This window comes from Microbacterium sp. AG790 (assembly GCF_003634765.1).
GTDB lineage: Bacteria > Actinomycetota > Actinomycetes > Actinomycetales > Microbacteriaceae > Microbacterium.
On record NZ_RBWZ01000013.1, the window covers coordinates 56,773 to 113,799 of the forward strand.

Here is a 57,027-nt window from a genome sequence, read left to right on the forward strand (position 1 = left end):
CGTGGACAGCAACCCGCCGAGGCCGAGGATGCGATGCGGGATGCCGCGCCGGCCCAGGGCATCGGTGAAATGCACCATGTGCTTCTTACTGCGAAAGAGCACGGCCCCCGTCGTCGCGGCGCCCGCTCGCGCGCGCTCATGCCGCACGCGCGCGAACCAATCCGCCACCGCGTCGGCCTCCGCGTCGATGTCGGTGTCGATGTGGATCTCCACCTCTCCCGACCCCGCACCCGGACGCGGCCGCAGGCCCTCGACGGCGACCGGAACGCTCTCGGCGAGGGGCGCCAGCACGGCGTCGGCCGCACGCAACACGTCGACACTGTTGCGCCAGCTCGTCATCAAAGCGAAGGTCTCGGCCGCACCGGTGGTGCTGAATGCCGTCGCGAAGTCGCCGAGGTTGCCGGCGCTGGCCCCTCGCCAGCCGTAGATGGACTGATGGGGGTCGCCGACCGCCATCACCGCCGCGTCGCGGAAGGCGGAGGCGAGAAGCTGGGTCTGCACGACGGACGTGTCCTGGTATTCGTCCAGCAGCACGACGCGATAACGGTCCCTCAGCTCCTCGCCGACCGCCGGGTGCGCATCGATGATGTCGCAGGCTCCGGCCACCTGGTCGGAGAAGTCGATCACGCCGTGGCGGAGCTTTCGCCGGGCGTACTCCCGCGCCAGGTCGGCGAGGAGGTCGAGTGCGCCCACGGCGACCTGCGCTTTGGCGATATCGGCGTACACGGTGACGCGGGCCGACGTCGAGGGGCGTTCCAGGACGTCGGAGAAGCGCGTCGGGAAGCGCGCCAGCTCGTCGAGGTCGACCCGGTTGTCGGCGGCGTCGCGGGCGATCCGCAGTGCGGCGTCGATGATCGAGCGCAGCGCCTCCTCGCGCACCTCCAGCCGCGGATCGTCGGACTCGAGCACGACGCGCCGCATCAGCAGCCAGGCTGCGGACTCGCTGAGAACCGCGGCCTCGGCGTCACGACCGAGTCTCACGGCGTGCTCACGCACGATGCTGTCGGCGAAGCTGTTGTACGTGGAGACGGTCGGCCGCTCCAGCAGTCCGTCCGCCGACAGGTCGTCCGCGACCGCGGCGGCGCCGGTGACGGCGACGAGCTGATCGAGGACGGCGAACCGGGACGGCGACGGCGCACCGCTGCGCTCGATCTCACCGAGGACGTCGAGATGCCCCCGTGCATGGAGCGTCTCGAGGTGGGGAACAAGCCCACGGCGTTCGAACTCCGCGAGCCGCTGCAGTCGTCGATGCACGCGCTCGGCCAGCTCGCCCGCGGCCTTGCGGGTGAACGTCAGACCGAGCACCGCATCACGCGGAACGAGGCCGTTCGCCACGAGCCAGACGACCCGCCCCGCCATGGTCTCGGTCTTGCCGCTGCCGGCGCCGGCGACGACGAGCGCGGGCGAGAGGGGCGCGGCGATCACGCGCGCCTGTTCATCGGTGGGCGGGAACTGACCGAGTGCGGCCGCGAGTGCGGCGGGCGAGACGATGCTCATGAGGCGCTCACCGCGTTGATCGTGTGGATCCGACAGAGGCCGTAGGAGTGATCGTCGCGACAGTGCTCCTCATACGGAGCCGAGAACTCCGCGCCGCTCATGACGATCGCCGCCTCACGCACCCGCGCGATGAACGCGTCGCGGGCGGCGTCATCCAGCGGCGGCTGGCGGGGTTCCACGTAGTCCTTCGTGGCCGCCGACGGGCGCAAGACGAGCAGCTTCGCGCCGCCGGGCGTAAGACCGGCGGCCTCGGGGATGGCGCCCTCATCGAGCGCGAGCTGATACGCGGCGAGCTGCGGATTGTCGACCACCTTCGCATCGGTCTGCGGTTCGCGCTTACCCGTCTTCAAGTCGACGATCACCACCTCCCCCGAGGCGGTGCGCTCCACGCGATCGATGTACCCGCTGACGATGGCGCCGTGGCTGCCGGCCGGGTCGAGGGCGACCGGAACCTCGAAATGCGGCTCCGAGCCGATGACGGTTCCGCCCGCGGACTCGAACCGCCGCAGATACACCGACAGTCGTCGGACGAGTTCGCGTGCCCGCGCGCGCTCCGCACGCTCCCGCCAAGCGGACTCGAACTCCAGTTCGCTCCAGCGCGCGTCCACGATCGCCCACAGCGCATCTTCGTCGGAGTTCTCGGCACGTTCCATCGCCGCATGCACCAGCGTGCCGAGGCCCGCCACAGCTCCCCCGTCATCGGCCCCCAGGTCGGCGAGCAGCCAGTTGAGCTGGCACTCCTCCACGCTCTGGAGCCGCGACGGCGAGACGCGCACGTCCTCCCGCGTGAGATCGCGCAGCGGTGCCGTGGATGTCACGGGCGCGATGCCGTACCACTCTTCGGGGGCGGCGCCGGGGACGCCGGCCGCAGCGAGCAGCCGCAACTGCTCGGCGGCGGCGCGCTGCGCGGACGGGTCGGCTCGACGCTCCGAGAGCGTGCGCCGGTGCTGAGCCACGAGGCCTCGCAGGGTCAGGGGGTGCGCGGCGGAGCGCGCCGCCGGCTGAGCCGGCGGAAGAAGCTCGAAGAGCGGACTCGGCCCCGTATCGTCATCGTCGACGGCGGTCACGACGAGTCGTCGGCGCGCACGGGAGCAGGCGCGGGCGAACAGCCGCAACTCGTCGTGCAGCACGCCGCGTCGCCGATCGAGCGTCTCGGTGGCATCGGGCGCCGCGCCGGCGGCGAGTGCCGCCAGCCGCCAGGTCTGCAGCAGGCTCCCCCGCGCGCGGAGGTTCGGCCAGACGCCCTCCTGGACGCCCGCGACCACGACGGTGTCGTACTCGGCGCCGACCGCGCCGGCCGGGGTGAGAATGTCGACGGCATCCGCGGTCGAATCGTCGGCCAGCCGGTCCTCGGCGACGTCGGAATCGAGGATGCCGCGCAGAAACGCCCCGGGTGAGGTGCCGTCCGCTCTCTCACCGTGACGCTTGGCGGCCTGGAAGAGGGCCACCAGCGCATCCAGCTCGCGGCCGGATTGCGCGGCGAGCGGACCGGAGCCCTCCGCGGCGGCGACCCATGCCCGCTCAACGCCCAGACCTTGCCACGCGCTCCACAGGATCTCGTGCGCGGTGGGCGCCTCGGCGCCGCCCGCATGAACGAGGTCCCATTGGGCGTGAACCTCGGCGAGGGTGCGCGCGATCCGTTCGGCGCGGCGTCCCTCTCGCGTGTCGAGCAGCGCGAACGCGACGGGATGCCCCAGTGCGGACACGAGCAGATCGGCGCTGGAGGTGACCGGCTCGTCGGGGGTCTGCTCGCCCACCGACGGGTCACCGGCCAGCGCCGACAGCCGCAGGGCGGCGCGCAGTCGCCGGATCTCGACCGGATCCATCCCTCCGGCGCGGAGGGCGTCGACGGCGTCCTCGAGAGTCCAGGCGGTGGGCTCGATCTCGGCCAGCAGCGCGACGCGCAGCAGATCCGCCACTGCCCGGGCCTGAGCCAGAGGTCGCTGCCCGCGGGTGCGCGTGGGCACCTCGCGGGCGGCGAGCTCGGCTTCGAGTGCCGCAACCTGTCGGCTGTCGTGGGCGATGACGGCGCACGCCGACCAGGGCACCGCGTCGTGGACGTGGCGCTCTCGGAGCAGGCGCGCGATGACGTCGTGCTCTTCCGACGCGGAGCGGGCCGTGACGGTGCGGACGCTGCCGTCTTCACCCTCCTCCGGAGCATCACCGGTGGCGGGAGGGCGCAGGCGGTGCGCGACCACCCCGGCGGCACCGATCCGGGCCGTGACCGCGGCGATCAGACGTCGCTGGGCCTCGGAGCCGCGGTGCATGTGGTCGAGGACGTACACGGGCCCGGCGGCTGCCAGGCGCGAGAAGTTCTCCGGACTGGCGCCGCGGAAGCTTCCCGAACCGACATCCGGATCACCGAACGCGAGCACCGCCACGCCCCGCGCACGGCAGGCCTCGAGCAGTTCCACGCCGCCGAGAGTCAGCTCCTGGGCGTCGTCCACGACGATCGCCCGCAGTCGCTCCAACGCGGCGAGCCCCGGCGCGCCGGCCGGAAGCGTGCGGACGAGGCCCAGCGCCTCACGGACGAGGCCCGCGGCGTCGCGATGGGCTCCGCGCATGCGGTCGCGCGCATACAGGTACTCCCGCGAGAAGGATGCCGCCGCCGCCCACTCCGCGACGCCGTGCCGCGCCGCAAGATCCGCCAGGTGATCGGCGGAGACTCCGAGCTGCGCGCACTCGGCGAGCAGAGCACGCAGCTCGGCGCGGAACGTGCGCGTGGAGCGCACGGCCGCCGGCAGCGAGAGCGGCCACCGCACGATCCCGTCGATCTCATCCTCGGCGTCTCCGGCCAGCAGATCGGCGATTACCTGGTCCTCGTCCGGGCCGGTCAGCAACTGGGGCACCGGCTCGCCACGATGGACGGCCTCGGCGCGGACGATCTGGTAGCCGAACGCCACGATCGAGCGCGCCAACGCGCCGGGTGTGGCGACGCCGACGGCGAGGGCGAGGCGGTCTCGCAGCGCAGTCGCGGAGGCGCGCGATGGCGTCAGCACGAGCACCTCGTCCGGCTGCAGGATGCCGTGCGCTTCGTCCGCCGACGGCCGAACAAGCGCGCCGACCCGTGCGATCGCGGTCGTGGTCTTGCCCGATCCCGGCGCGCCGACCACGACGCCCGACGCGTCGGCGGGAAGGTCGATGACGGCACGCTGAGCGGCATCCCACGTCACACGATCCATGCCTCTCACGCTAGCCGGAGGCGCCGACACGAGCGTTCGCGCACAGCGAGCGGCGCAGCGCCTCCGGCGCGATCCCGCGCCCGATCCGGTGTCGTAGAGTCGAGGTGCGGCCGGCTTACCGGTCCGCCCCGCACGCCGACGGCGGCGGGGTCATGAACAGAAGTGAGGCAGTCACCGTGGAGATCCGCATCGGCATCGCGAACACCGCTCGAGAGCTCAGCTTCGAGTCGGCCCAGTCGGCGGATGCCGTGACGAGCACGATCCAGAAGGCTCTCGAGGCCTCGGAGTCCTTCGTCACCTTCACCGACGTCAAGGGCAACACCTACATCGTCCCGACGACCGGCATCACGTTCATCGAGGTCGGCACGGAGGAGTCCCGCCGCGTCGGCTTCGTCGCCTGAGCGTCAGAGGACGACCCGTGGACATCCTCCTCGCTTTCATCTTCGGCGGCGCCTACGGCGCAGTGATGCACTATCTGATGCCCGGACGCACCGCGCGCGGTAGCGCCGTGGCACCGGTGCTCGGTGCTGTCCTGGGTGGTCTGGTCTGGATGACCCTCACCTGGGCCGGTCAGACGACACTCGACCCGTGGCTGTGGATCCTCTCGATCGCCGTCCCCGCGATCGTCGTCCCCGCGGTTCTGGCCGTCCTCACGCGCACGCGTGCGAACCACGATGCGCGCGAGCGGCTACGGCTGAAGATCTCCTGAGCTCGCTGCTGCGCCGCGCGGGGCTGACCGTCAGGCGTCCAGGCCCATCGCCGACATGCGGCGTGAATGAGCACCGAGCAGGTCGGTGAACACCGGCTCGACCTTGCGCTCCTCCGCGGCATCCAGGGTCTGAGGACGAAGCGCGGCGCGCGCGATGAGGAGCGTGTCGCCCACGAGGCGACGACCCCACAGCGCCAGCAGCGACTTCCACTGCTCGTCGGCGGCGATCGCGTCGGTGATGATGTCGACGAGGGCTTGCCGGTCGTCGTCGCCGCGCAGGATGTCCGCGACCCGCCGACCGGTCACGCCGTAGCTGGAAGACAGCGCGAGGTAGAAGTCGTCGAGCATGCCCGCCGTGATGTGCACCGAGAGCATCGTCTCGAGCGAGCGTGCGCCGTGCGTCGACCGACGAAACGCGTCGAGGGGCTCACGGAAAGGCAGCATGAGGTCGAGGGGATCGTCGCCGCGTTCGCGGATCAGCGCGAGGATCGCGCGGTGCTTGTGCAGCGCCGCCCCGGCCGCCACCGAGATCGACTCCTTCTGCGTCAGCTCGGGGGTCGGTGCGATCAGCTCGCTGAGCGTCTCGAAGTAGCCGAGCTGGAGGTAGGCGGCTTGGCCGAGGAAGGTGTCGATGTCGGGAGCCAGCTCTTCGAAGTCGACGCGCCGGACATCGCCGAAGTCGCCGCGAGAGCGCACGCGCAGCGTACGTGCGACGGTGCGATCGCGCTGCCAGGGCCAGGTCACCACGCCCCCAGCCTAGATGCGACCCGCCGCTTCCGAGGTAGTCACGACACCCTCCGGTAGGCTGGTCAGGTCTCGGCGATGGATCGAGACCCCCGCGCCTGCGGATGAGTAGAAGGCGTGGACTTCCTCACCGGCGGCTTCTCACCGCCAGACAGGCACGTACTGTGACGACATTCGCTGAACTCGGAATCGATCCAGACATCGTGGAGGCCCTCGCCTCCAAGGGCATCGTGGACGCCTTCCCCATTCAGGAGCAGACGATTCCTCTGGGGCTGCCCGGCCAGGACATCATCGGTCAGGCCAAGACGGGCACCGGCAAGACCTTCGGTTTCGGCATTCCCGTGGTCCAGCGTCTCGGCCTCGACCCGGCGCCCGGGGTGAAGGCGCTCATCGTCGTGCCCACCCGTGAGCTGGCCGTCCAGGTCTACGAAGACATGGACATGCTCACCCAGAACCGCTCCACGAGCGTGGTCGCCATCTACGGCGGCAAGGCGTACGAGGGTCAGATCGACCAGCTGAAGGCCGGCGCGCAGATCGTCGTCGGCACCCCCGGTCGCCTCATCGACCTCAACAACCAGCGCCTGCTCGATCTGAGCGGCGCGGTGGAGGTCGTGCTCGATGAGGCCGACAAGATGCTCGATCTCGGCTTCCTCGCCGACATCGAGAAGATCTTCCAGAAGGTCGCACCGGTGCGACACACCCAGCTGTTCTCCGCGACGATGCCCGGCCCGATCGTCGCTCTCGCACGCCGGTTCATGAGCAACCCGATCCACATCCGGGCGACCGATCCCGACGAGGGTCTGACGCAGGCGAACATCAAGCACCTGGTCTACCGGGCGCACTCGCTCGACAAGGATGAGGTGATCGCCCGCATCCTGCAGGCAGAGGGTCGCGGCAAGACGGTCGTCTTCACCCGCACCAAGCGCGCCGCTCAGAAGCTGGTGGACGAGCTGAACGACCGCGGGTTCAACGCGGGCGCGGTGCACGGCGACATGAGCCAGGAGGCGCGCGAGCGGTCGATGGCCGCGTTCAAGGCCGGCAAGAAGGACGTGCTCATCGCGACGGACGTCGCGGCGCGCGGAATCGACGTCGACGATGTGACCCACGTCATCAACCACACGATTCCGGACGACGAGAAGACCTACCTGCACCGCGCCGGGCGCACCGGCCGTGCGGGCAAGACGGGTATCGCCGTCACGTTCGTCGACTGGGACGACCTGCACAAGTGGGCGCTCATCAACCGCGCCCTCGAGTTCGGGCAGCCCGAACCCGTCGAGACGTACTCCTCCAGCCCGCACCTGTTCACCGACCTGGACATCCCGGCGGGCACCAAGGGCCGCATCGCCAAGGCGCCCAAGACGGAGTCGGTGCGCACGCAGCGCCCGGCACCCGAGCGGGCGGTGGATGCCGCGGCCGACGGGACCGGTGAGGCCGGCACGCGTCGTCGCCGTCGCCGTCGCTCCGGATCGTCAGCGGTCGGCTCGACGTTCGCCGAGGGTGCATCGGCGGGCGCGGATGCCGCCGCATCCACGTCCGATGACGCTTCCCGCTCCGCCGACGGCGCCGGTACGCACGACGGCACCGGCAGCGAGCACCACGACGGCAAGCCCGCCCCCGCGCGTCGCCGTCGGCGTCGCCGCGGCGCGGCTGGCGGCGCGCCGGCCGCTCCCCCCGTCGCCGGCGCCTGACCCCACGGCCCGCGGTGGCCACCGCGCCGGACGCTCACGCCGCACGAACTCCGCAGAACCGCACGTCCTCCGCATCCACATCGGCGATCCGATGCGGAGTTCGTCACCATCTGCGGAGTTCGCGCGTCCCGGCCCGGCGCCGGGGGCTGTTCACCGCCCTGCGGGCTCGGGGTCCGGCGTCTGTGGCGGATACACCCAGGTGACCATGACGACCGACACGATCATCAGCAGGAACCACGACACGAGTTTCGTGATCGACACAGGGTGCCACCCGTCGAGCTGGTCGGGGTACGCCCAGGCGCCGGCCCAGGTGCCGATGTTCTCCGCGAGGTAGATGAAGACCGCGACGCCGGCGTAGGCCGCCAGCAGCGGCACGCGGAGCGTGCGACGCCAGACGCGCGCGTGCATCATCGTCCGCGCCCAGAGCAGGACGACCGCGACGAGCAGCACCCACCGCAGATCCCAGACGAAGTGGTGCGCGAAGAAGTTCACATACATCAGCGCCGCGACGATCGTCGTGATCCACCGCGGCGGATAGCGGACGAACGCAAGGTCGAAGAGCCGGTAGACGCGCACCATGTAGGACCCGACCGCGGCGTACATGAACCCGCTGAACAGCGGTACGCCGCCGATCCGCAGCACGCCTTCGGCTGCATATGACCACGATCCCGCGTCGGTCTTGAACAGTTCCATCACGGTGCCGGACACGTGGAAGAGGACGATCACCCAGAGTTCGCGGCCGGTCTCGATCCGTCCCACGAGCATGGTGATCTGAATCAGCACGGCCGCGAGTGTCAGCGCGTCGTTGCGGGCCATCGCGGCGTCGTCGGGCCACCACAGTCGCGCCGCAACGATTACCGCGAGAAGCGAGAAGCCGAACACACAAGCCCAGGCCTGCTTGACGATGAACACGGCGACCTCGATGAGCATCGCACGCACGCCGCGGGCGGGTGCGCCGCGCAGCACCCGGTGAGCGGCCGCGTCGCTCCGCCGCTCGAGCGGAGTGGAGTGCTGCATCGCGCCGTCAGGCGAAGACGGGCGCGCTGCCCGTCGCCCTCCCGATGATGCGCTGCACCATCTCGTCGGCGGTCGTGAACTCGCCCGGCTGGTTCGGCTTTCCCAACCCGTGATAGTCGCTGGAGCCGGTCACGATGAGATCCCTCTCCGCCGCGAGCGCGCGCAGCGCCCCGAGAGCCGGCTCGCGATTCTCCCGATGACCGAGTTCGAATCCCGCGAGCCCGGCGTCGAGCATGCGACCCAGGAGCTGGGCGGGGAGCAGGCCGCCGCGGCCTGCCGGATGAGCGATGATCGGCACACCTCCGGCATCCACAACCGCGGACACCGCGGTCACCGGATCCGGCGCATACAGGTCGACGTAGTAGTCGCTGCCGGGGTGCAGGATGCCGGCGAAGGCCTCCCCCCGATCGCGGACGTAGCCGCGCGCGATGAGCGCGTCGGCCAGGTGCGGGCGCCCCACGGTCGCCCCCACCGTCGTCTGGGCGAGGATGTCATCCCAGGTGAGGTCGTAGTCACGACCGATCCGCTCGGCCATCGTCTGGGCGCGTGTCAGACGCGAGTGGCGGATCCGGTCGGTCAGCGCACGCAAGCCCGTATGCTCCGGGTCGAACAGGTAGGCGAGCACGTGGATGCTGCGCCACTCGTGACGAGCCGACAGCTCCATGCCCGGAATCAACGTCATACCCAGCGAGGCGGCCGCCTCCGCGGCCTCCGACCAGCCTGACGTGGTGTCGTGGTCGGTCAGGGCGGCGGTGTGCAGACCCACCGCATGCGCGGCGACCATCACCCGCGCCGGAGCCTCGGTACCGTCCGAATGGTCGGAGTGCAGGTGCAGGTCACTGGGCCCGCGAAACCGCGGCATCCGCTCCTGACCCGACGACACGACCATCCCCCGAGCGTACCGCCGGCTCATGCGGGGCTCCCGCCTGCGGCATTCACGGTCCGGGAACTCCCAGGAGCACTGGCGTAGAGTCCCCCACGTGCTGCGCCTGCTCGGAATCCTCGTGACGGTGGCCGCCGCGATCGCCACCGCGGTCGTCACGTGGCCGCAGTTCTTCCGCCTCGAGCAGACCTTCCCGTTCGCACAGATCGTCTCCCTGCGCCCCGCCCTCGTCGTGGTTCTCGCTGTCGTGTTCGTGCTCGGTCTGCTGCTCGCCCTCGTGCGACCACTCCGGGCGTTCGCGGGCGCGATCGCCGTCATCGCCCTGCTCGGTGCCCTCGCGAACGGCGGCGTCCTCCTCGTGCGCGGCGTGGGAAACGGAAGCCTGCCGGCGGCGACGGATTCCAGCATCCGCGTGATGACCTGGAACACCGCCGGCGCCGCCACCGATGCCGATCTCATCGCCCGAACCGCTGTGGCGATGAAGGCCGACGTCGTCGCTCTACCGGAGACGACCATCGAGACCGGTGAAGCCGTGGCAATCGCCATGCGCGAGATGGGCGCACCGATGTGGGCGCATCACGAGAACTACGGTGAGCGTCCTGGATATCCGGACTGGGCCGCGAACTCGACGACCCTGCTCATCTCCCCCACCCTCGGCGACTACGCCGTCGTGGCGTCCACCTCCGACGGCGCGACCAACACCTCGGCCGTCCCCAGCGTCGTCGCGATGCCCATCGACGGCAGCGGACCCACGATCGTCGCCGTCCACGCGGTCGCGCCGCGTCAGGACCGCATGTCGGACTGGCGCAGCGACCTGACCTGGATCGCCAATCAGTGCGCGAGCGATGACGTGATCATGGCCGGAGACTTCAACGCCACGGTCGACAACATGGCCCGTCTCGGCGTCGACGGCGGCGACCTGGGCCGATGCACGGATGCCGCGGCACGCACCGGTTCCGGCGCGGTGGGAACGTGGTCCACGTCGCTGCCACCACTGATCGGCACCCCGATCGATCACATCATGGCGACGGCGAACTGGAAGCCGACCGGATCGGTCGTGCTCGGCTCGCTGGACGCGAGTGGCAGCGACCACCGTCCGCTCGTCGTGCAGTACGAGGCCCAAGGGTAGGACTCGGGGCCGCCGGCCGCCCTCCGACGAAGGGCGGAGGTGCGAGACTTGTCCCATGAGCACGAGCGAGAGCGACACGATCGCCACGACCGACACCGCCGGCGCACCCGTTGAGAACGCCAACCGCAAGCAGCCCTTCCCGCGAGGCTTCCTCGACGCCATCTCGACCGGCTGGGCCGAACGGCCCGAGCTCACACCCTCGCCGCGACCGCAGGTCCCGTACACGGCGGCGCGGCGTGCGGCCGTGTCGGCGGCCTTCCCCGGGCAGCGTCTCGTGCTGCCGGCGGGAACATACAAGCAGCGATCCAACGACACCGACTACCCGTTCCGCGCCCACTCGGCGTTCGCCCACCTCACCGGCTGGGCGAGCGACAGCGTGCCCGACTCGGTCCTCGTCTTCGATCCGCGTGAGAGCGGCGACGGCCACGACGTGACGCTCTACCTGCGCGAGCGCGCCGACCGGACCACGGCCGAGTTCTACAGCGACGCGACCATCGGCGAGTTCTGGATCGGGCCGCGCCCCGCCCTGGCGGGCGTCGCCGGCGAGCTCGGACTGACCACCGCCCCGATCGAAGACTTCGCGGCGACAGAGGGTGACCTCGTTTTGGACGAGGACCCGGAACTGACGCGCGTCGTCTCCGAGCTGCGGCTCGTCAAAGACGACTACGAGATCGCCCAGCTGCGCCTTGCCGTCGAGGTCACCGCTCGCGGCTTCGACGACATCGTCGCCGATCTCCCGCGAATCATCCAGACCCGGCGCGGCGAGCGTGCGGTGGAGGGCATCTTCCACCATCGCGCCCGCATCGAGGGCAACGGCGAGGGGTACGACACGATCGCGGCATCCGGTCCGCACGCCTGCTACCTGCACTGGACGCGCAACGACGGCGCCGTCCTTCCCGGCGACCTCATTCTCATCGACGCCGGCGCCGAGGTCGACAGCCTCTACACCGCCGATATCACCCGCACGATTCCGGTCAGCGGCACCTTCTCCCCCGTCCAGCGCATGATCTACGAGACCGTTCGGGAGGCGGCCGACGCCGCTTTCGCGGCGGCACGGCCCGGGGTGAAGTTCCGTTCGGTTCACGAAGCGGCCATGCGTGTCATCGCGGAGCGCGTGGCCGCGTGGGGCCTGCTGCCGGTCACCGCAGAGGAAGCGCTCGATGCCGACAACGGCGGTCAGCACCGCCGCTACATGGTCCACGGCACGAGTCATCACCTGGGGCTCGACGTGCACGATTGCGCCCAGGCGCGCCGCGAGATGTACTACGACGGGATTCTGGAGCCGGGGATGGTCTTCACGATCGAGCCGGGGCTCTACTTCCAGATCGACGATCTGACCGTGCCGGAAGAGTTCCGCGGTATCGGCGTGCGCATCGAGGACGACATCCTCATGACTGCCGACGGCCCGGTGAACCTGTCTGCGGGCATTCCGCGCACCGCCGACGAGGTCGAGGCCTGGGTCGCGGGGCGTACCGTCACCAGCTGAGGGCGTTCAGAAGCTCTGATGCAGCCACGGGACGATCAGATCCGCGAGCTCGGCACCGATCTGGTCGGCGGGTCGGCGGCGGCCCTTGACCTCGAAGGAGTGGGTGCCGCCGTCGATCCACACGGTGCTGGCGTCTCGGCACCCGCTGAGGGCCTGATCGTACTGCGCCCGGGGCTGGATGAACGGGTCGTTCGTGCCTTCGACGAACAGCTGGGCGACGGTGATCTGCGGAAGGTGGTCGGCGCGGAGCTTCTCCGGTGCGCCGGGCGGATGCAGCGGATACCCGAGGTACACCAGCGCCGCGGGCGCGATCGTTCCGGCCGCGGCAGCCATCGACGCCATGCGTCCGCCGTAGGACTTGCCCGCCGCGACGAACGGCACACCGGCAACCGCCTGGCGCGCTGCCGCCTCGACGGCGGTCCAGGTCGCGATCGCGTGCGAGGCGGGGCCCGGCATCTTCCGGCCCGCTTGCGCGTACGGGAACGCGAAGCGCATCACGCTCACGCCCTGGCGTGCGCAGGCTGCGGCCAAGCCGAGCAAGAACGGGTGGTCCATTCCGGCCCCCGCACCGTGAGCGAGCGCCATCACGACCCACGGGTCGAGCGCCTCTTCCAGCGACGTCGAGACCTCGACGGCGCCTGTCGGCAGCGCGACCTCCATCACCGCTCCGGCGGTGTCGGTCCCTGTTCGCCGCCGTCTCCGGCAGCCGCATCGTCCGTCGGAGGGGTCGCCGGTTCGGCCGGACTGGTCGCGGGCGGTGCCAGGCGTTCACCGTACTGCGGCGGATCGACGCGCTCACCGTATTGCGGAGGCGTGCTCGTGTCGGGCGTGGCTGCGGGTACCGGGGCCGTGGGCGGGCGGTGCGTGGCAGCCGGCGCCACCGTTCTGCCGACGACTTCCCGGGCGCGGTGGATGCTGCGCGGGAGAACCGTCACCTCGTAGCGGTCGGCCAGCACCTGGGTGATCGACGTGTAGTCGCGCCGGCGGCGGACGATCGAGTAGGTGATGATGCTCATCAGCATGCCGAGTGCGATACCCACCAGCATGACGCCGATGAAGAGCTGGATCGCCGCGTTCGGCGTACCCAGCACGAAGATGGCAGAGAAGAGCAGACCCAGAAGGATGCCGTTCACTGCTCCCGAGCGCGCGGCCGCGGCGTACCCGAGTCGTCCCGTGACGGTCTCCACGGAGCGCAGACCATGGCCGACGATCGCGATATCGCGGGCGGGGATATCCGCCTCCACGAGCTGGGACACCGCCTTCTGCGCCGCCGGATACGTCGCGAAGTCGGCGATCTTCTCGCCGTGTTCCTGGGGTATTCCGCCCAACATGCTCACCCGACCATCTTGGCATGCGCACCCTGTGCATCCGCCGCGGCGCGAGGTGCGTGTGCCCCGGCTCACAGCAGGCGCAGACTACGCTGGTCAGGTGAGTACGCAGAGGGTTTTCGTGGCACGCCTGGTGGGCTGCACCGTCTTCGACCCCGCGGGCGACCGGCTCGGCAAAGTCCGTGACGTGGTCGTCATCTACCGAAAAGACGATCCGCCGCGTGTGGTGGGCCTGGTCGTCGAGATCCCGGGGCGTCGCCACGTCTTCCTGTCGATCGGGCGCGTCACCTCGATCCAGTCCGGTCAGGTCATCACGACCGGACTCATCAACGTTCGACGCTTCCAGCAGCGCGGCGGCGAGGTGCGCGTCATGAGCGAGCTGCTCGGTCGTCGGGTGTACTTCACCGACGCCTCGGGCCATGCCGTGATCGAGGACGTCGCGATCGAGCGCAACCGTCTCGGCGAGTGGGACATCGGTCAGCTCTTCCTCCGCAAGCCCAAGACCAGCGCCTCCCCGTTCGCGAAGGGACCGACGACGTTCGCGAGCTGGGGCGATGTGCGCGAACAGGCAGTGCCCGGGCAGGCGCAGTCGGCGGAGCAGCTCGTGGCGACCTTCTCCGAGCTCAAGCCGGCCGACCTCGCCAACACCCTGCTCGACCTGCCCGACGAGCGCCTACTCGAAGTCGCGGAGGAGCTCTCCGACGACCGTCTCGCCGACGCTCTGGAGGAGATGCCCGAAGACGACCAGGTGCATATCCTCGAAGCTCTCGGCGATGAGCGCGCCGCCGACATCCTCGATCAGATGGAGCCCGACGACGCCGCCGACGTTCTGGCGCAGTTGCCGGAGGAGCAGCGTGAAGAGCTTCTCGAGCTGATGGAGCCGGAGGAGGCGGAAGACGTCCGTGCCCTCCTGAAGTACGGCCCCGACACCGCGGGCGGTCTGATGACGAGCGAGCCGATCGTCCTGTCCGCCGATGCGACCGTCGCCGAGGCACTCGCGCTGATCCGCCGCCACGAGCTGCACCCCGCCCTGGCCGCGGCGGTCTTCGTGACGCTCCCGCCGTACGAGACTCCGACGGGGCGTCTGCTGGGCACCGTGCACTTCCAACGGATGCTGCGATATCCACCGCACGAGCGACTCGGCGCGATCATCGATGACACGCTCGACCCGGTGCCCGTCACGGCATCCGCCGCCGAAGTGGCACGTCTGCTCGCGAGCTACAACCTCGTCTCCCTCCCCGTCGTCGACGCGGCGCACCGCCTCGTCGGCGCGGTCAGCGTCGACGACGTGCTGGACTACCTGCTGCCCGAGGACTGGCGCTCTCACGACGGCGACGATGATGCGCTGACCACCCCCGCGACCACCGCAACGCTCCCGAGGAGGCTCTGATGGCGAAGGACCGCCGCACCTTCTCGCTAGACGCGCCGCGCGGGCGCGCGGGCATGCTGAGCCGCAGCCCGCAACCCTCTCGCGACCGGTTCGGGCGCTTCTCCGAATCCTTCGCCCGCGCGATGGGAACCTCCGGGTTCCTCATCGGCATGACGGTGTTCGTCGCGGTATGGCTCTGGTGGAACACCGCGATGCCGCGCGACATGCAGTTCGACGCGGCGGAGAACAACTTCACGCTGCTCACCTTGATCCTCTCGCTGCAGGCGTCCTACGCCGCTCCCCTCATCCTTCTCGCCCAGAACCGGCAGGACGACCGCGACCGCGTGCAGATCGAGCAGGATCGTCAGCGCGCAGAGCGCAATCTCGCCGACACCGAATACCTCGCCCGCGAGGTCGTCGCGCTGCGCATGGCGATGACGGACGTCTCCGAGCACGTCGTCACCCGCGACGTGCTGCGCCAGGAGTTGAAGGCTCTGCTCGAGTCGCTGGAGGACTCCCGGGACCGCGACCACCGCGGCGAGAAGGCCGACCAGCCGTGACGTCTGCTCTCGCAGGCGCCGGCGACGCCACCGGTGGCGAGAGCGATGCGCGCACGGATGCCGTCCGGCGGGCCGTCGGCGCGGTCATCGACCCGGAGCTTCGCCGTCCGCTCGCCGAACTCGACATGATCCGCAGCGTCGGTGTCAGCGGCGCGCGCGCCCGTGTGGAGATCGCGCTGACGATCGCGGGATGTCCCGCCGCCGATCGCATTGAGCGTGATGTGCGCGCGGCGGCATCCACCGCGCCGGGCGTATCCGATGTCGAGGTCGTCGTCGGGGTGATGTCGCCGCCAGAGCGCCAGGCGCTGACCGCTCGGCTGCGCGGAGGCCGTGCCGCGCGGACCATGCCGTTCGGGCCCGACGCCCTGACGCGCGTCATCGCGGTCACGAGCGGCAAGGGCGGTGTCGGCAAGTCCAGCATCACCGCGAACCTCGCCGTCGCCCTGGCCCAGCGCGGGCTCGCCGTCGGCCTGATCGACGCCGACGTGCACGGCTTCTCGATCCCTGGACTGCTCGGTCTCGTGGATGCCGAGGGCCGCCCACCCGCACCCACCCGCATCGACGACCTCATGCTCCCGCCCGTCGCGTTCGGCGTGAAGGCGATCTCCATCGGGATGTTCCTCCCGCGAGACCAGCCCGTCTCCGCGGCCGTGGCCTGGCGCGGCCCGATGCTGCACCGCACGGTGCAGCAGTTCCTGACCGATGTGTTCTTCGGTGACCTCGACGTGCTCCTCATCGACATGCCCCCCGGAACGGGCGACGTGGCGATCTCCGTCGGGCAGCTGCTGCCGCACGCCGACGTGCTCGTCGTCACGACACCGCAGACCGCGGCATCCGACGTCGCCGTGCGCAGCGGGCTCGTGGCGGCGCAGACCGGTCAGCGGGTGATCGGCGTCGTCGAGAACATGGGCGCGATGACGCTTCCCGACGGCAGCACCCTCGATCTGTTCGGAGCCGGTGGTGGTGACGCGGTGGCGGCGTCGCTGTCCACGGCGGATCACGTCGTTCCGCTGCTCGCCTCCGTTCCGCTCAGCGTCGATCTGCGCCGCGGCGGTGACGAGGGAGCCCCGGTGGTCGTTTCACGACCGGAGGATGCGGCCGCACGCGCGATCGCCGCACTGGCCGAGCGGATCGCGACGACACCGCGCGGCCTTGCCGGCAGGTCGCTGCCGGTCACGCCGCGCTGACGATCCGCGCTTAGGTGGCCTCGTCGTCGAACGGGACCACACCGTCCGGATCGAACGTCGACAGCGGGAGCGCCGACGCGGTGGCGGCGATCGCTGTGCCGACGGCGGCGGCCCGGACCGTGGGAACGGGCGCATCATCGAGGAGGGCGTCGCGGATGATGCGGCGGGGGTCGTACTGACGCGGGTCGAGGCGACGCCACTCCACGTCGTCGAAGTCGTCGCCGAGCTCCTCCTTCACGCGCGTCTTCGCGCCGCTGAGCCACTCGCGCGCGCGCACGGTGAACTTCGCCAGGGTCTCCGCGTACTGCGGGAGCCGCTCGGGTCCGACCAGGAGGGCGGCCACGATCAGGAGCAGGACGAGCTTGTCCCAGTCGAGGCCGAAGAACATGCCTCCAGGTTACCCGTGTGCCTGTCGGATACGACGCCGACCGCCCCGTACGCTGGGCAGAGGAGGAACCACATGGCCGATCAGGACGCGATCCGCAGGTATGTCGACGACGTCACCGTCGAACCCGAAGCGATCGAGCGTGCCCGCGCGCACGCGCTCGAGCTCGGTGCGGACCCGATCAGCCCGGCGGTGGGAGCCCAGATCGCGGTGATCGCCGCAGCGACGGCGGCCTTGAACGTCGTGGAGATCGGCACGGGTGCGGGGGTGTCCGGCCTCTGGCTGCTGCACGGGGCGCCCCGCGCGACTCTCACCACCATCGACAAGGAGCCCGAGCATCTGGTTGCGGCGCGCACGGCATTCGCCGATGCGAAAGTGCTGCCCGCTCGCGCCCGTTTGATCACGGGCCGCGCCAGCGACGTGCTGCCCCGGATGAACGAGGCGTCCTACGACATCGTCCTCGTGGATGCCGATCCGGAGAACGTCATCGACCACGTCGAACACGGCCTGCGCCTCGTGCGCGCCGGCGGAACCGTGCTCATTCCTCGGGTGCTCGCCGGCGGCGCGATCGCCGACCCGGTGCGGCGCGATCCCGTGACGACGGCTTTTCGCACGCTGATCCAAGAGACCCAGGCCTCGCCGGCGGTGCTCGGTGCGCTCTCCATCGTGGGCGAAGGCCTCCTGCAGCTGACGACCGTCGCCTCCGAACTGCGCTGATCGTCCGCCGCGGCGGCCCATCGGCGCATCCCGGACACGGAAAAGGGTCGGTCCGAAGACCGACCCTTTTCACCGTGGGAGATCGTCAGGCTGCGCCGACCACGTCGCCGAGCACGCCGTGAAGTTCCTTGGCCTCTTCGTCATTGACCGAGACGACGAGTCGTCCGCCGCCCTCGAGGGGGACACGGACGATGATGAGGCGCCCCTCCTTCACGGCCTCCATCGGTCCGTCACCGGTTCGCGGCTTCATGGCTGCCATCGCGGGCTCCTTTTCGTCGTCGGACTACCTGTCAAGTTTATCGGTATGCCGAGACACCGGCCGCACGCGGCGTGCCGGAGGGTCGCGATCAGGGGATCTGGGTGTACGAGTTCCCGATCGCCAGCATCTGGTAGATCCACCACCATTGGCCGATGAGCCCGACCAGGAGCACCCCCCACCGCCAGAGAGGATGCCGCGGGGCGGCGATGGCTCCGTAGAGGGGCGCGAGAGGCAGGAGCAGGCGGAAGATGCTCGACTGCGGAAAGAACACCACCAGCAGGTACAGCACGTAGCTCGCCGACCAGAGCCGCATCTCGGACCCGAGCCGGCGCACGTGCGGCTCGAAGGCGATCACCGCGGCGATCGCCACGACGGCCGCCGCGAGTGCGAGGTATGCGACGATCTCGGGGAGCCCCCAGAGGCGGAACCAGAGCGCAGCTCCCTGCACGAACCCGTCGAAGGGCACGAAAGCGCCCTCGCCGATCCACCCGCGCCGCCACGACAGCTCGGTCTCCATATACGCAGCCGGATCGCCCGTCACGGCGCCGGCGATCACCTGCCACGAGAAGCCCACCGCCACCGCGAGAACGCCGAGCGCGACGATGTGCACGACCTGCACGGTCGGCAGCGGCTCGCGGCGCCGGCGCAGCCACCGCACGACACCGTAGGCGCCGAGCAGGAGCGCGAATGCGAGCACGCCGGGTCTCGTGTACCCCATGACGACGATCAACGGGTACAGCCACACGAACCGGCGCCGCACGAGAAGCCACAGGGCCAGGAACAGCCACAGCAGGAAGAGCGACTCGGCGTAGCCCATCTGGAACAGCGCTGCGAGAGGGGATGCCGCGAGGAGCGCGACCGCCCACAGCGCCGTGTCCGCCGTGAGCTTCTCACGAAGGAGGTGAAAGAAGACGAGGCAGGCCCCGTACCCGGCGACGAGGGCGAGGACAACGGCGGCGAGGGGGTAGTTTCCCGCGAACACGACCGACAGAGCCCGCGTGAGCGCCGGATAGACGGGCATGAAGGCCCACGCGTTCTGCGTGACCGCTCCGGTCGCATCGACGGGAAGGTGTGCGGGGTAGCCCGCGCTGCCGACGACCCAGTACCACTGCGCGTCCCAGCCCATCGAGAGGGTTCCGATCGTGGCGTCTGCGCCGAAACGCGACGTCGGGCCGGACAGTTCGGCCGCGATGAGCAGGAACGCCGTGGTGATCAGGCGGGCTGCGACGTAGACGATGGCGACCGCGACGGCGGGGCGCAGGACGAGGAGCCGTCCGAGCGGTCCGATCCCTCCCCGCGGCGCCGCCTCGGCGGTCAGCGCCCGTTCAGCCATGCCCGCAGGCTCCGCTCGACGTCCTCGATCTGGGCGAACGGAACCCGCTCTTCGTCGTGGTGGGCCAAGATCGGGTCGCCGGGTCCGTAGTTGACCGCGGGTACCCCCAGAGCGGAGAACCGCGCGACGTCCGTCCAGCCGTACTTCGGGCGCGCCTCAGCACCCACGGCGGCGAGGAACTCCTGTGCGAGCGGTGCGTCCAGTCCCGGACGTGCGCCCGCCGCGGCATCCACGATCTCGACGTCGAACCCGTCCAGCACGCGGCGTATGTGAGCTTCGGCGTCGGCGACGCTGCGGCTGGGCGCGAAACGGAAGTTGACCTCCACCTCGCACAGGTCGGGGATGACGTTGCCCGCGACGCCGCCCGAGATGCGCACGGCGTTCAGTCCTTCGCGGTAGACGAGCCCGTCGACGTCGATCTCGCGCGGGCGATACTCGGCCAGGCGTGCCAGGATCGGCGCCGCGCCGTGGATGGCGTTCTCCCCCATCCACGAGCGGGCGCTGTGGGCGCGGACCCCACGGGTGCGGGCGACGGCGCGCAGGGTGCCGTTGCATCCGCCCTCCACCTGCCCGTTGGAGGGCTCCCCCAGAATCGCGAAGTCGGCAGCGAACAGGTCGGGGCGCGTGCGCGCCAGACGCGTGAGACCGTTGAGGTCCGACGCGACCTCCTCGTTGTCGTACCAGAGCCAGGTGATGTCGACGCGGGGATCGACGAGTTCGGCGGCGAGCTTCAGCTGCACCGCCGTGCCCCCCTTCATGTCGACGGTCCCGCGACCCCACAGGTAGGACTCGCCGTCGATCTTGATGTCGCGCGTGGGCAGGTTCGCGTTGATCGGCACGGTGTCGATGTGCCCCGCGATCGCCACGCGCTGCGCGCGCCCGAGGTGGGTGCGCGCGACGATCGTGTCGCCGTCGCGATAGACGTCGAGGTGATCCAGCGGCGAGATCGCAGCGAAGATCGCGTCGGCGAGGGTCGCCTCGTCGCCCGACACGCTGGGAATGTCGCAGATCGCTCGGGTCAGGTCGACGGAGGAGGCGGTGAGGTCGAGCACGGGCATGGGGCGAGTCTATCGAGGGGTCCGGCTTCGATAGCCTGGAGGGCATGAGCGAACAGCGGACGGTATGGGGCATCGGCCTCGCGACGACGAGCGAGAACGGCACGATCCTGGACACCTGGTTCCCGGAGGTCCACACCGGCACCGGCGACGACGCCGACACGGCGTCCGCCACGGCGGCATGGGCCGAGTACGCGGGCCCCGACGCGCGTCGCGCGGTGCGTGTCGAGATCGTCACGGTCTCGATCGACCTCGACGCCGCACCGGCGTCCACTCCCGACGCCTATCTCCGTCTGCACGCGCTGTCGCACCGGGTCGTCCGCCCCAACGACGTGAACCTCGACGGCATCTTCGCGCACCTTCCCATCGTCGCGTGGACGACGGCGGGCGCGATGCACCCCGACGACGCAGAACGCCTGCGACCGGCACTGCAGCGCGCCGGCATCCAGGTGCACAGCCTCGACAAGTTTCCCCGCCTGCTCGACTTCGTGACCCCTCCGGGCGTGCGCATCGCCGATGCCTCGCGGGTGCGGCTCGGCGCCTACCTCTCCCCCGGCACGACGGTCATGCACGAGGGCTTCGTGAACTTCAACGCCGGCACGCTGGGCTCCTCGATGGTCGAAGGGCGCATCTCCCAGGGCGTCGTCGTCGGCGACGGCTCGGACATCGGCGGCGGCGCGTCGATCATGGGCACGCTGTCGGGCGGCGGCACGCACCGCGTATCGATCGGCGCACGCACACTCCTCGGCGCGAACGCGGGCATCGGCATCTCGCTGGGCGACGACTGCATCGTCGAAGCCGGTCTCTATGTCACCGCCGGATCCAAGATCGTGCTGTCCAACGAACCGCCGCTGCACGATGGATCGCGCCCGATCGTCAAGGGCGCTCAGCTGTCGGGCCAGAACAACCTGCTCTTCCGCCGCAACTCGCTCACGGGTGCCGTCGAGGCCGTCCGCCGCGAGGGCGTCGGGGTGACGCTGAACGAGGCTCTGCACGCCTGAGAACGCCGGCGGCGCGGGATAGCATCTGGTCATGAGCGACCGGATGCCGAAGACGACGTACGAACGCGAACTGAAGCGACTGCAGGCGCAGCTGGTCGACATGCAGGCGTGGGTGCAGAGCACCGGCGCGCGCATCGTGGTGATCTTCGAAGGACGCGACGCCGCCGGCAAAGGATCGACGATCAGCCGGGTCTCGCAGTACCTCAATCCTCGGGTCACGCGCGTCGTGGCGCTTCCGACGCCGACCGAGCGCGAGAAGAGCGAGTGGTACTTTCAGCGCTACATCGCCCACCTCCCCGCGGCCGGCGAGATCGTGCTGATGGACCGGTCCTGGTACAACCGCGCCGGTGTCGAGCACGTGATGGGGTACTGCACGAACGCGGAGTACCACCGGTTTCTGCACCAGGTGCCGATCTTCGAGCGGATGCTGGTGGAAGACGGCATCCTGCTCAAGAAGTACTGGTTCAGCGTCTCGGACGTCGAACAGGAGAAGCGATTCCGCTCCCGCAACGACGACCCGATGCGACGCTGGAAGCTCTCCCCCAACGATGTTCTGTCGATCACCAAGTGGGAGGACTATTCGCGCGCGAAGGACACCATGTTCGTTCACACCGACATCCCGGAGTCGCCGTGGTTCGAGGTCGACAACGAGGACAAGCGTCGCGGCCGCATCAACATGATCCATCACCTGCTCTCGCAGATTGCCTACGAGGAGGTCGAGCGCGCACCGATCGCGATCCCGGCTCGCCCGGCATCCGGCGGATACGAACGCCCTCCGCGCGAGCTGCAGAACTACGTCCCCGACTACGCCGCGACGCTCATCGGCTGATCACGCGCACAGAATCGGACATCGGCGACAGAATCGGATGCCGCGCCCCGCACGATCCGATTCTGTTGCGCAGATCCGAACCCGCTGCGGCGGGACCCGGACTCGGACTCGCCGCTCAGTCGCGGATACGCACCGACAGACACGTGACGCAGCCCTCGAGTTTCTCGAACTCGGTGATGGGGGTCGCGACGACCCGCAGTCCACGCGCCTCGTACCGGGCCGCGGTCTCGGGGGCGTCGGAGGACATCAGCACCTCGTCAGGGCCGAGGACGACGACAGCCGTCCCGTGCTCCTCGGGCACGGCTTCGAACGTCGCGAAGGCGGCCGGGTCGTCAACGAGGGGTTCGAAACCGACCACGGTCCCGTCGGGCAGCGCCGTCACGCCGCTCTTGAGGTGGAGGACCCGTTCGACGGGAACGGCGATGACCTGCCATCCCCGCGGCGCCAGCAGCGCCGTCAGCTGCGCGATGCCGTCGGCGTTGGTGCGCGAAGATGCACCGACGTACACGGTCGAGCCGATCTTCAGGACGTCGCCGCCGTCGAGGGTGCCGGGGGCGACGATCTCCGCCGTCTCCAGTCCGGTGGCGGCCACGGCATCGCGCACCGTGGGGGCCTCGCCACGCCGCGACTCGGCGCCGGCGCGGCAGAGCACGACGAGATCGCCGAAGACGACGACGGCATCCTCGACGAACACCCCATCGGGCTGCTCATCGGCCGGGTCGATCTCGATGATCTCCCATCCGCGCGAGCGGAAGACGTCGACGTACGCCTCCCATTGACGCTGGGCCAACGCGGGGTCGACCGAGCTTCGCCCGATATGCGTCACCTCACCGTCGGCGAGACGCGGAGACGGACGACGAACGAGCAGACGCGACATGGCTCGACCCTAGCGGATCGGCCGGTGCACGCTTCGCACGCGGCGCGCGGATGCCGCGTCGGTCAGACGGCCCCGGGATAGTTGCGTTCGCCCGCGCCCACGTAGAGCTGCTGGGGACGCCCGATCTTCGTCTGCGGGTCGTACTGCATCTCACGCCAGTGAGCCAACCAGCCGGGCAGGCGACCGATCGCGAACAGCGGCGTGAACATGCGCGTGGGAAAGCCCATCGCCTTGTAGATGACGCCGGTGTAGAAGTCGACGTTGGGGTACAGGCGACGCTCCTTGAAGTAGTCGTCCTCGAGGGCGACCTGCTCCAGCTCCTGGGCGAGGTCCAGCAGCTGATCGTGCACTCCCAGCTCGGCGAGGATCTCGTCGGCGGACTCCTTGACGAGCTTCGCGCGCGGATCGTAGTTCTTGTAGACGCGGTGGCCGAAGCCCATCAGCTTGACCCCGTCCTCCTTGTTCTTCACTCGCTCGACGAAGCGCTGGACGCTTTCGCCGGAGTCCTGAATGCGCGCGAGCATGTCGAGCACGGCTTCGTTCGCGCCACCGTGCAACGGCCCGTAGAGGGCGTTGATTCCCGCGGAGATCGAGGAGAACTGGTTGGCGCCGGTCGATCCGACCAAACGCACCGTCGAGGTCGACGCGTTCTGCTCGTGGTCCTCGTGCAGGATCAGCAGACGCTCGAGCGCCCGGGAGGTCACCGGGTTCACCTGGTACGTCTCCGCGAGGTTGCCGAAGTTCAGCCGCAGGAAGTTGTCGACGAAGCTCAGCGAGTTGTCCGGGTAGAGGAACGCCTGACCGATGCTCTTCTTGTGGGCGTACGCCGCGATGACCGGCAGCTTCGCCAGCAGGCGGATGGTGTTGAGCTCGACGTGCTCGGGGTTGTTGGGGTCGGACTGGCCCTCGTAGTACGTGGACAGCGCCGCCGTCGCCGCCGACAGCACCGACATCGGGTGGGCCGTGTGCGGAAGGGAGGAGAAGAAGCGCTTGAGGTCCTCGTGCAGCAGCGTGTGGTGACGGATCTTGTCGTCCCACTCCCCCAGCTCATCCGCCGTCGGCAGCTCTCCGTACAGCAGCAGCCAGGCGACCTCGAGGTACGTGCTGTTCTTCGCGAGCTGCTCGATCGGGTAGCCGCGATAGCGCAGGATGCCCTGATCGCCGTCGATGAAGGTGATCGCCGACTTGGTGGCCGCCGTGTTCACGAAGCCATAGTCCAAGCTCGTGTAGCCGGTCTGCTTCGTGAAGGTCGAGAAGTCGACACTGGGTGCGCCGGCGGTGCCGGAGAGAATCGGCAGTTCGGCGGTGCGGTCACCGACGGTGACGGTGGCCTTCTGGGGGTGTCCCGCGTCGCTCACGAAGCCTCCTTGCGGTGGGTGGGGTCTTTTACAGCCTACTGGGCGCGCGGTCCAACTCAGATCGCACGCAAAGGAACGGGCTATTCGTAGGAGGTAATCTACGACGTCGGCGACAGCCGCTGGGCTGCCGCAGCGATCCGCTCGTCGGTCGCCGTCAGCGAGAAGCGGACGTGCTCGGGAAAATGTGCACCGTAGAAGTGACCCGGTCCGGCCAGGATGCCGAGATCGGCCAGGCGGTCCATGGTCTTCCACGCGTCGACGCCCTCGGTGGCCCAGAGATACAGACCGCCCTCGGAGTGATCGATGCGAAATCCCGCCGCCACGAGAGCCGGGCGGAGCACTTCCCGACGAGCGCGGTAGCGCTCGCGCTGCGCGGCCACGTGGATATCGTCGGACAGCGCAGCCGTCATCGCGCTCTGGACGGGCCCGGGGAGCATGAGACCGAGGTGTTTGCGTGCTGTCAGCAGCCGCGATACGAGGTCGGCGTCGCCGGCGAGGAAGGCGGCACGGTATCCGGCGAGGTTGGACTGCTTGCTGAGCGAGTACACCGACAGCACGTCGCGCCGGTCTTCTCCGACGACGCGCGGATCGAGGATGCTGGGGATCGGAGCGTCTGCCCAGGGCCCGTCCCATCCGAGCTCCGCGTAGCACTCGTCGCTGACGATGACGGCGCCCAGCTCCCGCGCACGCGTGACGGCGGCACGCAGCTCGTCGATGCCGAGCACACGTCCGTCCGGGTTGCCGGGGGTGTTGAGCCACACCAGGCGCGTGCCCGCGGGCCACTTTGCGGGATCGTCGGCGGCGAGGGGCGTCGCCCCCACCAGCTTCGCCCCGACCTCGTAGGTGGGGTACGCGGCACGGGGGTGGACGACGATGTCGCCGGGGCCGAGGCCCATCAGCAACGGAAGAAGTGCGACGAGTTCCTTCGAGCCGACCGTCGGGAGGACCTCGTCGACGCTGAGACCAGGAACCCCGCGCCGCCGGCCATACCAGGCCGTGATCGCGGAGCGCAGCGCCACGGTGCCGACGGTCTGAGGATAGGCGTGGGCGTCCGTGGCATCACGCAACGCCGCCGCGACGACCTCCGGCGTGGGGTCGACGGGAGAACCGATGGAAAGATCCACGATGCCGCCCGGGTGCACGCGGGCCCGCGCGGCGAAGGGAGCGACGGCATCCCAGGGGTAATCGTCGAGGTCGCGGACGGCCATCAGTGCGTCTGCGGCGGGAGGGCCGAGATGACCGGGTGATCCTTGGCGATCACACCGACCTTGGCGGCACCGCCGGGCGAGCCGATGTCGTCGAAGAACTCGACGTTGGCCGTGTAGTAGTCCTGCCACTCGGCCGGCAGGTCGTCTTCGTAGTAGATCGCCTCGACGGGGCACACCGGCTCACACGCGCCGCAGTCCACGCACTCGTCCGGGTGGATGTAGAGCGAGCGCTCGCCCTCGTAGATGCAGTCGACGGGGCATTCGTCGATGCAGGCACGATCCTTCACATCCACGCAGGGCAACGCGATCACATATGTCACGTCTCGAGTCTAGTTCGTGCTCGCCCCGTGGTCGTGAAGAGCAGACCCCGACGGGGTCGTTGCGCGGGGGGACAGGCGCGGCCATGCCACGACGACGGCCACCATCACGGGCACGGCCACGGTCCAGATCACTCCCGTGGAGAACTCGCCGTCGGCGGGCGCCGGAACCACGACCGATCCGCCCGGGCCGCGTCCGGACAGCACGAGCGTCGTCAGCATGACGCCCAGCCCTGTTGCCAATGCCGCCCAGCGGTCACCGGTCAGCACCCGCACCGCCAGCAGCAGCGCGCCGGTGCCGATCACGGCGACGATGAGCCCCAGAGGCACCGGGCCCCACAGCGCGGACTGACCGATGGTCCCGGCGGCCCCGTAGAAGAGGCCGATCACCGCGGCGACGGCCCAGCTCCCGATCCGTGCGATTCTCACGCCGCGATTCTACGTGGCCCACCCCAGCGCCCGGAGCACCGCAGCCACGAGCGCCGCGGCGATGACGACGATCAGGAAAGGGGCGCGCAGCATGAGCAGCCCCGCAGCGACGACGATCGCCGGCACCCGCGCATCGGCGACGATCTGCGGGCCGGCCCCCAGGGTCTGCACGGCGACGAGCGCAGCCAGCAGCGCCACCGTCAGCAGGTCGATCGAACGCTCGGCCCGGGCCGAGCCGAACCATCGCGCGGGGATCGCGTACCCGAGGGCCTTCAGCGCCAGGCACACGAAGGACGCCGCGAGCACCGCCGTCCACGTCGTCATGATGCGCGACCCGCGAACGCGTTGGTCCACCCCACGGCGATGGCGACCACGGCGGCGACCAGCACGGGAAGTCCGGGCATGAGCACAGGTGTGAGCGCGGTGGCCACAACCGCGGCGGCGACGCCGACCGCGACCGCTTGGCGGCGACGCAGACGTGGCCACAGCAGCGCCAGGAAGGCCGCAGCCGCAGCCGCGTCCAGCCCGTAGGCGCGAGGATCACCGAGGACGTCGCCGAGCAGCGCACCGCCGAGTGTCGAGATGTTCCATCCGACGTAGATGCCGACGCCCGTGATCCAGAAGCCCGTTCGGCGCGCTGCGGGGTCTCCGTGAGCCAGCGCGACCGCCGTGGACTCGTCGATCGTGACCTGGGGTGCCACGAGGCGGCGCCAGCCGTGCCCGACCACCGGGGCCATGCGCAGCCCATAGGCGACGTTGCGCACGCCGAGCAGCGCGGCCGAAGCGATCGCCGCGGGCGCGGCGGCGAGCCCTCCCGCGCCGAGAACGCCCACGAACGCGAACTGCGATCCCCCGGTGAACATCAGCAGGCTCAGCACGCACGTCTGCCACACGTCAAGACCGGAGGCGACGGCCAGAGCGCCGAACGAGACACCGTAGGCGCTCGTCGCGACGGCGACGCCCACAGCCTCGCGCCGCGCGCGACGCACCGCGTCAACGGGCTCAGCGGCGGCATCCATGCCCACCATCCTTTCGACCGTCCGCGCGTTCGTCAAACCGAACGCGAGTTTGTCATACTGAACGCCATGGAAGAACTGGGACGACGCATTTCCCGCGTGCTGCGTCGGGAGCGTGAACGCGCCGGACTCACCGCCGCTGAGCTCGCGCGGCGGGCGGGCGTGAGCAAGGCGACGGTGTCACAGCTCGAGTCGGGCACGGCCAATCCCAGCGTCGAAACGCTGTGGGCCGTTGCGACGGCGCTCGGCGTGCCGTTCTCCGTCTTCGTCGACGAGCCCGACGACACGCCAACGCTGATCCGCAGCGGGGATGCCGACGGCATCCGTGCGGCGGATGCGACCTACGAGGCGGTGCTCCTCGCCGCCGGAGCCCCGCACGCACGCAGCGACCTCTACCTCCTGCGCGTCGAGCCGAATGAGCCCCGATCCTCGCTGCCGCACACGGTGGGCACGGTCGAGCACGTCGTACTGATCAGTGGGTCGGCGCTGGTGGGGCCCGCCGATGCGCCGATCGAGCTGGCGCCGGGCGACTACCTGCGCTACCGCGGGGACGCGCCGCACGTCTTCGCCGCGCTCAGCGCCGGCACTCGCGCCGTGCTCGTCTCCGAGGTGCGCTGATCGCGCATACCACCGTCTCGGACCCGAGCCCGCAGACGACGAACCGCCACGGCCCCGCCCTACGCGCGGATGCGGCGCGGGCGAAGCGTGGCGGCTCGACGAACAGTGGGAGCGTGGCGGTCAGTTGCCGTCCTGGCGCTTCGCCCGAGATGCCGCGCGGCCGCGCTCGGTCGCGTCGAGCACGACCTTGCGGATGCGCACCTTCTCGGGCGTGACCTCGACACATTCGTCGTCGCGGGCGAACTCCAGCGACTCCTCGAGCGTGAGCACGCGCGGCGGCGTCATCGATTCGAAGGAGTCGGAGGTCGACGAACGCATGTTCGTGAGCTTCTTCTCCTTCGTGATGTTCACGTCCATGTCATCGGCGCGCGAGTTCTCGCCGATGACCATGCCCTCGTAGACCTCTTCGGTCGGCTGCACGAAGAAGCTCATGCGCTCCTGGAGCGCGATCATCGCGAACGGGGTCACGACACCCATCCGGTCGGCGACGATCGAGCCGTTCTGGCGCGTCGTGATCTGGCCCGCCCAGTCGTCGTATCCATGCGAGATCGCGTTGGCGATGCCGGTGCCGCGGGTGATCGTGAGGAACTCGCTGCGGAAGCCGATCAGACCGCGCGAGGGCACCACGAACTCCATGCGCACCCAACCGGTGCCGTGGTTCGTCATGTTGTCCATGCGGCCCTTGCGCGCCGCCATGAGCTGCGTGATCGCGCCGAGGTGCTCCTCCGGCGCGTCGATCGTGAGGTGCTCGAAGGGCTCCTTCAGCTTGCCGTCCTCACCGCGCTTGGTGACGACCTGGGGCTTGCCGACGGTCAGCTCGAAGCCCTCACGGCGCATGTTCTCGACGAGGATCGCGAGAGCCAGCTCACCGCGGCCCTGCACCTCCCACGCATCGGGGCGGCCGATGTCGACGACCTTGAGCGAGACGTTGCCGATGAGCTCGCGGTCGAGGCGATCCTTGACCATGCGCGCGGTCAGCTTGTGACCCTTGACCTTGCCCATCAGCGGCGAAGTGTTCGTGCCGATCGTCATCGAGATGGCCGGGTCGTCGACGGTGATGGCCGGCAGCGGACGCACATCCTCGGGATCGGCGATCGTCTCCCCGATCGTGATGTCGGCGAACCCGGCGATGGCCACGATGTCTCCGGGACCGGCGTCCTCGGCGGGGTAGCGCTCCAGCGCGCGGGTCTTCAGCAGCTCGGTGACCCGGGCGTTGCTGGTGGTGCCGTCGGAGCGCACCCAGGCGACGGTCTGACCCTTCTTCAGCGTCCCGTTGAACACGCGCAGGAGCGCGAGACGTCCCAGGAAGGGGCTCGAGTCGAGGTTGGTGACCCACGCCTGCAACGGCGCGTCGTCGTCGTAGGCCGGAGCCGGGACGTGCTCGAGGATGGCCTCGAACAGCGGCTCGAGGTCGTCGTTGTCCGGCAGCTCGCCGTTCGCGGGCCGGTTGCGCGAGGCGGCGCCGGCACGACCGGACGCGTACACGACCGGGACGTCCAGCAGCGCATCGATGTCGAGGTCGGGCACGTCGTCGACGAGGTCGCCAGCGAGCCCCAGCAGCAGGTCGTGGGCCTCCTCCTCGACCTCCGCGATGCGCGCGTCGGGGCGGTCGGTCTTGTTGACCAGCAGGATGACCGGAAGCTTCGCCTCGAGCGCCTTGCGCAGCACGAAGCGCGTCTGCGGCAGGGGACCCTCCGAGGCATCCACCAGCAGGACGACGCCGTCGACCATCGAGAGCCCGCGCTCGACCTCGCCGCCGAAGTCGGCGTGACCCGGGGTGTCGATGACGTTGATCGTGACCGGCACCTCGGTGTGCAAGCCGTTGTAGGTGATCGCCGTGTTCTTCGCGAGGATCGTGATGCCCTTCTCGCGCTCGAGGTCGTTCGAGTCCATCGCCCGCTCCTCCATGTGCTCGTGGGAGCCGAAGGAGCCGGTCTGACGGAGCATCGCGTCCACGAGCGTGGTCTTGCCGTGGTCGACGTGCGCGACGATCGCGACGTTACGGAGATCCGGACGGAGGGCGTGCGCCATGAAATGACCTAACGAGAAAGGGAGACGCTCCGAGCAGAGCGCCTCCCATTCTACAAGCCGGATGCCGCGGCGTCCTCCGCCGCGCTCCGCGCACCTCTATCAGGCGTGCGCAGCGGCATCCCCCGGCGTCTCATCGGCGTCCACGCCGGCGGCGAGATCGGCCAGACGCTTGTCGCGACGCTCACGCTGGATGTCGGGATCGGGCACCGGCACCGCCGCCAGCAGGCGCTTGGTGTAGGCCTGCTGCGGGCGACGCATGATCTGATCGCGACTGCCGACCTCGACGAGGGCCCCGTGGCGCATGACCGCGATCCGGTCGGCGAGTTCGTCGATGACCGCGAGGTCGTGGCTGATGAACAGGCACGCGAACCCGCGCTCGCGCTGCAGGTCCTTCAGAAGCTCCAGCACCGTCGCCTGCACAGAGACGTCGAGCGCGCTGGTGGGCTCATCGGCGACGAGCACCTTCGGGTTCAGCGCGAGCGCGCGGGCGATGCCGACCCGCTGCTTCTGCCCACCCGACAGCTCGTGCGGGTAACGCGACGCATACTCGCGCGGCAGACGCACCGAGTCCAGCAGCGCCCGCACGCGCTTGTCGAGGGGCGCGCCCTTGATCTTCTCCGACAGCTTGATCGGCTCGGCGATCGAGTCGCCGATGGTCATACGCGGGTTCAACGAGCTGGACGGGTCCTGGAACACGATGCCGACCTCATGGTGGAGGGCGTGCAGCTGCTCGCGGTTCGCGTGGGAGATGTCCATGCCCGCCACGGTCAGCCCACCGGAGTGGATCGGCAGCAGACCGATCGTGGCACGGCCGATCGTCGTCTTGCCCGAGCCGGACTCGCCCACGAGACCCAGCACCTCGCCCTGGTAGATCTTCAGGTCGATGTGGTCGGCGGCGCGGAACGCCGGCACGCGGCCGCGCTTCGGGTACTCGATCGCGACGTCGTCGAACGAGACCACGACGGGAGTGGACGGCGTCGCCGCATCGGGCGCCTGCAGGTCCTCCGTCGTGATCCGCGGCACGGCCGAAAGCAGCGCCTTCGTGTAGGGATGCTGCGGGTCGGCGAACACGCCCGCGACGGTGCCGGTTTCGACGATGTCGCCCTGGCGCATCACGACGATGCGATCGGCCATGTCGGCAACGACGCCCATGTCGTGGGTGATCAGCAGAATCGCTGAGCCCAGCCGGTCCTGCAGCTTGCGCATGAGCTCGAGGATCTCGGCCTGAACGGTCACGTCCAGCGCGGTGGTCGGCTCGTCCGCGACGAGCAGCAGAGGGTCACACGACAGCGACTGCGCGATCATCGCACGCTGGCGCTGACCACCGGACAGCTGGTGCGGGTAGGAGTCGAACGCCTTCTGCGGGTCGGGAAGCTCGACCAGTGTCAGCAGCTCGACGGCGCGGGCCTTGGCCTCGGCCGGCGAGACGCCGAAGTGCTGGCGCAGCGTCTCCACGATCTGGAACCCGACCGTGAGCACCGGGTTCAGCGCCGTCATCGGCTCCTGGAAGATCATCGAGATCTGGTTGCCGCGGATCTCCTGCATCTCGCGCGGCTTCATCCCGATGAGCTCGCGGCCCGCCAGCTTCGCGCTACCGCTCACCCGCGAGTTCTTGGGGAGCAGGCCCAGCAGCGACATCGACGAGACGCTCTTGCCCGACCCGGACTCACCCACGATGGCGAGCACCTCGCCCGCGGCGATCGAATACGAGACGTGCCGGGCGGCGGGCACCCAGTAGCCGTCGACGCCGAAGTCGACGTTGAGGTCGGTGACCTCGAGCACCGGACCACTGTCCGGCTGGTGCGCCTCGGTCGTGGGCAGCATGCCGCGGGAGGTTCTCATCGGCGGTTTCCTTCTGTTGTGCGTGCGAACGGACTCGTGGTCCGGAATGCGACGATGGGGTAATGACAGATGACGTGGGCCTGTACCGATCGACCACGAACACCGTGATCGCGATCGGCGCGTGGGTGGCCTTGGCGGTCGGCGCGACGCTGGTGGTTCTGCTCGGCGAGGCCCGGTCGACGCACCAGCTGTGGGCTCTGCTGCCGCTGGCGCTGATCGCGCTGCTGGTGGGCGAGCTGTTCTGGCGTCCGCGAATCGTCTGGGACGAGCAGGCCATCACGCTCGTGAACCCCTATGCGACCACGACCGTCCCGTGGACGATGGTCGTGGACATCGACACCCGCTTCGCGCTGACCGTGGTGACGCCCTCGCGCCGGTACCGATCGTCCGCGGCGCCCGCGGCGGGCGCACTCACCATGCCGCGCGGGGGGCGCGACAGCCTCGGACCCGACCAGAAGGGTGGGATCCTGCGGAAGTCCGACGCGCTCGGCACCGATTCCGGTGACGCGGCGTACATCATCCGCGGCGTATGGCACCAGCTCGTGGAGAGCGAACGAATCCCGCTCGGCCGTGCCGGCAGCGACCGTGCACGCGTCCGCGTGCACGTCGCCGCCCTGGCGCTGAGCCTGCTGCTGGCCGCGGCGACCTTTCCGGCGCTGCTGAACCTCTGACAGCATCCGGTCTTACTCCGGATCCTGCAGAGTCGGTGTGCCGGTGCGCGGGTTCTGCGCCGCGGCATCCATCAGCGTCGTCGGAGCCGCGACATCGGGCTCCACGCCGTCGGCACGCTCCTTGGTGCGCCGACGCGAGAACCGGCGACTGCGCGGGTCGAACGCCTCGCGAAGGGCGTCGCCGAAGATGTTCGCCGAGAGCGCCAGCGTGACGATGAACAGCGCAGGCCACCAGAACAGCCACGGGCGCACCGTGAACGCCGACTGGTTGACACCGATGAGCAGACCCAGCGACACGTCAGGAGAGCGGATGCCGTAGCCGAGCAGCGAGATCGCCGCCTCGAGCAGGATGGCGCCGGCGGCCAGAAGCGATCCCGACACGATGATGACACCGGTCGCGTTCGGGAGGATGTGTCGGAAGATGATGCGGGCATCCGAGGCACCGGCGACGCGCGCCGCCTCCACGAACTCGCGTTCGCGCAGCGAGAGGAACTCACCGCGGACGAGACGCGCGATCACCATCCAGCTGAAGAAACCGAGCATCGAGCCCAGAACCCAGACTCCGACCGCGCCGGCCCAGTTGCCGACGACAGCGGCGATGACGATGGCGGGGATCACGATGAACACGTCGGTCAGACGCATGAGCACCGCGTCGACCCATCCGCGGAAGTAACCCGCGATCGCACCGACCGTGACGCCGACGATCAGCGCGATGCCGGTGATCAGCACCATCGCGACGAACGAGTTCTGGATGCCGCGCATGGTCATCGCGAAGTAGTCGCGCCCGATGCGGTCCTGACCGAAGGGGTGATCGCCGAGGGAGAACGGGAACAGACTCAGGGTCGGCTCTCCGCCGTTCACGCTGTTCGACAGATCGTACCAGTTGTACTTCCACCAGCCGGGGATCGGGCCGAGTCCCACCGCACTGGTGGCGAAAGCAACGACTGCCAGAAGGACGATGGCCGCGATCAGGCCGACCTTCTGCGAGAGGAAGCGGCGCCAGATGATCCGGCTCTGGCTGATCGAGCGCTCTTCGACGTCGCCGGGGGTTTCGGAGATGGTGCTGGACATCAGCGGACCCTCACTCTCGGGTCGAGTGCCGCGTACGCGAGATCGGCAAGGAAGTTGAACAGAATGGCCATGAAGGCGATGACGATGAAGTAGCCCATCACCGGGTACAGGTCACCGGGACCGAGCGAGCGCTGGAAGAGGGCACCCATGCCGGGGATCGCGAAGATGAACTCCGTGATGATCGCTCCACCCAGCAGGCCACCGAGGTCGGTCGCGACGAGCGTCGTGATCGGGATGAGGACGTTGCGGAAGGCGTGGCGCACGACGACGACGCGCTCGGGCATGCCCTTGGCGCGGGCGGTGCGGACGTAGTCCTGGCTGAGCACCTCGATCATGCCGGCGCGGGCGTAGCGCGTGTACCCCGCGAAGGAGATCGTCAGCAGCGAGATCGTCGGAAGCAGCAGGTGGAAGAAGACGTCCAGACCGACGCGCCACATGTTGTCGGGAGCGTATCCCGGCGTCGAGGAGCCGACCGTGGCGATCGGGCGTCCGTTCATGTCCTCCATGTAGCCGGGGAAGGACTGCATGAATCGGTCGATGAGGATGATGACGCTGATGATGACAGCGACGAGCACGCCGATGCGCATGTTCTGCGCGCGGTCGTCGCCGCCGACGAAGAAGCCGGCCGCGAAGCCGACGGCCAGTGCCACGACGAAGAGGATGCCGATGGTGGCGAACGTCGAGACGTCGAACAGGCCCTGCAGCGCGAAGTAGCTGATGATGCCGGCGACGGCGACGATGCCGGCGGTCAGCAGCGCACGGCGCTGATGGATGCCGGCGATCAGCACGGTGACGCCCAGAGCAGCGCCGGCGCTCAGCACGATGATCCCGACCGGGCCGAACCCGGGCGTCAGGAACCAGCCGGTGACGCTCATGTAGAGCAGAAGACCCGTGGTGAGCACGAAGCTCGTCCCGCCGGAGGTGATGCGACGGCGGGCATCGCCGCCGACGACCGCCTGCACGATCAATGCCACGACGATACCGACGATCACCGCGACGACGATCGGGATCACCGGGTCTTGCAGGAAGTCGTTGAAGCCGATGGCGACAAAGTTCTTGAGAAGCGCGGCGGCGAGGAACGAGGGCAGCGAGTACAGGAACAGGCTGAGGACGGTGAACGACACGTCGAAGCCGCTGTTCTCGCGCAGAGCCGACAGGATTCCGGTGGAGATACCGAAGAGGATGGCCAGCAGCAGTGCCGCGGTGACCATTTGGACCGTCGACACCATGGCGATGGGCAACACGTCGGTGACCGGCGCACCCTGGAAGGTGGTGCCGAGGTCACACGCGTTCGCGAAGGGGATGAGACACTTGGCGGCTCCCCCGACCCACATCGCCCAGCGCAGCGGTGGGGCGACATCCAGGTTGGCGAGCTGGATGCGCGCTTCGATCAGCTGCTGCTTGTTCGGATTGTTCGAGGCGCGCAGATCCTCGAGCGGATCCGTGGATATCGCGACGAGGTTGAACATCACGAACGATGCCGCGAGAAGGATGAGGATCGACACACCGACCCTACGGAGAATGAAACCGACCAAAGGTCACTCACTTCGACGTGCGACAAAACGACGGCATCGGGTTGCGATCGTCTGTTTCATCGGTTGACAGACAGGGGCCAGGGTGGCGCCTTCGGGATCTACCGTAGACGCCACCCTGGCGTGGGTACTACTTGGTGTTGGTGCTCTGCTTGACGGACCACTCCCAGTTGTTCCAGATCGGACCGGTCTGGTTGCCCATGTACTTCACACCGTCCAGCTTGCTGGAGATGCCGTAGATACCGGGTGCCTGGAACAGCGGCAGACCGTAGCCCTCGGTGAAGGCGGTCTTGTCGATGTTCAGCATGAGCTGGGTCAGCTTGTCCTTGTCGACGGTGGTCTGCGTGGCCACGGCGTCGTCGTTGGCAGCGGTGAAGCGGTTGTAGTTACCGCCACCGTCCGAGGCGAACAGCTGCGGGATCTGCGCCGTGCCGATGCCGGCCGAGATCCAGCCGAACAGCGACGCGTCGTAGTTGCCGCCGGCGAGGAGCGTCGACCACTTGGGGTCTCCGCCGTCGACGACCTGGAAGCCGGCCTTGGCCGCCGAGGACTGGATCGCCTGGAACTCGTCCACGCGGTTCGGGTTCTTGGTGTTGTAGAGGATCTTCACGGTCGGCGTCTTGCCGGCGAGGAGCTCCTTGGCCTTGGCGATGTTCGCGTCGAGCTTGGACGGGTCGTACTTGTCCGAGCCGTTCTGGGCGACGGTCGTCGCGTACTCCGACTGGCTCGGCAGCCACAGCTGCGAGTCGAGGACCTTGGCGTCGGGGTTGACCGGCGTGACGATCGCGTCGAGGATCTGCTGGCGCGGGACGGTCAGGAGGAAGGCCTCGCGAACCGTCGGGTCGCTGAAGACCTGGGAGCCGAAGTTCAGGTCGAGGTGGTCGTAGGAGACCTGGTCACCGGTCATGACCTGGGCGCCGGAGACGGCCTCGAGCGACTTCTTCGTGTCTGCGGATGCCTGCGGGTAGACGAGGTCGACCTCGCCGTTCTGCAGAGCGGTGACCTGCGCGGCGGCGTCGCCGATGATGCGCATGACGAGCTTGTCGATCTTCGGGGCGAGGTTGCCCTTGTAGTTCGGGTTGTGCTCGAACGTCAGCGACTGACCCGGCGTCCACGCCGAGAGCACCCACGGACCCGAGGTGACCAGGAGGTCCTTGTCGGTCGGGAACGACGTGATGTCATAGCCCGTGTTGACGAAGTCCGCGGCCTTCTTCAGGGTGTCGTTGGGGGCGACGGGCGCCTTCGGGTCACCCTTGGGCAGGCCCTGGAGGAGCTTCGTCAGGTCGGCGGCCGTCGAGAGGCCCGCCTTCTTCGCGACGACGTGCGCAGGCTGCGCGATCGGGTTGAAGATGTCCCAGTCCACGTACGGCTGGGAGTACTTCAGCGTGATCGACGTGTTGTCGTCGCCCACCTCGGGGAAGTCGGTCGAGTTGATACCCGCCGTCGAACCCGCGATCTGGAAGTACTGCGTGCCGCCCGTGACGTTGCCGTCGGCGTCGGTGGTCGCGTCATCGTAGTGACCCGAGGCGATCGCCCAGGCGAGCACCATGTCGTCAGCCGTGATCGGCTCGCCGTCGGACCACTTGAGGTCCTTCTTGAGCGTGTACTTCACGGTCAGCGGGTCGTCCGAGGTCTTCTCGTACGTGCCGAACGACTCGTCCTTGACGAGGTTGAAGCTGTTGTCCGGGTAGAAGAACCCGCCCGTGGTCAGGTAGACGTACTGACCGTTGGTGTCCAGGTTGCCCTGCGGCGTGTTGCTGTTCAGCGACGTCAGGTCGTTCACGATGGCCATCGTGACGGTGCCACCGGTCGGCGCAGCGTTGGTGGCGTTGCCGCCGCCGCTGGCCGTGCAGCCCGTCAGGGCGAGGGCGCCGGCCGCGGTGACCGCGGCAAGTGCTCCCCAGCGTGACTTCTTCAATTTTCCTCCTGGGTAAGGGATGGATGCGCAGGCGGGTGAAACACCCACGGCGCGGATACCGAAACCATAAGTTCTGATCAGCGTTGATCAAAACCGTTAGGGAAAACGTTACAGACCCTTAACTCAGTTCAGGGCGGATATGGCAATCTGACAAGGTGAGTGATTCCGGGGCCGCCGAACTGCCAAGGCTGAGGGGTAAGCGCGCCCGGTTGTGGTGGGAGATCAGCATTGTGCTCGCTCTTTCGGTGGGGCGCTCGGCGGTCTCCTCGGTGCTCGCACTCGTCCAGGCGCTGACGCGCGACCAGGCCCTGGCAGACCAGTCGACCTCCCTGAACCCGGGCGCGAACGCGGCCCAGTTCTGGGACGTCCTCAACCAGTTCCTGGCCCAGCTCTTCGCGTTCGCCCCCATCGCCCTGGCGATCTACCTGCTCTGGGAGCCCGGCCTCTCCGCCTTCCGGCGGATCGGCTTGGACTTTCGCCTCTTCGGACGGGACCTCGGCGCAGGCGCACTGCTCGTCGCCGTCATCGGCATCCCGGGGCTCGGCCTCTACGTCGCCGGGCGTGCGCTGGGCATCACCGTGCAGGTCGATGCCGCGCCGCTCGACTCCTCGTGGTGGACGATTCCGCTCCTCCTGCTGGCCGCCGTGCGTGCCGGCCTGACCGAAGAGGTCATCTTCATCGGCTACCTGTTCGACCGTCTGCGGCGGCTCGGATGGGGGACGTGGACGATCATCCTGTCCACGGCGGCGCTGCGCGGCGCCTACCACGCCTACCAAGGCTGGGGACCCATTGCCGGCAACATCGCGATGGGCGTCGTGTTCGGCTGGGTCTACCAGCGCTGGGGACGCGTCATGCCCCTGGTGATCGCCCACACCCTCATCGATGTCATCGCCTTCGTGGGCTATCCCCTGGCCGCCGCCTGGTGGCCCGCCGTCTTCGCCTGACCCCGCCGACCTTCACCCCCTCCCGGCATCCCACACCCTCCCCCTCCCCTGTCCGCGAGACACACGCTGCGCACCGACGCACGCGCCGTGTACCGGTGTTTCGGTGCCGGCGCCGTGTCTCGCGGAGGCGGCGCTCACTCCTCCCCCGGTGCCGCTGCGACGCAGATGTCCACAGATGGCGGCTCGGGAGGGATGCCGCGGCGCGGCGCGCTGTGCACTGAGAACATGCCGCCGTTGAAGACCTTCGCCGATGTGCGACAGTGCCCGGTGCCGCTCATCTCGCGCGCCGCCGAACCGCATGTCGACCGCGCAGTCCGCAGCGGGCATCTCGTCCGTGTCGTGCGCGGGGTCTACGCGCCCGAGACTCTCTGGCGTGAGCTGAAGCCGTGGGACCGCTACCTCACGCGCGTCCATGCAGCCGCACGCTGCTATCCCGACGCGGTTTTCGTGCGGGAGTCCGCCGCGGCGCTGCGCGGTCTGCCGGTGTTCGGCGAGCCGCCGCACGTCCATGCGGTTGCGCTGGATTCCTCCGCAACGCACGCCGTCGGCGCGATCCGACTTCACGCGGCCGAGCGTCCCCCGCGGTTCGAGAACCTCGGCGGCATGCTCGTGGCGACGGGCCTGGAGATCGCCGTGGATGCCGCACGCCTACGGCATCCCGCTGTCGCTCGCGCCGTGGCGGACGCAGCCCTTCGCGCAGACCCGCGTCTCACCACCGGGCACATGCGGGCGCTGAGCGAGACCCACCCCTCCTCACGGGGCCGACGTCGCGCGCGCGACGTCTTCGACCGCGCATCGGCGGTGCCGGAGTCGCCGCTCGAGTCTGTGAGTGCGACCGTGATCGAGGCACTCGGGTTCGCCCTGCCGGACATGCAGCTTTGGGTCCGTGGTCCGGAGCCGGGAGAAGACGATCGCGTCGATTTCGCATGGTCGTGGAAAGGGCGCCTCATCGGGGGTGAAGCCGATGGCGACATCAAGTACAGCGGGACGCTGGGCGACGCCCGCGCCGCGCTACGTGAACGACATGTCCGCGACGCGCGCCTGATGCGACGCGGCGTTCACACGGTCCATCACTGGGCATGGGCAGACGTGTCCGAACCAAGCCAGCTTCGCGCCATCTTGCTCTCCGCGGGCGTGCAGATCGTCCGTCAGCCGAATCTGCCCCTTCTCGGTTCGCTCGGCGGCGCACTGCGTGGGCTGCCCTGAGCCCGCCTCCCCCGGCCACAGCCCCCTGCCGCCGCCTGCCGCCGCGACACACCGCCTGCGCACCGAGACACCGGGGTACGTACCGTGTCTCGGTGCGCAGCGCGTGTCTCGCGGTCATGACGGCGGCGCGCAGCGGCGGGCGGCGTCAGGCGAAGGCCTCCACGGGCGGGCAGGCGCAGACGAGGTTGCGGTCGCCGTAGGCGTTGTCGATCCGGCGCACCGGCGGCCAGTACTTCGTGCGCACCAGACTGTTCACGGGGTAGACGGCGAGCTCGCGCGGATACGGATGCGACCACTCCCCCGCGATGACCGACTCGGCGGTGTGCGGGGCGTTCACCAGCGGATTGTCATCGGCCGGCCAGGTGCCGGATGCCACGGCGTCCGCCTCGGCCCGGATGGCGATCATGGCCTCGATGAACCGCTCGAGCTCTCCCAGGTCCTCGGACTCGGTCGGCTCGACCATCAGGGTCCCCGCCACCGGGAACGACATCGTCGGCGCGTGGAAGCCGTAGTCGATCAGCCGCTTCGCGACGTCGTCCACGCTCACACCGGTCGCTTCCTTCAGCGGCCGCAGATCGAGGATGCACTCGTGCGCGACGAGCCCGCCCTCCCCCGCGTACAGCACCGGATAGTGGTCGCGCAGGCGCACGGCGATGTAGTTCGCCGCGAGCACCGCCGCCCCGGTCGCCTCCCGCAGCCCCTCGGCGCCCATCATGCGGATGTACGCCCACGAGATCGGCAGGATGGATGCCGAGCCATACGGCGCCGCCGAGATCGGACCGCCGTCGAAGACGAACCCGCCCGCGTGCTCGGCGCGCTGCGCCAGCGGGTGCGACGGCAGGAACGGCGCGAGGTGCGCCTTCGCGGCCACCGGGCCGACGCCCGGTCCGCCGCCGCCGTGCGGGATGGCGAACGTCTTGTGCAGGTTCAGGTGCGAGACGTCTCCGCCCAGGTCGCCGAACCGGGCGAAGCCGACCAGCGCGTTCATGTTGGCACCGTCGACGTACACCTGACCGCCGGCGTCGTGCACGGCGGCGGTGATGTCGACGACGTCCTGCTCGTAAACGCCGTGCGTCGACGGGTACGTGATCATCAGTGCGGCGAGCGCGTCGGCGTGCGCGGCGATCTTGGCCCGCAGGTCGGCGAGGTCGACGTTGCCGGCCTCGTCGCACGCGACGACGACGACCCGCATGCCGGCGAGCACGGCGGATGCCGCGTTGGTGCCGTGGGCCGACGACGGGATGAGGCACACATCGCGCTGCTCGTCACCGCGGGAGTGGTGATAGCCGCGGATCGCGAGCAGTCCCGCCAGCTCGCCCTGCGAACCCGCGTTGGGTTGGAGGGAGACCGCATCGTACCCGGTGATCTCCGCCAGCCACGACTCCAGCTGCTCGATGAGCACCAGGTACCCCGCGACGTCGTCCGTGGGAGCGAACGGGTGCACGCGGGAGAACTCGGGCCACGACACCGCCGCCATCTCGGTCGCCGCGTTGAGCTTCATCGTGCAGGACCCCAGCGGGATCATGCCGCGATCGAGCGCATAGTCCCGATCGGCCAGCTGCTTGAGGTAGCGCATCATGGCGGTCTCGGAGTGGTGAGCGTGGAAGACGGGATGCGTCAGGAACTCGTCGGTGCGCCGCAGCGACTCCGGCATCGACGCGGCACCGCCGCCGGCGGCCCACCCGAAGGCGCGCTGTGCGCGTCCTCCGAAGACCTGGGCGAGCGCATGGAGCTCACTCAGCGTCGTGGCCTCGTCGACCGAGATGCCGACCGTGTCGCTGTCGCGGAACCACAGCTGGAACCCGCGCTCGCGCGCCGCACCCACGACCTCACCGGCCCGGCCTGGAACCGACACCACGAGGGTGTCGAAGAAGTCCTCGTGCAGCACCTCGTTGCCGGCCTCCACGAGCCAGTCACGCAGCAGGTGCGCCTTTCCGGTGACCTCGTCGGCGATGCGACGCAGTCCGTGCGGACCGTGGTAGACGGCGTACATCGAGGCCATGACGGCCAGCAGCACCTGCGCCGTGCAGATGTTGGAGGTCGCCTTCTCGCGACGGATGTGCTGTTCGCGCGTCTGCAGCGAGAGGCGGTAGGCCGGGCGGCCCTCGGCATCCACCGAGACGCCGACGAGGCGGCCCGGCAGCTGGCGTTCGAGTCCGGAGCGGACCGCCATGTACCCGGCGTGCGGGCCGCCGAAGCCCATCGGCACGCCGAAGCGCTGCGTGGTGCCCACGGCGATGTCGGCGCCGAGCGAGCCCGGCGAGCGCAGCAGCGTCAGCGCCAGCAGATCGGCCGCGACGACGACCAGGCCGCCCTGCGCCTGCACGGCGCCGATCACGGCGGACGGGTCCCACACGCGTCCGGAGGCTCCGGGGTACTGCACGAAGGCGCCGAACGCGCCCGCCGCGTCTAGGGGCACACCATCGGCGGCAAGATCGGCCTCGACGATCTCGATGCCGAGAGCCGCCGCACGATGAACGAGCAGGGCCTTCGTCTGGGGCAGGGCGTCGGCATCCACGAGGAACACGGGGCTCTGCGCCTTCGAGGCGCGGCGGGCGACGAGCATCCCCTCCACGACGGCGGTCGCCTCGTCGAGCATAGAGGCGTTGGCCGTGGCGAGACCGGTGAGGTCGGTGACCATCGTCTGAAAGTTGATGAGGGCCTCGAGCCGACCCTGCGAGATCTCCGGCTGGTAAGGGGTGTAGGCCGTGTACCAGGAGGGGTTCTCGAAGACGTTGCGCGCGATGACGGACGGAGTGAGCGTGTCGTAGTAGCCGAGCCCGATCATGGCGCGCGCCGGGCGGTTCTGCGACGCGAGCTCACGCAGCTCGGCGAGCGCCTCGGCCTCGGTGGCGGCGAGCGGGATCGCACTGTCCACGACGGGCGCGGCGTGGATGGATGCCGGGACCGCCCGCTCGACGAGGGCATTCACGCTCTCGTAGCCGAGCACGTGGAGCATCTCCGCCTGGGCGGAGGCGTCCGTGCCGATGTGCCGATCGCGGAAGGGGGCCGTGTTCACTCCTCGCCGCCCGTGAGTGCGACGTACGCGGCCCGATCCAGGAGGCCGTCGACATCGGCCGGGTCGACCTGGATCTTCACGAGCCATCCTCCCTCGAACGCGCCGCTGTTGACGAGAGACGGGTCGTCCACCACGGCGTCGTTGACGGCGACGATCTCGCCGGACAGCGGCGCGTAGAGCTCACCGACCGACTTCGTGGACTCGATCTCGCCGCACACCGTGTTCGCGGTGACGGTGGAGCCCACCGCGGGCAGGTCGACATAGACGACGTCGCCGAGCTTTTCGGCGGCGTAGTCCGTGATCCCGACGGTGGCGACGTCGCCCGCGAGGGCGACCCACTCGTGTTCTTCGGTGTACTTGAGAGCGGTCAGGTCGGTCATGCGGTCCTCCGGTAGAAAGGCAGGGCGGTCACGGTCGCGGGGATGAGAGTGCCCCGCACGTCGATGAAGAGCGAGGTGCCGGGCTCGGCGAGAGCCGGCGGAACAAAGGCCATGGCGATGGGGTGTCCGAGCGTCGGGCTCAGTGCCCCGCTCGTGATCTCACCGACCGAGGTGCCGTCGGCATCCATGACGGCGTACCCCGCGCGGCCGGCGCGACGCCCCTCGGCGACGAGACCGACGAGCACGGGCAGGTCGGTGGATGCCGTGACGACGGCCTCCTTGCCGACGAACTCGCCCTTGTCGGCGGAGACGACGCGTCCGAGCCCCGCCTGAGCGGGTCGGATCGCGGTCGACAGTTCGTGGCCGTGCAGAGGCATGCCCGCCTCCAACCGGAGCGTGTCGCGGGCGGCGAGCCCCGCGGGGACGAGCCCGAGCGGCTCCCCCGCCGCGAGCAGAGCATCCCAGAGTGCGGGGGCGAGCGCGTTCGGCACCATCAGTTCGAAGCCGTCCTCACCCGTGTACCCGGTGCGGGCGATGAAGAGCTTCTCGTCTTGGAACCGGCCCTGCGACCAGGCGTAGTAGCCGAGGTCGGCGATGGCGGGTGCCACGTCGGTGACACCGACCGTCGCCTCCACGATCTCTCGCGCGCGCGGACCCTGCACGGCGATGAGGGACATCTGGTCGGAGATGTCCTCGACGACAGCGGGCGTGTGTGCGGCCCGGGCAACGAACGCCTCCGCGACGAGCGCACGGTTGCCGGCGTTGGAGATCACCAGGAAGTCATCGTCGCCGGTGCGGTAGACGATGACGTCGTCGATCACCCCGCCGGTCTCATCCAGCAGCAGCGAGTACTTCGCCTTGCCGACCTTCATGGTCGAGATCCGTCCGGCGAGCGCATAGTCGAGGAAGGCCGCGGCTCCCGAACCCGTCACGAGAAACTCCGCCATGTGCGAGATGTCGAACAGACCGGCGGCGGTGCGCACAGCGTGATGCTCGGCGAGATCCGAGGTGTAGCGCACCGGCATGTTCCAGCCGCCGAAGTCGGTGAACGAGGCGCCGAGGGCAGCATGGCGATCGGCGAGGGCGGTGGTGCGAAGGTCTGGCATGAGTTCTCCCCGGGACATCGGGCGGGCGGATGCCGGGACCGGCAGCCGGGAACTCCCCCTCTGTCATCGGCCTGAGAGTTTCGCCGGACCCGCATGCGCGGAACCGGCTTTCACCGTCGGCGGATCCCCCACTGCGGGATCACTTTCCAGAGCGGCCGGACGCGAGCGGTACGCGGACCTGAGAGATTGGCGGGGAGGCTTGCTCCTTCGGTGCCCGGATCCTCGAAAACACTGGATGCCGGGGCTCTCCCGCACACGTCATGCGGCCTGTCTTCAGTTGCCCTGTCAGCATAGCGCCTGGCTCGACGGGCACGAACGACTATCGGGTGCAGCGCCCCGACGCGACGGTCGGCGAGTCGGCCGTGACCCGTTCGAGCTCCGGGCGCAGCACGTTCGTCGTGGTCGCGTAGCCACGCCCCTCGCCGTCGGCGCCGCGGGCGAAGACCACGCCGACGACGTCGCCGGCGGCATCCAGCAGCGGGCCGCCGGAGTTACCCGGCTGCACGTCCGCCTGCAACGCGTAGATCTCCCGCGGACTCACCGACGAGTCGTAGATGTCGGGCACGGGTACCGTCGATACCGACAGAATCCCCGCCGACACGTTCGTGAACGGACCGCCGTGCGGGTAGCCCTGCACGGCGGCCTGTGTTCCGGCCAGGGCCGGGTCGGCGACCGTGAGGGGCGTCGCCGGCAGGGCGCCGATGGAGATCACCGCGAGGTCGGTCACCGGGTCGAAGAGCACGATGCGCCCCTCCCCCGCGCGACCGCCGGGCAGTTCCACGACGGGCGTGTCGACCCCTGCGACGACATGAGCGTTGGTCACCACCAGTCCTGGCGCTGCCACGAAACCCGACCCGGTCATCGAGACCCCGCAGGCGTAGGCGGTGCCGCTCACGCGGGCGACGGACGCGGCGGCGTTGCGCAGAGCCGGATCGCCGAGCGTGATCGGCGGATCGGTGGGCGTGACGATCGCTCCGATCGCCGCCTCCAGCCGCGGCAGGCCGTCCGAGAGAAGAGCGCCGCGCGCCTGGGTCAGTGCGTCCTGGACCGGGGGCGGCGTGATCGCCTGGAGCGCACCGATGACGCGCGAGGAGGCGACCGCCGACGACACGTACGGAATGCCCGCGGTCGCAAGCCCCGAGGAGACGAGCACGAGAACCAACGCGGTGGCCACCGTGGTCAGCACGCCGCCGAGCAAGCGCTCCAGTCCCCGCAGCCGCGCGCGGTCGACGCCGCGACGAATCGCCATCCCGATCGCGGTGCCGGCCGCGGTCCCGACGACGACGAGCCCGATCGCGGCGACGGCGAGCGCCGCGGTGCGCCAACCCCCGGAAGGGACGACCGTGGACAGCCACGGCGTCGCCAGCGGCAACAGCCACAGAGCCGCGGCGGCGCCGGCGATCATCCCGATGACGCTGCCGAGGCTGGCGAAGAATCCGCGCGCCAGACCGGACGCGAGGGCGAGGAGCAGCGCCACGACGGCGATGATGTCGACGATCAGCACGGGGAACCTCCGCGCACACCGTAACGCGTACGGCTCCGCGATTCCTGCACGAATGCTGCCGGTCGAGCGCGATCGGGATTTTCGGCGGCGGCGCGGGTTTGCCCTTCAAGTCCAGATGACTCTAAGATCGTCTTCGAGGTTATGGTCATCATGACAAGAACAAGCGCCCCGACCGACACGATCCGTGTCGCCGTCTCGACGGTCATCTTCAGCCTGCGCAGCGACGAGTCGGGACGCCTCGCCGTCGTGCTGCCGCTGGTTCGTCGCACGCGCGATCCGCACGAGGGACTCTGGGCCCTTCCGGGAGGCTGGCTGGATGCCGCCGAGAACCTCGAAGCTGCGGCCTCTCGAACCCTGGCCGAGACGACCGGCCTCGCCCCGAGCTACCTCGAACAGCTCTACGCGTTCGGCGACGTCGGCCGCGCCCCGGGTCGCGTCGTGTCCATCGTCTACTGGGCGCTGCTGCGCGAAGGCGCCCAGCTTCCCGCGGACGCCCACAACGTGAGGTGGTTCGACGCGGCGCATCTGCCGGCCCTGGCCTTCGACCACAACCACATCGTCGACTACGCGCTGTGGCGTCTGCGCAACAAAGTCGGCTACAGCCGCATCGCCCACGGGCTGCTGCCCGAACTGTTCACCCTGTCTGATCTGCGCGAGGTGTACGAGGCGATCCTCGAACGCGACCTCGACCCGGCGAACTTCCGCCGGCAGGTGGAGAACTCGGGGACGCTGATCCCCACCGATGCGTTTCGCACCGGCAGCCACCGGCCGGCGCGTCTCTACCGCTACAACCACGACGTGGAGCTCGCCGAACGCGGGCCCCTGCCACCCGGCGCGGTCGCCGACGCCGCACCATCCGTCCTTCCCGAAGAGGTCACGATATGAGCGCCACCTTCCTCACCCTCCAACCGCGCCCCGACGGCGAGGTCGACCCCAGCGTCGACCACGCCGTCCAGGCCATCGTCGCCGGCGCGTCGACGGCCGAGACCTGCAACACCGATCTCGCGGCGGGACCGTGGGCCTTCGACGCGCGCCCCGGATACGGACCCGGCTCGTCGATGGGCGACGTGATCCCGACCGGCGCGCCCCGTCAGGGTGAACTTCCGGCGGAGTACCGCACGGCATCCGAAGACGAGCTGCACGCCCGTATCCGCGCCGCGAAGGCGACCCTCGGCGAACGCGTCGTCGTGCTCGGCCACTTCTATCAGCGCGAGGAGGTGGTCACGCACGCCGACTATGTCGGGGACTCGTTCCAGCTCGCGAACGCGGCGCTGGAACACCCCGACGCGGACGCCATCGTGTTCTGCGGCGTGCACTTCATGGCTGAGACGGCGGACCTGCTCTCCCGCCCCGAGCAGGCCGTGATCCTCCCCAACCTCGCCGCCGGCTGCTCGATGGCCGATATGGCCTCCATCGACGAGGTCGAGGAGTGCTGGGAGCAGCTCGAAGACGTCTACGGCGATCTGACCGCCGCTGACGCCGACGGGCGTGTCCCGGTGATCCCGGTCACCTACATGAACTCCTCGGCGGCGATCAAGGGCTTCGTCGGGCGGCACGGCGGCATCGTCTGCACCTCGTCGAACGCGCGCACCGTGCTGGAATGGGCGTTCGCCCGCGGGCGCCGGGTGCTGTTCTTCCCCGATCAGCACCTCGGTCGCAACACGGCGAAGGCGATGGGCGTGCCCCTGGCGCAGATGCCGATGTGGAATCCCCGCAAGCCTCTCGGCGGCTCGAGCGCCGACGAGCTGGACGGCGCCCGGGTGATCCTCTGGCACGGGTTCTGCTCGGTGCACCGCCGGTTCACGGTCGACCAGATCGACAAGGCCCGCGCCGAGCACCCCGACGTGCGCGTGATCGTCCACCCGGAGTGCCCCATGGCCGTCGTCGACGCGGCCGACGAGGCGGGATCGACCGACTACATCCGCAAGGCCATCGCCGCCGCCACCGAGCCGACGACTTTCGCGATCGGCACCGAGATCAACCTCGTACAGCGTCTCGCGGCGCAGTTCCCCCAGCACGAGATCTTCTGCCTCGACCCGGTGGTGTGCCCCTGCTCCACGATGTACCGCATCCACCCCGGCTACCTCGCCTGGGTGCTCGAGCGCCTCGTCGCCGGCGACGTCGTGAACCGCATCACGGTGCCCGCCGACGTCGCCGACCCCGCACGCGTCGCCCTCGAGCGGATGCTGGCGGCCAAGCCGTGAGCGTCGACGTGCCTGACGTCGTCGTGGTCGGCTCGGGGATCGCGGGGCTCACCGCGGCGCTGCACGCCGCGGCATCCGGATGCCGGGTGACCCTCGTCACGAAGGACGTGCTCGAACACGCCAACACGCGCTACGCCCAGGGCGGCATCGCGGGCGTCATGTTCGACGACGACAGTGCCGCCGCGCACGAGCACGACACTCTCGTCGCGGGGGCCGGGCTCAGCGATCCCGCCGCCGTGCGCGTCCTGGTGAGCGAAGGGCCCGAGCGCATCCGTGAACTCATCGAGCTCGGCGTCGCGTTCGACCGCGGCAGCGATGGCGCTCTCGTGAAGGGACTGGAGGCCGCACACTCCTACCCGCGGGTGCTCCACGCCGGGGGCGACGCGACCGGGAGCGTGATCGAGAAGGCGCTCGTTGCACGCGTGCGCGCCAGCGGGGCCCGCGTCATCGAGCACGCGTTCCTCGTCGATCTGATCCTCGACAGCGACGGTCGCGCGTGCGGCGTCGACCTCCTGGTCGGCGACACGCGGCGCGATCGGATCCCGGCGGATGCCGTCGTGCTGGCGACCGGGGGCGTCGGTCAGCTCTACGCCCACACCACCAACCCCGCCGTCGCCACCGGCGACGGCATCGCCGCGGCCGTGCGTGCCGGCGCGAGCGTGCGCGACCTGGAGTTCGTGCAGTTCCATCCCACCGTCCTGTCCGTCGAGGGCACGGAACCCTTCCTCGTCTCGGAAGCCGTGCGCGGCGAAGGGGCGGTCCTGCGCGACCAGGAGGGGCGGCGTTTCATGCTCGACCTCCACCCCGACGCCGAGCTCGCGCCCCGCGACGTGGTCGCCCGCGCGATCGCCGCGGTGATGGAGGGCCAGGGCGGCGAGCCGGTGCTCCTCGACGCGACCGGCCTGGGCCTGGACACCGCCGCGACAGGATCGGCGCGCAAGAGGGCCGGCGCCTTCCTTCGGCGCCGGTTCCCCACGATCGACGCCGCCGTGCGAGAGCGCGGGCTGGACTGGTCGCAGGAGCCGATTCCGGTGACGCCGGCCGCGCACTATCTGATGGGGGGCGTGGTCACCGACCTCCAGGGGCGCACGAGCGTCGCGCGACTGTATGCGGTGGGCGAGGTCGCGCGCACCGGCGTGCACGGCGCGAACCGACTCGCCTCGAACTCGCTGCTGGAGGGAGCCGTGTTCGGTGCACGTGCCGGTGACGCGATCGTCGGCGACACCGCGTCCGGTACGTGGCCCGTCACCGCGTCGTCCGCTGCGGCGACCGCCCCGGCGGGAGATTTCGCCGCAGCGGCGGCGCCGTGGCATCGAGCTGCACTGCAGGAGCTGATGTGGGAGCACGCGGGGCTCGTCCGTGATGCGGTGGGTCTGCGCCACGCCGCCGCCGTGATCGACAGCTGGCGGGTCGGGCAGCGCACGCCGCGGACGGAGGCGGAGTTCGAAGATGCCAACCTGCTCCTGGTGGCCGCCTGCCTGGTGGATGCCGCGCTCGCCCGCACCGCATCGGTGGGCGCGCACGCGCGCCGCGACGAGGATGCGGCCGCGCGATCCGCCCCGGCGCGCCGCGAGCTTCAGGGGTCGGCATGCTGACCGCACGCCAGATCGAGCGCGTCGTGATCGCCGCTCTCGAGGAGGACGCGCCGTGGGGTGACGTCACCAGCGACTATCTGATCCCGGCCGATGCCGTCGCGACGGCAGACCTGGTCGCACGAGAGGCCGGCGTGTTCAGCGGCGGCGACGTCTTCGCGGCGGCGTTCGCCCTCACCGACCCCGCCATCGCCGTCACCGTGGCGACTGCCGATGGCGCGGCCTTCGGCGCAGGAGATGTGCTCGCGACCGTCAGCGGGCCGGCGCGCGGCGTCCTGACTGCCGAACGGGTGGGTCTCAACCTCGTGCAGCGCATGAGCGGCATCGCCACCCTCACCGCGCGCTACGTCGACGCGGTCGCCGGCACCGGCGCGCGGATCGCCGATACCCGCAAGACGACTCCGGGGCTGCGGGCGCTCGAACGCCACGCTGTCCGCAGCGGCGGCGGTCACAACCACCGCTACTCGCTGTCGGACGCCGTGATGGCCAAGGACAATCACCTCGCGGTGCTGACCGCCGGCGGCGGCGATCTGACGACCGCACTGCGTCGTGCACTGTCCGCCCTGCCCCACACGACCCACGTCGAGGTGGAGGTCGACCGGCTGGAGCAGATCGAACCCGTCCTCGCCGCCGGCGGCGGCGCCGCGCGCATCGGCACGATCATGCTCGACAACTTCGCGCTCGACGACCTCCGCGCCGGGGTCGCGCTCATCGCCGGACGCGCCACGGTCGAGGCGTCGGGCGGAGTGAGCCTGGACACCGTGTCCGAGATCGCGGCTACGGGCGTCGACGTGATCTCCGTCGGCGCCCTGACGCATTCCGCCCGTGCCCTCGATCTGGGCCTGGACGCCCGCGTCGCGAGCAACGGCGGCGGTACCTGACCCGCGAGGAAGCGATGTTCTATCTCGATCACGCTGCCACCACCCCGGTACGTCCCGACGTGGTCCAGGCGATGCTGCCCTACCTCGGCGATCGGTTCGGCAACCCGTCCAGCCACCACACCGTCGGTGAGGCCGCGGCATCCGTCCTCTCGGACGCGCGACGGCGCGTCGCCGCCGTGTTCGGCATGCGCCCCGCCGACATCGTCTTCACCTCGGGTGGCACCGAAGCGGACAACCTGGCGGTGAAGGGCATCACGATCGGCACGGCGCTGCATCGCGGCGGCGGACGAAGCGCTCCGATGCACGTGATCACCACGCCCATCGAGCATGAAGCCGTCCTCGCCTCCTGCGGGTACCTGGAGCGTGTGCACGGCGCGAGCATCACCCGGCTGCCCGTGGACGCGACGGGCCTCGTCGCGCCCGCGGACATCGCCGCGGCGCTTCGCTCCGAGACCGCGCTCGTGTCGATCGGCTACGCGAACAACGAGGTCGGCACGGTTCAGGATCTGGGCGCGATCGCAGCGGTGACGCGCGCGGCCGGCGTCGCGCTGCACGTCGACGCCGTACAGGCGGCGGGCTGGTTGCCGCTGGCCGACACCGGAGCCGATGCGATCTCGGTCGCCGGACACAAGATCGGGGCTCCCCCGGGCATCGGCGTGCTCGCGATCCGAGGCCGCGTGCCTCTGGAACCGTTGCTCCACGGCGGCGGCCAGGAGCGCGAGCGGCGCAGCGGCACCGAGAACGTCGCCGGCGCGGTCGCGATCGCAACCGCCCTGGAGATCGCGGAGCGCGAGCGCCTCGCCGCAGCGGCACGCGTCGGCGCGCTGCGCGACCGCTTCACCGCCCGCGTGCTGGCCCTCGTCCCCTCCTCGCAGCTCACCGGTCACCCCGTGCGTCGCCTGCCCTCCTTGGCCAGTTTCACCTTCGCGGGAACCAGCGGCGAGTCGGTGCTGCTCGAGCTCGAACGCCGTGGCGTCGTCTCCTCCAGCGGCTCCGCGTGCGCCGCCGGAAGCGACGAGCCGTCCCATGTGCTGCTCGCGCTGGGCATCACCCCGGAGCTCGCCCAGACCGCCGTGCGCTTCAGTTTCAGCCATGACTTCGGGGCCGGCGATGAGGAGCGGGCCGCAGCGCTGCTCGATGCCGCCGCGGACGCGGTCGCCGCATCGGTGACGGCTGTACGATCGGGGCCGTGAGCACACCCGTCGTCACCGTCATCGTCCCCGGACGCGACGTCGCCGCCTACGCGCAAGAGGCCGTGGACTCCCTCCGCGCCCAAACGCTCACGAGCTGGCGCGCCATCTTGGTCGACGACGGATCCCTCGATGCGACCGGGGAGGTCTTTGCGGCGGCGGCGGCATCCGACGATCGTTTCCATGTCGTCAGCCATCCCGTCGCGCGCGGGCTGTCGGCTGCCCGCAACACCGGGCTGGAGCTCGTCGAGACACCGTTCGTCGGATTCCTGGATGCCGACGACGTGCTCACCCCGCGCGCACTGGAACGCTTCGTCGACACGCTCACGCGCTCCGGCAGCGACGTCGTCGTGGGCGCCTACGTGCGACTGCGCGCCGATGAGGCCGGCACCTACCGTCCCGGCCCCGTGCAACCGTGGGTTCGCGCCGCCACCGATCCGCCGCGGCTCGCGACGACGCTGGCCGCGCATCCCGAGGTCTCCGGCAACATCGTGGCCTGGTCGAAGCTCAGCCGGGTGGAGCTCTGGCGGCGGACGGGGCTGCGCTTTCCCGAGGGCAAGCTCTACGAGGATCAGCTGGTCGCGCAGCGTCTCTACACCGCCGCGCGCGCCATCGATGTCATCCCCGACGTCGTCGTGCACTGGCGAGAGCGCGCCGATGGTTCCTCCATCACGCAGAACAAGAATCTGCTCCCCGTGCTCGAGGACTACCTCGACGCCCTCAGCGGTGGTATCGCCGTGCTCGACGGCGCCGGTCAGCGCGCCGCTGTCCGCGCCCGCGTGCGTCTCATTCTGGAGATGGACGTCCCTCCGCTCGTTCGCATCGCGCAAGACAGCCCCGACGACGCCTACCGACGCACGCTCGGCACGTTCATCCGCGCCCTCCACGACCGTGCGGATGCCGAGTCCATCGGTCTCGACGACGCCGCGGCCCGGTTGCGCAGCGCGGCTGAACTGTGGTGAGACGAGCCGGAGATATTCTGAGCGGATGACCGATTCCGACGCCGCTCACCTCCCCGATCGTCCTGCGGGTCCCGATCTCGCCGCGATCCGTGCCGAGATCGACGAGCTCGCAGCCCTCTCCACGGAGGAGCTCGTCAACCCGAAGCCGAAGGCGATCGCCGAGAACGAGCCGATCCCGTACCCCACGGACGCGATCGGGTCCGAGGACTGGAGCAAGCCGGCCTGAGAGGCCTCAGGCCTGTTCGCGCGCCTGCGCCTCCATGCCCGCGATCGTCGCGGCCGCCATCTGCTCGAGCGCCAGCTCGGCGTAGAGCCCACCCTGCGCCAGCAGTTCGCTGTGGGTCCCGGACTCCACGATGCGCCCCGCCTCGACGACGTGGATGACGTCGGCGCCGACGACGGTCGACAGCCGGTGCGCGATCGAGATGGTGGTGCGCCCGCGGGCCACATTGTCCAGCGCTTCCTGCACGACCCGTTCCGAGACGGTGTCCAAAGCCGACGTGGCCTCGTCCAGCAGCAGCACCGGTGGATCCTTCAGCAGTACGCGCGCGATCGCGATCCGCTGCTTCTCGCCGCCCGAGAGCCGATAGCCGCGCTCGCCGACGACGGTGTCGTAGCCGTTCTCGAAGCTCGCGATGGCGTGGTGGATGTTCGCCGCCGTGCACGCCGCCACGAGCTCCTCGTCGGTGGCATCGGGCTTCGCGTAGCGGAGGTTGTCGGCGATGGTGGCGTGGAACAGGTAGGTCTCCTGTGACACGATGCCGACGTTCTCCACGATCGAGTCCTGGGTGAGCCCCCGCACATCCCGCCCGGCGAAGACGACGGCGCCCTCGGATGCTTCGTACAGACGCGGAGCAAGGTAGACGATGGTGGTCTTGCCCGCGCCGGACGGCCCCACGAAAGCGATGTGCTGGCCGGGCTCGGCGACGAAGGACACTCCGTCGAGAGTCGGGCGGGTGTCGCCCGCGGCATCCGGATAGCGGAAGACGACGTCGCGGAACTCGACACGTCCGATCGGCCCGGGGGCGCGCGCGACGTCGATCGCGTCGGGAGCGTCGACGATGGCCGGCGTCAAGTCGAGGTACTCGAAGATGCGCGCGAACAGGGCCCGGGAGGTCTGCAGATCCAGCGCCACACGCATCAGCCCCATGAGCGGTTGGAGCAGGCGCGCCTGCACCGTGGTGAAGGCGACGACGGTGCCGGCCGTGATCGCGCCGGTACCGCCCGCGATGAGGTAGCCCGACACCAGATAGATGACGGCGGGCACCGAGGCCATGATGACCTGCACGACGGCGAAGAAGCCCTGTCCGCTCATGGCCCGGCGCACCTGGAGACGGACCTGGTTGAGGTTCTCTGCGCGGTAGCGCTCCGACTCCGCCCGTTGGCGGTTGAAGGCCTTGGACAGAAGGATGCCGCTGACCGACAGCGTTTCCTGGGTGATGCTGGTCAGTTCGCTCAGCGACTCCTGCGTCTGCCCCGCGATACGGGCCCGCACCTGCCCCACCCGCCTCTGCACGAGCACGAGCGCGGGCATCATGATCACGGCGATGATGGTCAGCCGCCAGTCGATCAGGATCATGGCGACGAGGGCGGAGATCACGGTCACCGTGTTGCCGAGGATGCTGGTGATGGTGTTGGTCAAGACGTCCGAGACGCCGCCGACGTCGTTCTGCAGCCGCGACTGGATGACCCCGGTCTTCGTCCGGGTGAAGAAGCCCAGCTCCATCGCCTGCAGGTGATCGAACAGGCGCACCCGGAGGTCTCCCGTCACACGATTGCCGACCGTCGAGGTGAGCCAGGTCTGGGTGACACCGAGCACCGCGGAGAACAGGAACAGCCCGATCATGGTGAGCACCAACCGCAGCAGGAGCGCGAGATCGGGAGGCGCACCGTCTGTGGGAAACAGCGCGTCGTCGAAGATGCGCTGCACGATGAGGGGCGGGACGACACCGATCGCCGCGCCGACGACGACCATCACAGCGGTCGCGAGGATGCGCAGGCGGTAGGGGCGGAACAGGCCCACGACCCGAGCACCCAGGTTCGGGATCGCCGGGGCCTGTGCGTTCAGTCGCCGTTGCGCGCCTTCGTCGACGCCGCGGAACGCCGCCGGACGACCACCCGGCCCCATTCCCCCCATGCCCATACTCACCGGGTCACTCTAACCCCGTGCCGGAGGGGCGGCGACTCAGCCGAGGCCGGCGACGAGATTGATCACCGATGCCAGGATGACGGCCCCGAACAGGTAGGCCAGCAGCGTCTGCGCGACGATGATGCGCCGGATCTCATTCGCGGACACATTCGTGTCGGACACCTGGTAGGTCATCCCCAGGCCGACCGAGAAGTAGCCGAAGTCGGAGTACGTCGGCGCATCGTCCTGATTGAAGTCGATGCCACCCGCCATCCCCGCGGCGACGCGTCCGTAGTAGACGCGCGCATAGCGCAGCATGTAGTCGACCTGGATGAGCGCCCACGAGCTCACCACGGCCGCGATCGCCACCCCCGCGACGAGGAACGCGCGGGCGTGCCCGCTGCTCCCACTCCCGATCAGCACCGCGACCACGCCGCCGAGGCTTGCGACGCTGCCCGCGAGTGCGATCAGGCGCGCGACCGGCCGGCCCGGGTCGACGCTCGTCGTGTGCGAGCGCGTCTGCTCGGCATCCATCGGCCAGACCACGCTCAGCAGCCACACCACGTTGATCGCGGCCACGACGGCCCATCCGGCGAGAAGACCGACGGAGAGCCCGGCACCGACCGACGCGACGACGGCGACCACGGCCCCGACGGAGAGGGAGAGGGGGCCGCGGACGGCCACCCGCGACGGATGACGACGAGAGCTCATGCCTCGATGCTCCCACCGCGACCGGGAATGCCGTGTCCGACCCTCCCGTTACAGTGGACAGTCGCCCCGCCCGCCGGGAACGCGTCCCGACGACACCCAGGAGCCCGATGACCTCTCCCGACATCGCCACCGCGCCTGATGCGCCCGCTCAGGTCGGAGCCAAGGAGAACCGCGTCATCTGGTTCCTGCTGGCCGCCGCGTTCGTGGCGATCCTGAACGAGACGACGATGGGCGTCGCGATCCCGCACCTGATCGGCGACCTCGGCATCACCGCGGTGGCCGCACAGTGGCTCACCACCGCGTTCATGCTGACGATGGCGGTCGTGATCCCCACCACCGGTTTTCTGCTGCGGCGGTTCACGACGCGGGCGATGTTCGCGACCGCGATGGGTCTGTTCTCCGCGGGCACGCTGATCGCGCTGATCGCCCCGGGCTTCGAAGTACTCGTCGCGGCCCGTGTCGTCCAGGCGTCGGGCACCGCCATCATGATGCCGCTGCTCATGACGACGCTCATGACTGTCGTCCCCCCGCACCTGCGCGGGCGGATGATGGGTCGTGTCAGCGTGGTGATCTCGCTGGCCCCCGCCATCGGACCGACGATGGCGGGCATCGTGCTCGACAATCTGACGTGGCGGTGGATCTTCGCGATCGTCCTTCCGATCGCGCTGGTGGCCCTGGTCGTGGGTGTGCGCTGGATCCACAACCTGGGAGAGAGCACGCACACGCCGATCGACGTCCTCTCCGTGCTCCTGTCCGCCGTCGGGTTCGGCGGGGTGGTCTTCGGGCTCAGCCAGATCGGTGGACACGGGACGGATGTCGCCGCCGCGGAGGCGGCGACCACGACTCTCGTCGTCGCGCTGGGCATCGGACTGGTGGCCCTCGGACTGTTCGTCTGGCGTCAGGTGATGCTGCAGAAGCGGGATGACGCACTCCTCGATCTGCGCATCTTCCGCTCGAGCAACTTCTCCCTGTCGGTCGCGCACTTCGCGGTGATGTCGCTGGCGTTCTTCGGAACGCTGACTGCGCTCCCGCTGTATCTGCAGAACACCCTGGGACTGTCGGCCAGCGCCTCCGGCCTCGTCGTGCTGCCGGGAGCGCTGGCGATGGGCCTTCTCGGCCCGGTCATCGGACGCGTCTACGATCGCTGGGGCACCCGCGTGCTGCTGCTTCCCGGCACGATCATCGTGCTGACGATCCTGTGGAGCTTCACGATGCTCACCGAGTCGACCCCGGTGTGGATCCTCGTCGGCACCCAGACGTTGCTGTCGATCGGGCTGGCGATGTCCTTCACGCCGTTGTTCACGGCCTCGTTGGGCTCGCTCGAGCCGCGGTTCTACTCATACGGCAGCGCGATGGTCTCGACGATCCAGCAGGTCGCAGGGGCAGCCGGCATCGCCCTCCTGATCTCGGTGATGTCGTCGGTGGCTGCGGGTGCGGCTCGGAGCGGAGTGGCCGAGGCGCCCGCCGGAGCTGCAGGCGCACGAGCGGCGTTCCTGCTCGCGGCGATCATCGGCACGCCCCTGTTGATCAGTGCCTTCCTCATCAGAAAGCCGGATGACGTACCGGACGGGCCACCCGCGCACTGAGCTGACGCGCGCCGACCCTGCGCGAACCGGACGGCAGAGCTCGGGACGTTCAGCCGATACTGCAGGACCCGCCACCGCAGCACGATGCGGATGCGTCGACGCTCGCGTCCACGAGTGGGAGAAGCGTGATGGCACCCTGAGCGCTCGAAGCGTCGTCGTCGACAGCGACCTGGGGCTGGTGAGAGGTGGTCATCCGTCGATCATACGTCGCTGTCGCGACGAGCGGCCTCGAGGACGGCGAACTGACCGCACCCTGGCAGGCGGTGACGGATGCCGGGTCACGGCGGTGATGATCTCCCCCGCCGGACGACCACGCCGCCTTCACGGGAAAGCTCGTCGAGGAGATCGGCGATGGGCAGCACGACGGC

Annotated in this window: 52 protein-coding genes, 1 pseudogene and 1 riboswitch (1 of these 54 only partly in view); of the genes and pseudogenes, 23 read left to right on the forward strand and 30 right to left on the reverse strand. The window is 69.6% G+C overall.

All coding sequences use genetic code 11. The features are described from left to right. Together DEU37_RS13885 and DEU37_RS13890 are read right to left on the reverse strand one after the other, a co-directional pair. On the reverse strand, positions 1-1,497 hold the beginning of the coding sequence (locus DEU37_RS13885; RefSeq protein WP_121191207.1) for an ATP-dependent DNA helicase. It extends 1,791 nt beyond the left edge of the window; 1,497 of the gene's 3,288 nt are visible here — the first part of the coding sequence; its start codon is at positions 1,495-1,497; the stop codon falls past the left edge of the window. Next, positions 1,494-4,679: an ATP-dependent DNA helicase gene (locus DEU37_RS13890; RefSeq protein ID WP_259457303.1), complete on the reverse strand. Its 3,186-nt coding sequence runs from the start codon at positions 4,677-4,679 to the stop codon at positions 1,494-1,496. The genes DEU37_RS13885 and DEU37_RS13890 overlap by 4 nt, the downstream gene beginning before the upstream one ends. A gap of 176 nt (positions 4,680-4,855) precedes the next feature. Between DEU37_RS13890 and DEU37_RS13895 the strand changes: the two genes are divergently transcribed. Both DEU37_RS13895 and DEU37_RS13900 read left to right on the forward strand, forming a co-directional pair. Beyond that, on the forward strand, positions 4,856-5,080 hold the full coding sequence (locus tag DEU37_RS13895) for a DUF3107 domain-containing protein (RefSeq protein WP_036283262.1): 225 nt from the start codon (positions 4,856-4,858) through the stop codon (positions 5,078-5,080). A 17-nt stretch (positions 5,081-5,097) separates the two neighbouring features. Further along, on the forward strand, positions 5,098-5,388 hold the full coding sequence (locus tag DEU37_RS13900; RefSeq protein ID WP_036288507.1) for a GlsB/YeaQ/YmgE family stress response membrane protein: 291 nt from the start codon (positions 5,098-5,100) through the stop codon (positions 5,386-5,388). Positions 5,389-5,418: 30 nt separating this feature from the next. On the opposite strand, the gene DEU37_RS13905 is transcribed toward DEU37_RS13900, so the two are convergent. Then, on the reverse strand, positions 5,419-6,135 hold the full coding sequence (locus DEU37_RS13905) for a ferritin-like fold-containing protein (RefSeq protein ID WP_005053650.1): 717 nt from the start codon (positions 6,133-6,135) through the stop codon (positions 5,419-5,421). Positions 6,136-6,296: 161 nt separating this feature from the next. Between DEU37_RS13905 and DEU37_RS13910 the strand changes: the two genes are divergently transcribed. Continuing rightward, positions 6,297-7,820 carry a DEAD/DEAH box helicase gene (locus tag DEU37_RS13910; RefSeq protein WP_016464733.1) on the forward strand — a complete coding sequence of 508 codons (1,524 nt, stop codon included), beginning with the start codon at positions 6,297-6,299 and terminating at the stop codon, positions 7,818-7,820. A 150-nt stretch (positions 7,821-7,970) separates the two neighbouring features. Here DEU37_RS13910 and DEU37_RS13915 read toward each other — a convergent pair whose 3' ends face one another. Beyond that, entirely contained in the window at positions 7,971-8,837 is an 867-nt protein-coding gene (locus tag DEU37_RS13915) for a DUF817 domain-containing protein (protein WP_121191209.1), read from the reverse strand. A gap of 7 nt (positions 8,838-8,844) precedes the next feature. After that, complete coding sequence (locus DEU37_RS13920) at positions 8,845-9,726, reverse strand: PHP domain-containing protein (RefSeq protein WP_121191210.1); 882 nt, start codon at positions 9,724-9,726, stop codon at positions 8,845-8,847. A 91-nt stretch (positions 9,727-9,817) separates the two neighbouring features. Between DEU37_RS13920 and DEU37_RS13925 the strand changes: the two genes are divergently transcribed. Then, entirely contained in the window at positions 9,818-10,849 is a 1,032-nt protein-coding gene (locus tag DEU37_RS13925) for an endonuclease/exonuclease/phosphatase family protein (protein ID WP_121191211.1), read from the forward strand. 55 nt (positions 10,850-10,904) lie between these two features. Further along, complete coding sequence (locus DEU37_RS13930; RefSeq protein ID WP_121191212.1) at positions 10,905-12,335, forward strand: aminopeptidase P family protein; 1,431 nt, start codon at positions 10,905-10,907, stop codon at positions 12,333-12,335. 6 nt (positions 12,336-12,341) lie between these two features. On the opposite strand, the gene DEU37_RS13935 is transcribed toward DEU37_RS13930, so the two are convergent. Both DEU37_RS13935 and DEU37_RS13940 read right to left on the reverse strand, forming a co-directional pair. Continuing rightward, the gene (locus DEU37_RS13935) at positions 12,342-12,995 is read right to left on the reverse strand and encodes an alpha/beta family hydrolase (RefSeq protein ID WP_121191213.1); all 654 of its coding nucleotides are present in this window, start codon (positions 12,993-12,995) and stop codon (positions 12,342-12,344) included. Continuing rightward, complete coding sequence (locus DEU37_RS13940; RefSeq protein ID WP_121191214.1) at positions 12,995-13,666, reverse strand: general stress protein; 672 nt, start codon at positions 13,664-13,666, stop codon at positions 12,995-12,997. Before DEU37_RS13940 ends, DEU37_RS13935 begins: the two co-directional genes overlap by 1 nt. Positions 13,667-13,763: 97 nt before the next feature. Here DEU37_RS13940 and DEU37_RS13945 point away from each other — a divergent pair, with 97 nt between their 5' ends. The 3 genes from DEU37_RS13945 to DEU37_RS13955 are packed head-to-tail and all read left to right on the forward strand — an operon-like array spanning position 13,764 to position 16,779. After that, on the forward strand, positions 13,764-15,053 hold the full coding sequence (locus tag DEU37_RS13945) for a magnesium transporter MgtE N-terminal domain-containing protein (protein ID WP_036283619.1): 1,290 nt from the start codon (positions 13,764-13,766) through the stop codon (positions 15,051-15,053). Beyond that, positions 15,053-15,592 (forward strand): DUF1003 domain-containing protein, encoded by a 540-nt coding sequence (locus DEU37_RS13950; RefSeq protein WP_121191215.1) that lies wholly within the window; start codon positions 15,053-15,055, stop codon positions 15,590-15,592. Before DEU37_RS13945 ends, DEU37_RS13950 begins: the two co-directional genes overlap by 1 nt. Next, on the forward strand, positions 15,589-16,779 hold the full coding sequence (locus DEU37_RS13955) for an Mrp/NBP35 family ATP-binding protein (protein ID WP_121191216.1): 1,191 nt from the start codon (positions 15,589-15,591) through the stop codon (positions 16,777-16,779). Before DEU37_RS13950 ends, DEU37_RS13955 begins: the two co-directional genes overlap by 4 nt. A 10-nt stretch (positions 16,780-16,789) precedes the next feature. On the opposite strand, the gene DEU37_RS13960 is transcribed toward DEU37_RS13955, so the two are convergent. Further along, positions 16,790-17,167: a Sec-independent protein translocase TatB gene (locus tag DEU37_RS13960; RefSeq protein ID WP_121191217.1), complete on the reverse strand. Its 378-nt coding sequence runs from the start codon at positions 17,165-17,167 to the stop codon at positions 16,790-16,792. Between the two features lie 72 nt (positions 17,168-17,239). On the opposite strand from DEU37_RS13960, the gene DEU37_RS13965 reads away from it, so the two are divergent. Then, a complete protein-coding gene (locus tag DEU37_RS13965) occupies positions 17,240-17,881 on the forward strand; it encodes an O-methyltransferase (protein WP_121191218.1) in 642 nt (213 codons plus the stop codon). Between the two features lie 85 nt (positions 17,882-17,966). Here DEU37_RS13965 and DEU37_RS13970 read toward each other — a convergent pair whose 3' ends face one another. From DEU37_RS13970 to dapE, 3 genes are all read right to left on the reverse strand, one after another. Further along, the gene (locus DEU37_RS13970; protein WP_005053677.1) at positions 17,967-18,140 is read right to left on the reverse strand and encodes a DUF3117 domain-containing protein; all 174 of its coding nucleotides are present in this window, start codon (positions 18,138-18,140) and stop codon (positions 17,967-17,969) included. A gap of 88 nt (positions 18,141-18,228) precedes the next feature. Then, positions 18,229-19,473: a hypothetical protein gene (locus DEU37_RS13975; RefSeq protein WP_121191219.1), complete on the reverse strand. Its 1,245-nt coding sequence runs from the start codon at positions 19,471-19,473 to the stop codon at positions 18,229-18,231. After that, positions 19,455-20,531, reverse strand: coding sequence for a succinyl-diaminopimelate desuccinylase (gene dapE, locus DEU37_RS13980; protein WP_121191220.1), 1,077 nt, complete (start codon positions 20,529-20,531; stop codon positions 19,455-19,457). Before dapE ends, DEU37_RS13975 begins: the two co-directional genes overlap by 19 nt. 44 nt (positions 20,532-20,575) lie before the next feature. Between dapE and dapD the strand changes: the two genes are divergently transcribed. Continuing rightward, positions 20,576-21,529 (forward strand): 2,3,4,5-tetrahydropyridine-2,6-dicarboxylate N-succinyltransferase, encoded by a 954-nt coding sequence (gene dapD / locus DEU37_RS13985; RefSeq protein WP_121191221.1) that lies wholly within the window; start codon positions 20,576-20,578, stop codon positions 21,527-21,529. 43 nt (positions 21,530-21,572) lie between these two features. Further along, a complete protein-coding gene (ppk2, locus tag DEU37_RS13990) occupies positions 21,573-22,358 on the forward strand; it encodes a polyphosphate kinase 2 (protein WP_121191222.1) in 786 nt (261 codons plus the stop codon). Positions 22,359-22,473: 115 nt separating this feature from the next. On the opposite strand, the gene ddaH is transcribed toward ppk2, so the two are convergent. The 7 genes from ddaH to DEU37_RS14025 form a co-directional block, all read right to left on the reverse strand. Then, on the reverse strand, positions 22,474-23,235 hold the full coding sequence (ddaH, locus tag DEU37_RS13995; protein WP_121191223.1) for a dimethylargininase: 762 nt from the start codon (positions 23,233-23,235) through the stop codon (positions 22,474-22,476). A 62-nt stretch (positions 23,236-23,297) separates the two neighbouring features. Next, a complete protein-coding gene (locus DEU37_RS14000) occupies positions 23,298-24,593 on the reverse strand; it encodes a citrate synthase (RefSeq protein ID WP_121191224.1) in 1,296 nt (431 codons plus the stop codon). Positions 24,594-24,691: 98 nt separating this feature from the next. Continuing rightward, positions 24,692-25,801, reverse strand: coding sequence for a succinyldiaminopimelate transaminase (dapC, locus tag DEU37_RS14005; RefSeq protein ID WP_121191225.1), 1,110 nt, complete (start codon positions 25,799-25,801; stop codon positions 24,692-24,694). After that, on the reverse strand, positions 25,801-26,121 hold the full coding sequence (gene fdxA, locus DEU37_RS14010; RefSeq protein WP_005053693.1) for a ferredoxin: 321 nt from the start codon (positions 26,119-26,121) through the stop codon (positions 25,801-25,803). Before fdxA ends, dapC begins: the two co-directional genes overlap by 1 nt. A 9-nt stretch (positions 26,122-26,130) precedes the next feature. Next, positions 26,131-26,547, reverse strand: coding sequence for a histidinol dehydrogenase (locus tag DEU37_RS14015; RefSeq protein ID WP_121191226.1), 417 nt, complete (start codon positions 26,545-26,547; stop codon positions 26,131-26,133). A 9-nt stretch (positions 26,548-26,556) separates the two neighbouring features. Continuing rightward, the gene (locus DEU37_RS14020; RefSeq protein WP_121191227.1) at positions 26,557-26,871 is read right to left on the reverse strand and encodes an AzlD domain-containing protein; all 315 of its coding nucleotides are present in this window, start codon (positions 26,869-26,871) and stop codon (positions 26,557-26,559) included. Then, the gene (locus DEU37_RS14025) at positions 26,868-27,566 is read right to left on the reverse strand and encodes an AzlC family ABC transporter permease (RefSeq protein WP_121191228.1); all 699 of its coding nucleotides are present in this window, start codon (positions 27,564-27,566) and stop codon (positions 26,868-26,870) included. The genes DEU37_RS14020 and DEU37_RS14025 overlap by 4 nt, the downstream gene beginning before the upstream one ends. Before the next feature lie 66 nt (positions 27,567-27,632). On the opposite strand from DEU37_RS14025, the gene DEU37_RS14030 reads away from it, so the two are divergent. Beyond that, positions 27,633-28,181 carry a helix-turn-helix domain-containing protein gene (locus tag DEU37_RS14030; RefSeq protein ID WP_121191229.1) on the forward strand — a complete coding sequence of 183 codons (549 nt, stop codon included), beginning with the start codon at positions 27,633-27,635 and terminating at the stop codon, positions 28,179-28,181. Between the two features lie 120 nt (positions 28,182-28,301). Here the strand turns inward: DEU37_RS14030 and typA are convergent, their stop codons facing one another. The 3 genes and pseudogenes from typA to DEU37_RS15195 form a co-directional block, all read right to left on the reverse strand. Further along, positions 28,302-30,212, reverse strand: a complete 1,911-nt coding sequence (gene typA, locus DEU37_RS14035; protein WP_121191230.1) for a translational GTPase TypA — start codon at positions 30,210-30,212, stop codon at positions 28,302-28,304. A gap of 99 nt (positions 30,213-30,311) precedes the next feature. Further along, on the reverse strand, positions 30,312-31,235 hold the full coding sequence (locus DEU37_RS15190) for an ABC transporter ATP-binding protein (protein WP_396652204.1): 924 nt from the start codon (positions 31,233-31,235) through the stop codon (positions 30,312-30,314). Continuing rightward, positions 31,221-32,054, reverse strand: a pseudogene (locus DEU37_RS15195) (ATP-binding cassette domain-containing protein); the annotation flags it as partial. The pseudogene DEU37_RS15195 and the gene DEU37_RS15190, both read right to left, overlap by 15 nt. A gap of 62 nt (positions 32,055-32,116) precedes the next feature. On the opposite strand from DEU37_RS15195, the gene DEU37_RS14045 reads away from it, so the two are divergent. After that, positions 32,117-32,725, forward strand: coding sequence for a PH domain-containing protein (locus tag DEU37_RS14045; RefSeq protein ID WP_121191231.1), 609 nt, complete (start codon positions 32,117-32,119; stop codon positions 32,723-32,725). Positions 32,726-32,737: 12 nt separating this feature from the next. Here the strand turns inward: DEU37_RS14045 and DEU37_RS14050 are convergent, their stop codons facing one another. The 3 genes from DEU37_RS14050 to DEU37_RS14060 form a co-directional block, all read right to left on the reverse strand. Further along, a complete protein-coding gene (locus DEU37_RS14050; protein WP_016464716.1) occupies positions 32,738-33,796 on the reverse strand; it encodes an ABC transporter permease in 1,059 nt (352 codons plus the stop codon). Then, complete coding sequence (locus DEU37_RS14055) at positions 33,796-35,301, reverse strand: ABC transporter permease (protein ID WP_016464715.1); 1,506 nt, start codon at positions 35,299-35,301, stop codon at positions 33,796-33,798. The genes DEU37_RS14050 and DEU37_RS14055 overlap by 1 nt, the downstream gene beginning before the upstream one ends. A gap of 157 nt (positions 35,302-35,458) precedes the next feature. Then, positions 35,459-37,246: an ABC transporter family substrate-binding protein gene (locus DEU37_RS14060; RefSeq protein ID WP_121191232.1), complete on the reverse strand. Its 1,788-nt coding sequence runs from the start codon at positions 37,244-37,246 to the stop codon at positions 35,459-35,461. Between the two features lie 155 nt (positions 37,247-37,401). Here DEU37_RS14060 and DEU37_RS14065 point away from each other — a divergent pair, with 155 nt between their 5' ends. Together DEU37_RS14065 and DEU37_RS14070 are read left to right on the forward strand one after the other, a co-directional pair. Continuing rightward, positions 37,402-38,190 (forward strand): CPBP family intramembrane glutamic endopeptidase, encoded by a 789-nt coding sequence (locus DEU37_RS14065; RefSeq protein ID WP_121191233.1) that lies wholly within the window; start codon positions 37,402-37,404, stop codon positions 38,188-38,190. A gap of 225 nt (positions 38,191-38,415) precedes the next feature. Then, positions 38,416-39,396: a hypothetical protein gene (locus DEU37_RS14070; protein ID WP_259457305.1), complete on the forward strand. Its 981-nt coding sequence runs from the start codon at positions 38,416-38,418 to the stop codon at positions 39,394-39,396. Positions 39,397-39,541: 145 nt separating this feature from the next. On the opposite strand, the gene gcvP is transcribed toward DEU37_RS14070, so the two are convergent. From gcvP to DEU37_RS14090, 4 genes are all read right to left on the reverse strand, one after another. After that, positions 39,542-42,355, reverse strand: coding sequence for an aminomethyl-transferring glycine dehydrogenase (gene gcvP, locus DEU37_RS14075; protein WP_396652205.1), 2,814 nt, complete (start codon positions 42,353-42,355; stop codon positions 39,542-39,544). 56 nt (positions 42,356-42,411) lie between these two features. After that, positions 42,412-42,795 carry a glycine cleavage system protein GcvH gene (gene gcvH, locus DEU37_RS14080; protein WP_121191236.1) on the reverse strand — a complete coding sequence of 128 codons (384 nt, stop codon included), beginning with the start codon at positions 42,793-42,795 and terminating at the stop codon, positions 42,412-42,414. Further along, positions 42,792-43,901, reverse strand: a complete 1,110-nt coding sequence (gene gcvT / locus DEU37_RS14085) for a glycine cleavage system aminomethyltransferase GcvT (RefSeq protein ID WP_121191237.1) — start codon at positions 43,899-43,901, stop codon at positions 42,792-42,794. Before gcvT ends, gcvH begins: the two co-directional genes overlap by 4 nt. Positions 43,902-44,057: 156 nt before the next feature. Continuing rightward, positions 44,058-44,163, reverse strand: a riboswitch (glycine riboswitch). A gap of 57 nt (positions 44,164-44,220) precedes the next feature. After that, positions 44,221-45,405, reverse strand: coding sequence for a MarP family serine protease (locus DEU37_RS14090; protein ID WP_121191238.1), 1,185 nt, complete (start codon positions 45,403-45,405; stop codon positions 44,221-44,223). A 150-nt stretch (positions 45,406-45,555) separates the two neighbouring features. Between DEU37_RS14090 and DEU37_RS14095 the strand changes: the two genes are divergently transcribed. Genes DEU37_RS14095 through DEU37_RS14125 form a run of 7 tightly spaced genes read left to right on the forward strand, consistent with a single transcriptional unit; the run spans position 45,556 to position 52,460 of the window. Next, positions 45,556-46,290 carry an NrtR DNA-binding winged helix domain-containing protein gene (locus DEU37_RS14095; RefSeq protein WP_005053731.1) on the forward strand — a complete coding sequence of 245 codons (735 nt, stop codon included), beginning with the start codon at positions 45,556-45,558 and terminating at the stop codon, positions 46,288-46,290. Beyond that, the gene (nadA, locus tag DEU37_RS14100; RefSeq protein WP_121191239.1) at positions 46,287-47,609 is read left to right on the forward strand and encodes a quinolinate synthase NadA; all 1,323 of its coding nucleotides are present in this window, start codon (positions 46,287-46,289) and stop codon (positions 47,607-47,609) included. The genes DEU37_RS14095 and nadA overlap by 4 nt, the downstream gene beginning before the upstream one ends. Positions 47,610-47,617: 8 nt before the next feature. After that, positions 47,618-49,204 carry an L-aspartate oxidase gene (nadB, locus tag DEU37_RS14105; protein ID WP_121191251.1) on the forward strand — a complete coding sequence of 529 codons (1,587 nt, stop codon included), beginning with the start codon at positions 47,618-47,620 and terminating at the stop codon, positions 49,202-49,204. Then, complete coding sequence (gene nadC, locus DEU37_RS14110; protein WP_121191240.1) at positions 49,198-50,082, forward strand: carboxylating nicotinate-nucleotide diphosphorylase; 885 nt, start codon at positions 49,198-49,200, stop codon at positions 50,080-50,082. Before nadB ends, nadC begins: the two co-directional genes overlap by 7 nt. A gap of 14 nt (positions 50,083-50,096) precedes the next feature. Further along, the gene (locus DEU37_RS14115) at positions 50,097-51,275 is read left to right on the forward strand and encodes a cysteine desulfurase family protein (protein WP_121191241.1); all 1,179 of its coding nucleotides are present in this window, start codon (positions 50,097-50,099) and stop codon (positions 51,273-51,275) included. After that, positions 51,272-52,234 (forward strand): glycosyltransferase family 2 protein, encoded by a 963-nt coding sequence (locus tag DEU37_RS14120; protein WP_121191242.1) that lies wholly within the window; start codon positions 51,272-51,274, stop codon positions 52,232-52,234. The genes DEU37_RS14115 and DEU37_RS14120 overlap by 4 nt, the downstream gene beginning before the upstream one ends. A 25-nt stretch (positions 52,235-52,259) precedes the next feature. Next, a complete protein-coding gene (locus DEU37_RS14125) occupies positions 52,260-52,460 on the forward strand; it encodes a hypothetical protein (RefSeq protein WP_121191243.1) in 201 nt (66 codons plus the stop codon). Between the two features lie 6 nt (positions 52,461-52,466). On the opposite strand, the gene DEU37_RS14130 is transcribed toward DEU37_RS14125, so the two are convergent. Together DEU37_RS14130 and DEU37_RS14135 are read right to left on the reverse strand one after the other, a co-directional pair. After that, positions 52,467-54,371 carry an ABC transporter ATP-binding protein gene (locus tag DEU37_RS14130; RefSeq protein ID WP_121191252.1) on the reverse strand — a complete coding sequence of 635 codons (1,905 nt, stop codon included), beginning with the start codon at positions 54,369-54,371 and terminating at the stop codon, positions 52,467-52,469. Positions 54,372-54,419: 48 nt separating this feature from the next. Next, positions 54,420-55,073 (reverse strand): DUF1345 domain-containing protein, encoded by a 654-nt coding sequence (locus tag DEU37_RS14135; RefSeq protein WP_121191244.1) that lies wholly within the window; start codon positions 55,071-55,073, stop codon positions 54,420-54,422. Between the two features lie 107 nt (positions 55,074-55,180). Between DEU37_RS14135 and DEU37_RS14140 the strand changes: the two genes are divergently transcribed. After that, positions 55,181-56,659: a DHA2 family efflux MFS transporter permease subunit gene (locus DEU37_RS14140; RefSeq protein WP_121191245.1), complete on the forward strand. Its 1,479-nt coding sequence runs from the start codon at positions 55,181-55,183 to the stop codon at positions 56,657-56,659. Positions 56,660-57,027: the final 368 nt, after the last annotated feature.

What these genes read in the sequence shown, in the direction of transcription:
- DEU37_RS13890 (WP_259457303.1), bottom strand. Translation starts at nt 4,679, where the DNA reads ATGGATCGTGTGACGTGGGATGCCGCTCAGCGTGCCGTCATCGACCTT.
- DEU37_RS13915 (WP_121191209.1), bottom strand. Translation starts at nt 8,837, where the DNA reads ATGCAGCACTCCACTCCGCTCGAGCGGCGGAGCGACGCGGCCGCTCAC.
- DEU37_RS13920 (WP_121191210.1), bottom strand. Translation starts at nt 9,726, where the DNA reads ATGGTCGTGTCGTCGGGTCAGGAGCGGATGCCGCGGTTTCGCGGGCCC.
- DEU37_RS13930 (WP_121191212.1), top strand. Translation starts at nt 10,905, where the DNA reads ATGAGCACGAGCGAGAGCGACACGATCGCCACGACCGACACCGCCGGC.
- DEU37_RS13935 (WP_121191213.1), bottom strand. Translation starts at nt 12,995, where the DNA reads ATGGAGGTCGCGCTGCCGACAGGCGCCGTCGAGGTCTCGACGTCGCTG.
- DEU37_RS13940 (WP_121191214.1), bottom strand. Translation starts at nt 13,666, where the DNA reads ATGTTGGGCGGAATACCCCAGGAACACGGCGAGAAGATCGCCGACTTC.
- DEU37_RS13950 (WP_121191215.1), top strand. Translation starts at nt 15,053, where the DNA reads ATGGCGAAGGACCGCCGCACCTTCTCGCTAGACGCGCCGCGCGGGCGC.
- DEU37_RS13960 (WP_121191217.1), bottom strand. Translation starts at nt 17,167, where the DNA reads ATGTTCTTCGGCCTCGACTGGGACAAGCTCGTCCTGCTCCTGATCGTG.
- DEU37_RS13965 (WP_121191218.1), top strand. Translation starts at nt 17,240, where the DNA reads ATGGCCGATCAGGACGCGATCCGCAGGTATGTCGACGACGTCACCGTC.
- DEU37_RS13970 (WP_005053677.1), bottom strand. Translation starts at nt 18,140, where the DNA reads ATGGCAGCCATGAAGCCGCGAACCGGTGACGGACCGATGGAGGCCGTG.
- DEU37_RS13975 (WP_121191219.1), bottom strand. Translation starts at nt 19,473, where the DNA reads ATGGCTGAACGGGCGCTGACCGCCGAGGCGGCGCCGCGGGGAGGGATC.
- dapE (WP_121191220.1), bottom strand. Translation starts at nt 20,531, where the DNA reads ATGCCCGTGCTCGACCTCACCGCCTCCTCCGTCGACCTGACCCGAGCG.
- dapD (WP_121191221.1), top strand. Translation starts at nt 20,576, where the DNA reads ATGAGCGAACAGCGGACGGTATGGGGCATCGGCCTCGCGACGACGAGC.
- ppk2 (WP_121191222.1), top strand. Translation starts at nt 21,573, where the DNA reads ATGCCGAAGACGACGTACGAACGCGAACTGAAGCGACTGCAGGCGCAG.
- ddaH (WP_121191223.1), bottom strand. Translation starts at nt 23,235, where the DNA reads ATGTCGCGTCTGCTCGTTCGTCGTCCGTCTCCGCGTCTCGCCGACGGT.
- dapC (WP_121191225.1), bottom strand. Translation starts at nt 25,801, where the DNA reads ATGGCCGTCCGCGACCTCGACGATTACCCCTGGGATGCCGTCGCTCCC.
- DEU37_RS14020 (WP_121191227.1), bottom strand. Translation starts at nt 26,871, where the DNA reads ATGACGACGTGGACGGCGGTGCTCGCGGCGTCCTTCGTGTGCCTGGCG.
- DEU37_RS14025 (WP_121191228.1), bottom strand. Translation starts at nt 27,566, where the DNA reads ATGGATGCCGCCGCTGAGCCCGTTGACGCGGTGCGTCGCGCGCGGCGC.
- DEU37_RS14030 (WP_121191229.1), top strand. Translation starts at nt 27,633, where the DNA reads ATGGAAGAACTGGGACGACGCATTTCCCGCGTGCTGCGTCGGGAGCGT.
- typA (WP_121191230.1), bottom strand. Translation starts at nt 30,212, where the DNA reads ATGGCGCACGCCCTCCGTCCGGATCTCCGTAACGTCGCGATCGTCGCG.
- DEU37_RS14045 (WP_121191231.1), top strand. Translation starts at nt 32,117, where the DNA reads ATGACAGATGACGTGGGCCTGTACCGATCGACCACGAACACCGTGATC.
- DEU37_RS14050 (WP_016464716.1), bottom strand. Translation starts at nt 33,796, where the DNA reads ATGTCCAGCACCATCTCCGAAACCCCCGGCGACGTCGAAGAGCGCTCG.
- DEU37_RS14070 (WP_259457305.1), top strand. Translation starts at nt 38,416, where the DNA reads ATGCCGCCGTTGAAGACCTTCGCCGATGTGCGACAGTGCCCGGTGCCG.
- gcvP (WP_396652205.1), bottom strand. Translation starts at nt 42,355, where the DNA reads ATGCTCCACGTGCTCGGCTACGAGAGCGTGAATGCCCTCGTCGAGCGG.
- gcvH (WP_121191236.1), bottom strand. Translation starts at nt 42,795, where the DNA reads ATGACCGACCTGACCGCTCTCAAGTACACCGAAGAACACGAGTGGGTC.
- gcvT (WP_121191237.1), bottom strand. Translation starts at nt 43,901, where the DNA reads ATGCCAGACCTTCGCACCACCGCCCTCGCCGATCGCCATGCTGCCCTC.
- DEU37_RS14095 (WP_005053731.1), top strand. Translation starts at nt 45,556, where the DNA reads ATGACAAGAACAAGCGCCCCGACCGACACGATCCGTGTCGCCGTCTCG.
- nadA (WP_121191239.1), top strand. Translation starts at nt 46,287, where the DNA reads ATGAGCGCCACCTTCCTCACCCTCCAACCGCGCCCCGACGGCGAGGTC.
- nadC (WP_121191240.1), top strand. Translation starts at nt 49,198, where the DNA reads ATGCTGACCGCACGCCAGATCGAGCGCGTCGTGATCGCCGCTCTCGAG.
- DEU37_RS14115 (WP_121191241.1), top strand. Translation starts at nt 50,097, where the DNA reads ATGTTCTATCTCGATCACGCTGCCACCACCCCGGTACGTCCCGACGTG.
- DEU37_RS14125 (WP_121191243.1), top strand. Translation starts at nt 52,260, where the DNA reads ATGACCGATTCCGACGCCGCTCACCTCCCCGATCGTCCTGCGGGTCCC.
- DEU37_RS14130 (WP_121191252.1), bottom strand. Translation starts at nt 54,371, where the DNA reads ATGGGGGGAATGGGGCCGGGTGGTCGTCCGGCGGCGTTCCGCGGCGTC.
- DEU37_RS14135 (WP_121191244.1), bottom strand. Translation starts at nt 55,073, where the DNA reads ATGAGCTCTCGTCGTCATCCGTCGCGGGTGGCCGTCCGCGGCCCCCTC.
- DEU37_RS14140 (WP_121191245.1), top strand. Translation starts at nt 55,181, where the DNA reads ATGACCTCTCCCGACATCGCCACCGCGCCTGATGCGCCCGCTCAGGTC.